This is a genomic window from Thioclava sp. JE_KL1, from assembly GCF_009296265.1.
GTDB lineage: Bacteria > Pseudomonadota > Alphaproteobacteria > Rhodobacterales > Rhodobacteraceae > Thioclava.
In genome coordinates this window covers 1-54684 of the sequence record NZ_WBJS01000012.1, presented here as the reverse complement: position 1 = coordinate 54684, position 54684 = coordinate 1, and the positions used below count along the sequence as shown (strand labels likewise).

Annotated in this window: 56 protein-coding genes (1 of these 56 only partly in view); 15 read left to right on the top strand and 41 right to left on the bottom strand. The window is 64.4% G+C overall.

What is annotated here, in order from left to right; all coding sequences use genetic code 11:
- A protein-coding gene (locus F8R15_RS18140) for a DUF6473 family protein (protein WP_152845519.1) crosses the window boundary here: on the bottom strand, positions 1-764 show its 5' portion. It extends 58 nt beyond the left edge of the window; the window shows 764 of its 822 coding nt (coding positions 1-764); the start codon lies at positions 762-764; the stop codon falls past the left edge of the window.
- A gap of 155 nt (positions 765-919) precedes the next feature.
- On the opposite strand from F8R15_RS18140, the gene F8R15_RS18135 reads away from it, so the two are divergent.
- Positions 920-1795: a 3-hydroxybutyryl-CoA dehydrogenase gene (locus F8R15_RS18135; RefSeq protein WP_078571212.1), complete on the top strand. Its 876-nt coding sequence runs from the start codon at positions 920-922 to the stop codon at positions 1793-1795.
- 267 nt (positions 1796-2062) lie between these two features.
- On the opposite strand, the gene F8R15_RS18130 is transcribed toward F8R15_RS18135, so the two are convergent.
- From F8R15_RS18130 to F8R15_RS18100, 7 genes are read right to left on the bottom strand one after another with little or no spacing between them, the layout of a single operon-like run.
- Positions 2063-2923 (bottom strand): lysophospholipid acyltransferase family protein, encoded by an 861-nt coding sequence (locus F8R15_RS18130; protein WP_083077983.1) that lies wholly within the window; start codon positions 2921-2923, stop codon positions 2063-2065.
- A gap of 32 nt (positions 2924-2955) precedes the next feature.
- Positions 2956-3228: an HPr family phosphocarrier protein gene (locus F8R15_RS18125; protein WP_075776868.1), complete on the bottom strand. Its 273-nt coding sequence runs from the start codon at positions 3226-3228 to the stop codon at positions 2956-2958.
- Positions 3219-3626 carry a PTS sugar transporter subunit IIA gene (locus F8R15_RS18120; RefSeq protein WP_075776867.1) on the bottom strand — a complete coding sequence of 136 codons (408 nt, stop codon included), beginning with the start codon at positions 3624-3626 and terminating at the stop codon, positions 3219-3221. Before F8R15_RS18120 ends, F8R15_RS18125 begins: the two co-directional genes overlap by 10 nt.
- A complete protein-coding gene (rapZ, locus tag F8R15_RS18115) occupies positions 3623-4552 on the bottom strand; it encodes an RNase adapter RapZ (protein ID WP_152845518.1) in 930 nt (309 codons plus the stop codon). Before rapZ ends, F8R15_RS18120 begins: the two co-directional genes overlap by 4 nt.
- Positions 4543-4980 carry an HPr kinase/phosphorylase gene (locus F8R15_RS18110; protein WP_152845517.1) on the bottom strand — a complete coding sequence of 146 codons (438 nt, stop codon included), beginning with the start codon at positions 4978-4980 and terminating at the stop codon, positions 4543-4545. The genes rapZ and F8R15_RS18110 overlap by 10 nt, the downstream gene beginning before the upstream one ends.
- Positions 4981-6729, bottom strand: coding sequence for a sensor histidine kinase (locus F8R15_RS18105; protein ID WP_078549402.1), 1749 nt, complete (start codon positions 6727-6729; stop codon positions 4981-4983).
- A 10-nt stretch (positions 6730-6739) separates the two neighbouring features.
- A complete protein-coding gene (locus F8R15_RS18100; protein WP_078521444.1) occupies positions 6740-7441 on the bottom strand; it encodes a response regulator transcription factor in 702 nt (233 codons plus the stop codon).
- Positions 7442-7788: 347 nt separating this feature from the next.
- Between F8R15_RS18100 and F8R15_RS18095 the strand changes: the two genes are divergently transcribed.
- Together F8R15_RS18095 and F8R15_RS18090 are read left to right on the top strand one after the other, a co-directional pair.
- Positions 7789-9387: a phosphoenolpyruvate carboxykinase gene (locus tag F8R15_RS18095; RefSeq protein ID WP_152845516.1), complete on the top strand. Its 1599-nt coding sequence runs from the start codon at positions 7789-7791 to the stop codon at positions 9385-9387.
- Between the two features lie 111 nt (positions 9388-9498).
- Entirely contained in the window at positions 9499-11097 is a 1599-nt protein-coding gene (locus F8R15_RS18090; protein ID WP_172976256.1) for a phosphatidylserine/phosphatidylglycerophosphate/cardiolipin synthase family protein, read from the top strand.
- 3 nt (positions 11098-11100) lie between these two features.
- Here F8R15_RS18090 and rnr read toward each other — a convergent pair whose 3' ends face one another.
- The 3 genes from rnr to dapE form a co-directional block, all read right to left on the bottom strand.
- On the bottom strand, positions 11101-13407 hold the full coding sequence (rnr, locus tag F8R15_RS18085; RefSeq protein ID WP_152845514.1) for a ribonuclease R: 2307 nt from the start codon (positions 13405-13407) through the stop codon (positions 11101-11103).
- A 164-nt stretch (positions 13408-13571) separates the two neighbouring features.
- Positions 13572-13988 carry a GNAT family N-acetyltransferase gene (locus tag F8R15_RS18080; RefSeq protein ID WP_152845513.1) on the bottom strand — a complete coding sequence of 139 codons (417 nt, stop codon included), beginning with the start codon at positions 13986-13988 and terminating at the stop codon, positions 13572-13574.
- Positions 13985-15127 (bottom strand): succinyl-diaminopimelate desuccinylase, encoded by a 1143-nt coding sequence (gene dapE / locus F8R15_RS18075; RefSeq protein ID WP_152845512.1) that lies wholly within the window; start codon positions 15125-15127, stop codon positions 13985-13987. The genes F8R15_RS18080 and dapE overlap by 4 nt, the downstream gene beginning before the upstream one ends.
- Before the next feature lie 296 nt (positions 15128-15423).
- Between dapE and F8R15_RS18070 the strand changes: the two genes are divergently transcribed.
- A complete protein-coding gene (locus tag F8R15_RS18070; protein ID WP_172976255.1) occupies positions 15424-16524 on the top strand; it encodes a Hint domain-containing protein in 1101 nt (366 codons plus the stop codon).
- On the opposite strand, the gene F8R15_RS18065 is transcribed toward F8R15_RS18070, so the two are convergent.
- Positions 16521-17279, bottom strand: coding sequence for a sulfite exporter TauE/SafE family protein (locus tag F8R15_RS18065; protein ID WP_098412161.1), 759 nt, complete (start codon positions 17277-17279; stop codon positions 16521-16523). The genes F8R15_RS18070 and F8R15_RS18065 overlap by 4 nt on opposite strands.
- A gap of 208 nt (positions 17280-17487) precedes the next feature.
- Between F8R15_RS18065 and F8R15_RS18060 the strand changes: the two genes are divergently transcribed.
- The 3 genes from F8R15_RS18060 to F8R15_RS18050 all read left to right on the top strand — a co-directional run bounded on the left by F8R15_RS18060 (position 17488) and on the right by F8R15_RS18050 (position 20832).
- Positions 17488-19152, top strand: coding sequence for an acyl-CoA dehydrogenase family protein (locus F8R15_RS18060; RefSeq protein ID WP_152845510.1), 1665 nt, complete (start codon positions 17488-17490; stop codon positions 19150-19152).
- A gap of 120 nt (positions 19153-19272) precedes the next feature.
- The gene (locus F8R15_RS18055; protein WP_172976254.1) at positions 19273-20271 is read left to right on the top strand and encodes an NAD-dependent epimerase/dehydratase family protein; all 999 of its coding nucleotides are present in this window, start codon (positions 19273-19275) and stop codon (positions 20269-20271) included.
- Positions 20272-20328: 57 nt separating this feature from the next.
- Positions 20329-20832, top strand: coding sequence for a GNAT family N-acetyltransferase (locus tag F8R15_RS18050; RefSeq protein ID WP_078521463.1), 504 nt, complete (start codon positions 20329-20331; stop codon positions 20830-20832).
- A gap of 178 nt (positions 20833-21010) precedes the next feature.
- Here F8R15_RS18050 and recO read toward each other — a convergent pair whose 3' ends face one another.
- Entirely contained in the window at positions 21011-21736 is a 726-nt protein-coding gene (recO, locus tag F8R15_RS18045; protein WP_152845508.1) for a DNA repair protein RecO, read from the bottom strand.
- A gap of 43 nt (positions 21737-21779) precedes the next feature.
- Here recO and F8R15_RS18040 point away from each other — a divergent pair, with 43 nt between their 5' ends.
- Positions 21780-22445 carry a Pr6Pr family membrane protein gene (locus F8R15_RS18040; RefSeq protein ID WP_152845507.1) on the top strand — a complete coding sequence of 222 codons (666 nt, stop codon included), beginning with the start codon at positions 21780-21782 and terminating at the stop codon, positions 22443-22445.
- Here F8R15_RS18040 and F8R15_RS18035 read toward each other — a convergent pair.
- The 10 genes from F8R15_RS18035 to F8R15_RS17990 form a co-directional block, all read right to left on the bottom strand.
- Complete coding sequence (locus F8R15_RS18035) at positions 22435-22773, bottom strand: DUF1491 family protein (RefSeq protein WP_152845506.1); 339 nt, start codon at positions 22771-22773, stop codon at positions 22435-22437. The two genes, F8R15_RS18040 and F8R15_RS18035, sit on opposite strands and share 11 nt — an antisense overlap.
- A complete protein-coding gene (gene era / locus F8R15_RS18030; RefSeq protein ID WP_078600868.1) occupies positions 22773-23678 on the bottom strand; it encodes a GTPase Era in 906 nt (301 codons plus the stop codon). Before era ends, F8R15_RS18035 begins: the two co-directional genes overlap by 1 nt.
- Positions 23679-23931: 253 nt before the next feature.
- A complete protein-coding gene (gene rnc, locus F8R15_RS18025; RefSeq protein ID WP_078571195.1) occupies positions 23932-24624 on the bottom strand; it encodes a ribonuclease III in 693 nt (230 codons plus the stop codon).
- Positions 24621-25409 (bottom strand): signal peptidase I, encoded by a 789-nt coding sequence (gene lepB, locus F8R15_RS18020; RefSeq protein WP_078549435.1) that lies wholly within the window; start codon positions 25407-25409, stop codon positions 24621-24623. The genes rnc and lepB overlap by 4 nt, the downstream gene beginning before the upstream one ends.
- Positions 25410-25462: 53 nt before the next feature.
- Positions 25463-25864, bottom strand: coding sequence for a holo-ACP synthase (gene acpS, locus F8R15_RS18015; RefSeq protein ID WP_152845505.1), 402 nt, complete (start codon positions 25862-25864; stop codon positions 25463-25465).
- A 6-nt stretch (positions 25865-25870) separates the two neighbouring features.
- Positions 25871-26614 (bottom strand): pyridoxine 5'-phosphate synthase, encoded by a 744-nt coding sequence (locus F8R15_RS18010; RefSeq protein ID WP_078600872.1) that lies wholly within the window; start codon positions 26612-26614, stop codon positions 25871-25873.
- A gap of 76 nt (positions 26615-26690) precedes the next feature.
- Positions 26691-27338, bottom strand: coding sequence for an RluA family pseudouridine synthase (locus F8R15_RS18005; protein ID WP_078601129.1), 648 nt, complete (start codon positions 27336-27338; stop codon positions 26691-26693).
- 39 nt (positions 27339-27377) lie between these two features.
- Positions 27378-27758, bottom strand: a complete 381-nt coding sequence (locus F8R15_RS18000) for a GFA family protein (RefSeq protein ID WP_152845504.1) — start codon at positions 27756-27758, stop codon at positions 27378-27380.
- A 7-nt stretch (positions 27759-27765) separates the two neighbouring features.
- Positions 27766-28218 carry a GAF domain-containing protein gene (locus F8R15_RS17995; protein WP_152845503.1) on the bottom strand — a complete coding sequence of 151 codons (453 nt, stop codon included), beginning with the start codon at positions 28216-28218 and terminating at the stop codon, positions 27766-27768.
- Positions 28215-29393: an acetyl-CoA C-acyltransferase gene (locus F8R15_RS17990; RefSeq protein WP_152845502.1), complete on the bottom strand. Its 1179-nt coding sequence runs from the start codon at positions 29391-29393 to the stop codon at positions 28215-28217. Before F8R15_RS17990 ends, F8R15_RS17995 begins: the two co-directional genes overlap by 4 nt.
- An 87-nt stretch (positions 29394-29480) precedes the next feature.
- Here F8R15_RS17990 and F8R15_RS17985 point away from each other — a divergent pair, with 87 nt between their 5' ends.
- Together F8R15_RS17985 and F8R15_RS17980 are read left to right on the top strand one after the other, a co-directional pair.
- Positions 29481-29825, top strand: coding sequence for an STAS domain-containing protein (locus F8R15_RS17985; protein WP_098412173.1), 345 nt, complete (start codon positions 29481-29483; stop codon positions 29823-29825).
- 64 nt (positions 29826-29889) lie between these two features.
- Positions 29890-30333, top strand: a complete 444-nt coding sequence (locus tag F8R15_RS17980) for an ATP-binding protein (protein ID WP_166741317.1) — start codon at positions 29890-29892, stop codon at positions 30331-30333.
- A gap of 43 nt (positions 30334-30376) precedes the next feature.
- On the opposite strand, the gene hspQ is transcribed toward F8R15_RS17980, so the two are convergent.
- A complete protein-coding gene (gene hspQ / locus F8R15_RS17975) occupies positions 30377-30703 on the bottom strand; it encodes a heat shock protein HspQ (protein WP_078521487.1) in 327 nt (108 codons plus the stop codon).
- Positions 30704-30893: 190 nt separating this feature from the next.
- Here hspQ and F8R15_RS17970 point away from each other — a divergent pair, with 190 nt between their 5' ends.
- The gene (locus F8R15_RS17970) at positions 30894-31472 is read left to right on the top strand and encodes a lytic transglycosylase (protein ID WP_083078005.1); all 579 of its coding nucleotides are present in this window, start codon (positions 30894-30896) and stop codon (positions 31470-31472) included.
- 4 nt (positions 31473-31476) lie between these two features.
- Here the strand turns inward: F8R15_RS17970 and F8R15_RS17965 are convergent, their stop codons facing one another.
- The 4 genes from F8R15_RS17965 to F8R15_RS17950 form a co-directional block, all read right to left on the bottom strand.
- On the bottom strand, positions 31477-32073 hold the full coding sequence (locus tag F8R15_RS17965) for an outer membrane lipoprotein carrier protein LolA (protein WP_152845527.1): 597 nt from the start codon (positions 32071-32073) through the stop codon (positions 31477-31479).
- A 228-nt stretch (positions 32074-32301) separates the two neighbouring features.
- Positions 32302-35466: a DNA translocase FtsK gene (locus F8R15_RS17960; protein WP_152845500.1), complete on the bottom strand. Its 3165-nt coding sequence runs from the start codon at positions 35464-35466 to the stop codon at positions 32302-32304.
- A 12-nt stretch (positions 35467-35478) separates the two neighbouring features.
- Positions 35479-36657 (bottom strand): aminotransferase class I/II-fold pyridoxal phosphate-dependent enzyme, encoded by a 1179-nt coding sequence (locus F8R15_RS17955; protein WP_152845499.1) that lies wholly within the window; start codon positions 36655-36657, stop codon positions 35479-35481.
- A 120-nt stretch (positions 36658-36777) separates the two neighbouring features.
- Complete coding sequence (locus tag F8R15_RS17950; protein WP_152845498.1) at positions 36778-38094, bottom strand: amidase; 1317 nt, start codon at positions 38092-38094, stop codon at positions 36778-36780.
- A gap of 82 nt (positions 38095-38176) precedes the next feature.
- Here F8R15_RS17950 and F8R15_RS17945 point away from each other — a divergent pair, with 82 nt between their 5' ends.
- On the top strand, positions 38177-39403 hold the full coding sequence (locus F8R15_RS17945) for an FAD-dependent monooxygenase (protein ID WP_152845497.1): 1227 nt from the start codon (positions 38177-38179) through the stop codon (positions 39401-39403).
- A gap of 11 nt (positions 39404-39414) precedes the next feature.
- Here the strand turns inward: F8R15_RS17945 and F8R15_RS17940 are convergent, their stop codons facing one another.
- From F8R15_RS17940 to F8R15_RS17920, 5 genes are all read right to left on the bottom strand, one after another.
- Positions 39415-39639, bottom strand: coding sequence for a Trm112 family protein (locus tag F8R15_RS17940; protein ID WP_078521497.1), 225 nt, complete (start codon positions 39637-39639; stop codon positions 39415-39417).
- Positions 39636-40274 carry an LON peptidase substrate-binding domain-containing protein gene (locus F8R15_RS17935; protein ID WP_078571183.1) on the bottom strand — a complete coding sequence of 213 codons (639 nt, stop codon included), beginning with the start codon at positions 40272-40274 and terminating at the stop codon, positions 39636-39638. Before F8R15_RS17935 ends, F8R15_RS17940 begins: the two co-directional genes overlap by 4 nt.
- A 27-nt stretch (positions 40275-40301) precedes the next feature.
- Positions 40302-41219 (bottom strand): co-chaperone YbbN, encoded by a 918-nt coding sequence (locus F8R15_RS17930; RefSeq protein WP_078549463.1) that lies wholly within the window; start codon positions 41217-41219, stop codon positions 40302-40304.
- Positions 41220-41315: 96 nt separating this feature from the next.
- A complete protein-coding gene (locus F8R15_RS17925; RefSeq protein WP_078542609.1) occupies positions 41316-42104 on the bottom strand; it encodes an exodeoxyribonuclease III in 789 nt (262 codons plus the stop codon).
- 126 nt (positions 42105-42230) lie between these two features.
- Positions 42231-43667, bottom strand: coding sequence for an aldehyde dehydrogenase family protein (locus F8R15_RS17920; protein ID WP_152845496.1), 1437 nt, complete (start codon positions 43665-43667; stop codon positions 42231-42233).
- Between the two features lie 179 nt (positions 43668-43846).
- On the opposite strand from F8R15_RS17920, the gene F8R15_RS17915 reads away from it, so the two are divergent.
- Positions 43847-44500, top strand: coding sequence for a peroxiredoxin (locus tag F8R15_RS17915; protein WP_078521505.1), 654 nt, complete (start codon positions 43847-43849; stop codon positions 44498-44500).
- A 139-nt stretch (positions 44501-44639) separates the two neighbouring features.
- On the opposite strand, the gene pnp is transcribed toward F8R15_RS17915, so the two are convergent.
- A complete protein-coding gene (gene pnp / locus F8R15_RS17910) occupies positions 44640-46784 on the bottom strand; it encodes a polyribonucleotide nucleotidyltransferase (protein ID WP_078521507.1) in 2145 nt (714 codons plus the stop codon).
- A gap of 264 nt (positions 46785-47048) precedes the next feature.
- On the opposite strand from pnp, the gene F8R15_RS17905 reads away from it, so the two are divergent.
- Entirely contained in the window at positions 47049-47732 is a 684-nt protein-coding gene (locus tag F8R15_RS17905; RefSeq protein ID WP_172976253.1) for an NYN domain-containing protein, read from the top strand.
- 61 nt (positions 47733-47793) lie between these two features.
- Here F8R15_RS17905 and putP read toward each other — a convergent pair whose 3' ends face one another.
- The 7 genes from putP to rbfA form a co-directional block, all read right to left on the bottom strand.
- Entirely contained in the window at positions 47794-49239 is a 1446-nt protein-coding gene (gene putP, locus F8R15_RS17900) for a sodium/proline symporter PutP (protein WP_152845494.1), read from the bottom strand.
- A gap of 254 nt (positions 49240-49493) precedes the next feature.
- The gene (rpsO, locus tag F8R15_RS17895) at positions 49494-49763 is read right to left on the bottom strand and encodes a 30S ribosomal protein S15 (protein WP_075776826.1); all 270 of its coding nucleotides are present in this window, start codon (positions 49761-49763) and stop codon (positions 49494-49496) included.
- A gap of 125 nt (positions 49764-49888) precedes the next feature.
- Positions 49889-50917, bottom strand: a complete 1029-nt coding sequence (locus tag F8R15_RS17890; RefSeq protein WP_152845493.1) for a calcium-binding protein — start codon at positions 50915-50917, stop codon at positions 49889-49891.
- 87 nt (positions 50918-51004) lie between these two features.
- Positions 51005-51535 carry a DUF1643 domain-containing protein gene (locus F8R15_RS17885; protein WP_152845492.1) on the bottom strand — a complete coding sequence of 177 codons (531 nt, stop codon included), beginning with the start codon at positions 51533-51535 and terminating at the stop codon, positions 51005-51007.
- Positions 51536-51614: 79 nt separating this feature from the next.
- On the bottom strand, positions 51615-52517 hold the full coding sequence (gene truB, locus F8R15_RS17880) for a tRNA pseudouridine(55) synthase TruB (protein ID WP_152845491.1): 903 nt from the start codon (positions 52515-52517) through the stop codon (positions 51615-51617).
- Between the two features lie 51 nt (positions 52518-52568).
- Positions 52569-53285 (bottom strand): phosphodiester glycosidase family protein, encoded by a 717-nt coding sequence (locus F8R15_RS17875; RefSeq protein ID WP_253732739.1) that lies wholly within the window; start codon positions 53283-53285, stop codon positions 52569-52571.
- Positions 53286-53298: 13 nt separating this feature from the next.
- Complete coding sequence (gene rbfA / locus F8R15_RS17870; protein WP_078521678.1) at positions 53299-53730, bottom strand: 30S ribosome-binding factor RbfA; 432 nt, start codon at positions 53728-53730, stop codon at positions 53299-53301.
- A 97-nt stretch (positions 53731-53827) separates the two neighbouring features.
- Between rbfA and dapB the strand changes: the two genes are divergently transcribed.
- Positions 53828-54637, top strand: a complete 810-nt coding sequence (gene dapB, locus F8R15_RS17865; RefSeq protein WP_083078015.1) for a 4-hydroxy-tetrahydrodipicolinate reductase — start codon at positions 53828-53830, stop codon at positions 54635-54637.
- Positions 54638-54684 lie beyond the last annotated feature (47 nt).

Here is a 54684-nt window from a genome sequence, read left to right as displayed (position 1 = left end):
GGCCCCGGCACCATTTCCGCCGCAGGCTCTTCCAGCGGGGAGAAATGCATCCCCGTCGTGCCTGCACCGCGCGCCGTCACCGAAGGCTCGACCCGCACGATATCGGCCACGAGCGGTCGCAGCGTCTCCACCATCGCCTCCGTCACCATCAGCGGCTCGTGCCCGAGCGTGTCGCTATGAGCCGGATCGTGGAATTCGCCCAGCCAAAGCAGCAGCTTGCGCCCCTTGATCTTGGCCAGAAGCGCGGTCATCCGCTGCAGCCACGCCTCCTGCAACTCGACCTCGAGCAAGGCGAATTTCTCGGGCTCGCGTTCTTTCAATGCGCTCAGCATGTGACGCGTGAAGTTGAACTCGGTGAAATCCACGCCGTGGAAGATCGAGCGCATCAGACTCGACGCCCGCAGGAAGCGGTCATTGCGTCGCGGATGCACCGCATAGAAGCGGTTCGACATGTTCTGCGCGCCGAGCAACTGGATCACCGTGACCTTCGCGGCCTCCGATGCGGCGGCCAGTTGCGGCTCGTGCAGGAACACGTCGATCCCGGCATTCAGATAGCCGAAATTCACCACCGGCATCTCCAGCCGCGCCTCGAGCAGCGCGGGCCAGGGATGCTCCACGAATTTACCATAGGTCTCCGTCCCGCCCATCGCGGCGATGAAATCCCCCTGCAGCGCACGACGCGGCCCGCGGAACAGCAGTTTGGATTTCCCGTATCGGCACGGAAAGTAATCGAGGGCGCCATCGCCCGTATATTCGAAAGCCATTTTCCCACCTCAGTCTGTGTTCGACTCACCCGAGGCCAGATTGCGCCCAAATTCTTGCCAAACGGCTAATGTTAAAATGATCTCAGCCCTGCGTTTCGCTTGCATGGACCGAGCGGAGAACTATGGTCAGGGCGCAAAGCGTGAGAGGGAAAATTATGGCGATCGAGAAAGTGGGCATCGTGGGTGCAGGGCAGATGGGCAACGGGATCGCCCATGTCTTCGCGCTGGCCGGATATGACGTTCTGCTGAACGACATCAGCGAAGACGCGCTGACGAAGGCGCTCACCACGGTTACCAAGAACCTCGATCGGCAGGTATCGCGCGGCAAGATCTCGGAGGACGAGAAGAACACCGCGCTGAAGAAGATCACTACGACCACGAAACTGAGCGATCTGGGTCCGACCGATCTGGTGATCGAGGCCGCGACCGAGCGCGAGACGGTCAAGCAGGCGATCTTCGAAGACCTGCTTCCGCATCTCAAGCCGACGACGATCCTGACCTCGAACACCTCGTCGATCTCGATCACGCGGCTCGCCTCGCGCACCGACCGGCCCGAGAAATTCATGGGCTTCCACTTCATGAACCCGGTGCCAGTGATGCAACTGGTCGAGCTGATCCGCGGCATCGCGACCGATCAGGAAACCTACAAGGCGCTGCACGAAGTGGTGGAAAAGCTCGGCAAGACCGCCGCGTCTGCCGAAGATTTCCCGGCCTTCATCGTGAACCGCATCCTGATGCCGATGATCAACGAGGCGGTCTATACGCTCTATGAAGGCGTGGGGAACGTGCGCTCGATCGACGAGTCGATGAAGCTCGGCGCGAACCATCCGATGGGGCCGCTGGAGCTGGCGGATTTCATCGGGCTCGACACCTGCCTCGCGATCATGAACGTGCTGCATGACGGGCTCGCCGACACCAAGTACCGCCCCTGCCCGCTTCTGACGAAATATGTCGAAGCCGGCTGGCTCGGGCGCAAGACCGGGCGCGGGTTCTACGACTATCGCGGTGACGAGCCAGTGCCGACGCGGTGAGGCGCGGCGCAAGTGAGGGGCTCTGCCCCTCGCGCTTTGCGCTCACCCCGGGATATTTCGGGCAGCTGGAAGACCGGTAAGGTTTTCTAAACCCTGATCCCCTTATATGGTCTCACGGAACAGGCGGGGACGCCAATGACCGTGCAGTTGGAAGCGCCCGGTTCGCCGCCACCTAAGGGGCGCAACCGGGCGTCTTTCTTTCCAACTGCGTCAAATATCCCGGGGGGCGGCGAAGCCGCGGGGGCAGAGCCCCCTCCACCAGTCGCCTTACAGCGCCAGCGTTTCCGCCCGCAGGTCCGCGAGGAACTTCCGCGGATTCTGCAGCGCTTCGGCGATCTCTTCGGGTCGCTTCGCCGGGCCGATCGCAGGACTCTGGGGCTTGTTCAGCGCACGTTTGATCTCATAGAGCAGAAGCCCCTGCCGCACCGTCGCGCTGAGCTTGTTGGCGATCTGATAGGCGCGCGAATTCTGCCCCGGGAAATGGATCGGCAGCACCGAGGCGTTCGACCGGGCGAGCATCTTCGCGGTGAAGGGGTTCCACTCCTGCTCGATCACCGGTCCCATCAGCGTCTCGGAATGCGCGACCTGCCCCGCCGGGAACAGAACCACCACGCCGCCGCGCTTGAGCTGCGCCATGCAGGCGGCGCGCATCTTGAGGCTGTCCTCGCGGGCGTTCGGCTCATGCGGGAACGGCACCGGCAACATGTATTGTTCGACCTCGGGAATACCGGTCAGCAGCGAGCGGGTGAGGATCAGGAAATCGTCGCGCACCTGCCCGATCAGATAGGCCAGCACCATCCCGTCCACCAGCCCGTGCGGGTGGTTCGCGACGACCACCAGCGGGCCCTCTTTCGGGATATGGGCGATCTGTTCGGGCGGCGTGGTGACATCGATCCCCATCACATCGAGCGCCTGCGGCCAGAACTCGGCCCCGACCGGCGCGCCGCGCTTCTCGAACTTGCGGATCAGATGCAGAAGCTGCGCCTTCGCGGTCAGCCATTCCAAAGTGCGGATCGTGCCGACCTTGAACGGGTTGGAAAACGTCCCCGCATAGGACAGGCGACGCTTGTCATAGGGTCGCGATACGGCTTGCGCGGCTTCGATTGCGATCTCGCTCTCTTGGTTCATTGGGCGAACCCCCTCGCTGGGTGCGGAGCGCGTCACATACCTTCGCCGAATTTATCGGCCACCAATGCCTGAAGCGCATCGGCGAGCTTTTCTGCCTCGGCCCCGCTTGTCGTCACTTCAATAGTGGTTCCACGCGAAGCTGCCAACATCAAAAGCCCCATGATCGAGTCGCCTGAGACCGACTGGCCATCCTTCGCCACCGTCGCACGGGCGTCATGATCCTCCACGACCTCGACAAAACGGGCAGAGGCGCGCGCATGCAGGCCCTTCTCGTTCACGATCTCCAACTCGCGGGTCACGGACATTTCACCACTCCCGCTTGGGCATTGTAACTATTGATATATTTTCGTCCCGCATCGAGCGCGGCCTCGACCGCTGCATGGACCGCGAGGCTGCGCGATTTCGCCAGCTTGATCAGCAGCGGCAGGTTCGCACCGTAGATGATTTCGCGGTCTCGCGCCTCGCAGGCCATCAGCGACAGGTTGGACGGAGAGCCGCCGAACATGTCGGTCACAACCACGACACCGGTGCCGTCATCGACCGCATCGGCGGCGGCGCGAATCTCTGCCTGCTTGCCCGCGCGGTCGTGATCGTCCTCGATCGTGATGGCACGAATGCCGCGCTGCGGGCCCACGACATGCTCTATAGCGGCGAGATATTCGCGCGCCAGACCACCATGTGCCACGATCACGATACCGATCACGCGCCCGACCTCACCTTCGTTTCTTCGTTCTCGGCATGGCCGAGACGCTCCAATTCCCTATGACGTTTAGACACGCGCCACCCTGCTTCCGCAAGCGCTTTGGCGATGCTCTCGGTCATTGCAACCGAGCGGTGTTGCCCCCCGGTACACCCGAAGCCGACCGAGAGGTAAGCCTTGCCCTCCGCGACATAGGCGGGAAGCAGGAACAACAGCAGATCGAGCACGCGCTGGTGGAACTCCGCAAAGCGGGGATCGGCGGCGACATAATCGGCGACCGCCGCGTCGCGCCCGTCAAGCGCGCGCAGCTCCGGCTCCCAATGGGGATTGGCGAGGAAGCGGCAATCGAACATCAGGTCGAGCCCGCGCTGCACCCCGCGCTTATAGCTGAAGGAATTCACCGTGACCGAGAGCGCCTCGGTGCGGCCCGTGTCGAAGAAGCGCCCGACCTCGGCGCGCAGGTCATGCGGACTCATCTCGGAGCTGTCGATCAGGACATCGGCGCGCATGCGGATCGGCGAGAGCAGGTCCATCTCCTGCGCGATGCCCGCGCCGGGATCTTCCTCGGGCGACAGCGGATGACGGCGGCGGGTCTCGGAATAACGCCGTTCGAGCACTTCGGGGCTCGCGTCGAGATAGAGCAGGTCGAGATGCAGATCCGGGCGCTTGGTCAGCATATCGACCAGTTCGATCAGCGCCGCGGCCGAGAAATCGCGCCCGCGTACATCGACGCCAAGCGCGACCGGGCCGGTCAGATGGCCCTTGAGAAGGCGCGGCACGAGACTCAGCGGCAGGTTGACGATCGGCTCGTAGCCCAGATCCTCCAAAGCGCCAATGGCAGTCGTGCGGCCCGCACCTGACGGGCCGGTCACCAGCACGACGCGCTGGCCAGCCTGTGCCCTTACCGGATCGGATCGGGTCACGCCCATCGGCCCCCTTTCAGCCATTGCAAGATTGCCACATCAAGATGACCATGCTGCACGCGCAGCACAAGGGGCAGATTGACCCCCAACACCCTGTCTTTTCGACAGGTTGGCAAGCGTTCGACCTCTTCCCGATCGAGATCGACCAGCAAAGTGATGCGGGCCTGCGACAGGTGATCGGCGCGCAGGATACCCACGCCGCGCGCCTCGATCCGGCCCGCGATCGGCTCCGGTGCGCTTGCGATCAGCGCCCCGCCTTCGGTGCGCAGGTCGACCCGGTCATCAGCGACGAGTGACACCCCTAGCGCCATCAACCGCAACGCGAGAAGCGATTTGCCGCTGCCCGAGGCACCACGAATGAGAACGCCGCGCTCGGGGTCGAGCGCGACGGCACTGGCATGGAGATTGGTCGAGAGGTCGTCCGACCCGGTCATTCAGCTTACCGGCAGGCCCACGACGAAACGCGCGCCCAGAGGATCGGAGGTCCGGTCGGCATCGGTGGGGCGGATATTCTCGGCCCAGATCACGCCGCCATGGGCTTCGACGATCTGCTTGGAGATCGCGAGGCCAAGACCCGAGTGATCGCCAAACTGCCCCTCGGGACGCTCCGAATAGAACCGCTTGAAGACCTTGGTCAGCGCCTCTTCGGGAATGCCCGGCCCGGTATCCTCAACCACGACCAGCACACGATTGTCGCGCTGGCGTGCCCAGACCCGCACCGCATCGCCCTCTTCGCAGAACGAGGTCGCATTGGTGATCAGGTTCACGAAGACCTGCGCCAGACGCGCTTCCAGACCCGAGATAACGACCGATTGCGACGGCAGGTCGGTGATGAAATCGACGCCCTTCTCGCGCGCCTGCTGCCCGAGGAATTCGCTGAGATTCGACACCATCTTGATCAGGTCGAACTGCTCTTCCTCTTCTTTCACCAGCTCGGAATCGAGCCGCGATGCATTGGAAATGTCACTCACCAGACGATCCAGTCTGCGCACGTCGTGATCGATGACCTCGAGAAGACGGGTGCGCTGTTCGTCTTTCTTGACCATATGCAGCGAGGCCACGGCAGAGCGCAGGCTGGCCAGCGGGTTCTTGATCTCGTGGGCGACGTCGGCGGCGAACTGTTCGTTCGCGTCGATGCGTTCGTAAAGCGCGCCGACCATGCCGCGCATCGCGCCCGACAGACGCCCGATCTCGTCAGGTCGCGCGGTCAGGTCGGGGATGCGCACCCGGGCGGGCGCCATCTTGCGTGCGTTCTTGTCGCGCCCGATTTCAGCGGCGGCGGCGAGGTCGGAAAGCGGATTGGCGATGGTCGAGGCCAGCACGAGCGACAGCCCGATCGAGACGATGATCGCGATCACGAACATCTGCAGCACCTGCTCGCGCTCGACGCGGACCAGCGCGTCGATCTGCCCCGCAACGGAGATCAGCCCCACGACGCCCACGACGCGATCGCCCTGCCGGATCGGGGTGGCGACGGCGAAGATGGTCTCGCCGGCGGCGTTCTTCTGCGAGGCGATCTTGGTGCGGCCATCCAGCGCCGAGGGCACCAGATCGCGCACCATGTCGAGCGCGCTATCGGCGGCGGTGCCGCCACCGCGCTCGAACAGACCCGCGACCGAGTCCCAGATCTGACCGAGGAAATCGCTCAGCACGGTGGAACGCTTGTCGAAATTGAGCCCGTCGACCTCTTCGACCGGCGCGCGGTCGCCCGTGGTCGTGGTGCCAAGCAGCGCCGCACTGGGATCGAACAGGTAGAGATCGGCGCCCTCGGGCAGCTCCATCCCGCGGATCGTCGCGAGCGGGTCGAGCCCGTCTCCCGCCGCCAGATTGACCGGAGCGCCCGCCGGAAGCTGCGCCTCGAACACGTCGGCGGCCAGCTGCGCCTCGTTCACCAACCCGCCTTCGCGCTGCAGCACGAGGCTGTCACGAAACGGGTTGAGGTAGAGCACGCCGGTCACCAGCACGATCATTGCCAACAGGTTGAAGGTGATGATCTTGCGCGCCAGCGGCGAGCGGTTGAGCGAGAACATCGACCGCCGCGCCCGACCCTTGCGCAGATCGTCGTCGACGATATCGGCCGGGCCGATCCAATCCTCGCCGAGCACGACTTCCGTTTCCGGCGCGCGACGGGCGAAGTTTGAGGAGCGCTTTCGAGCCAATCCGATCTTCCCGGCAATACTCATCGACGTAGCATCACTCTTCGTTATACCGGTATCCGATGCCGTAGAGTGTCTCGATCGCCGTGAAATCATCATCGACGCTGCGCATCTTCTTGCGCAGGCGCTTGATGTGGCTGTCGATCGTGCGGTCGTCGACATAGACCTGATCGTCGTAAGCCACATCCATCAGCTGATCGCGCGATTTCACGAAACCGGGCCGCTGCGCGAGCGCCTGAAGCAGCAGGAATTCGGTCACGGTCAGCGTGACGTCCTTGCTCTTCCAGGTCACCGCGTGGCGCAGCGGGTCCATCTCGAGCGAGCCGCGCACCATGACCTTGGTGTCTTCGGTCGAGGCGACCTCGCCGGTCGAGATCGCTTCCTGCCGACGCAGCAGCGCGCGGATGCGTTCGACCAGAAGACGCTGCGAGAACGGCTTCTTGACGTAGTCGTCCGCGCCCATGCGCAGGCCCAGAACCTCGTCGATTTCGTCGTCTTTGGAGGTCAGGAAGATCACCGGCATCGCGGTCTTCTGGCGAAGACGCTGCAGCAGCTCCATGCCGTCCATTCGCGGCATCTTTATATCCAGAACCGCCATGTCCGGGAGACGCTTGGTGAACGCGTCGAATGCAGCCTGTCCATCGTTATACGTTTCGACATCGTAACCTTCCGCCTCGAGCGTCATCGAGACAGAGGTCAGAATATTGCGGTCGTCGTCGACCAGCGCGATTCTCGACATGTCGGAATATCCCTTCACTGCTACTTTATAGTTATTACACGCATATTCCGCGTTCGTTGCCTTCAAATCAACAAAAAGCTGCGAATCACCAAGGTTTCGCGAATCATCAGAGCCAGAATTTCCGAACCTTTGACTAATTTGCCTCACCTTTCCGCGACATTTCGCCGTGATTGCGCTAAACCTAGAAATGGTTGCGCTAACTCCCCCTATCCATTCTGTTCCTTCGCAAAATTGTCATGCTATAGGCGATCCATCCGGGTAACATTGTTGCTCGGATCGGCGCTTCGAGGCCCCGACGCGCCGGGAATAACCCTGTGAACGCCGCGCGACGGCATCGGGAGCATCAGATGGACATTGGACGCGTTAACCCCGCGAAACGGCTGGAAGATCAAGGCATCGAAGGTCTCGGGAATGTCTATTATAACCTGCTGGAACCGGCGCTGATCCAAGAAGCGATCAAGCGCGACGAAGGTACGCTCGGCAAGGGTGGCGCCTTCTACTGCACCACCGGGAAACACACGGGCCGGTCGCCCAAAGACAAGTTCGTCGTGCGCACCGCCTCGGTCGAAGACAGCATCTGGTGGGAGAACAACTCCCCGATGGAGCCCGAAGCCTTCGACCGCCTCTATGCCGACATGCTCGAGCATATGAAGGGCAAGGATTACTTCGTCGAGGACCTCTTCGGCGGTGCCGACCCCGAGCATCGGCTCGACGTGCGCCTCGTGGCGGAAATGGCCTGGCACGGGCTGTTCCTGCGCACCATGCTGCGCCGCCCCGAGCGCGAGGAACTCGACGCGTTCAATCCGGAATGGACGATCATCAACTGCCCGAGCTTCAAGGCCGATCCCGAGAAGCACGGCTGCCGCTCGGAAACCGTGATCGCGCTGAACTTCGAGAAGAAGACGATCCTGATCGGCAACACCGCCTATGCGGGTGAGAACAAGAAGGGCGTCTTCACCCTTCTCAACTACATCCTGCCCGGCGAAGGCATCATGGCGATGCACTGCTCGGCCAACCACGCGATCGACAATCCCGATGACGCGGCAGTCTTCTTCGGCCTCTCGGGCACCGGCAAGACGACGCTCTCGGCCGATCCCTCGCGCATCCTCGTGGGCGATGACGAGCATGGCTGGTCGCATAACGGCATCTTCAACTTCGAAGGCGGCTGCTACGCCAAGACGATCAACCTGTCGAAAGAAGCCGAGCCGGAGATCTACAACACCTGCTCGATGTTCGGCACCGTGGTCGAGAACATGGTGTTCGACGAGGAGACGCTGGAGCTGGACTTCAACGACAACTCGATCACCGACAACATGCGCTGCGCCTATCCGCTGCATTACATTCCGAACGCCTCGGATACCGCAATGGCGGGCCAGCCCAAGAACGTGATCATGCTGACCTGCGATGCCTTCGGTGTCCTGCCGCCCATCGCGCGGCTGACCCCGGCGCAGGCGATGTATCACTTCCTGTCGGGCTTCACCTCGAAGACCCCGGGCACCGAGGTCGGCGTGGTCGAGCCGCTCCCGACCTTCTCGACCTGCTTCGGCGCGCCCTTCATGCCGCGTCGCCCCGAGGTCTATGGCAAGCTGCTTCAAGAGAAGATCCGCAACACCGGCGCGTCGTGCTGGCTGGTGAACACCGGCTGGACCGGCGGCGCTTTCGGCACCGGCTCGCGAATGCCGATCCGGGCAACCCGTGCGCTGCTGAAAGCCGCGCTCGACGGCTCGCTGCATGACGTGCAGTTCCGCAAGGATCCCAATTTCGGCTTCGAGGTTCCGGTCTCGGTCCCGAATGTCTCGGACGTGCTTCTGGACCCGCGCCGCACCTGGGACGACGCGGCGGCCTATGATGCGCAGGCGCAGAAGCTGGTGGAGATGTTCTCGGACAACTTCGCGCAATACGTGCCCTATATCGACGACGACGTGAAAGCCGCGGCGATCGGCTGATCCGCTGAACCCGGAACACGAGATTTTTAAGAAGGCCGGCGATCACGCCGGCCTTTTTCATGCGCGAAGCCCACTTTCCTAAACCCTTGAACCGCCTACATGATGCCAGCCATGAAACTGGAACTGCTTCATATTCTGGGCCTCGCCCTGATCGCCGGCCTCATCGCGCTGGCCGGTCTGACGCTGATCGTCGCAAGGCTGTCGCATCGGCGCCCCAAAGGCCCGTTCCCCAAGTCCCATATGCAACTCGCCCCCGAAACCGGGCGCTTCGCGACCGCGCTGCAGGACCGGCTCACGGGAATTGAGACAAAGAGTGCGGTCCAGCTGCTCGCCGATCCGCTCGACGCGCTGGCGGCGCGGCTGGAACTAATCGACGCCGCAGAGGTCTCGCTCGATCTGCAATATTACATCTGGCAGAACGACACGGCGGGCGCGATCATGCTCGGCGCACTGCGCAAGGCGGCCAAACGCGGGGTCCATATCCGGCTGCTGATCGACGATAACGGCACGGCGGGGATGGACCGCACGCTGGCCGCGCTCGACCAGTTGCCCAATGTCGACGTGCGCCTCTTCAACCCCTTCCCGATCCGCACCGCGCGCTTTCTGGGTTACCTGTCCGATTTCCGCCGCCTGAACCGCCGGATGCACAACAAGGCGATGATCGCGGATGGGCGGATGGCGATCCTAGGCGGGCGCAATATCGGCGACGACTATTTCAACAGCCTCTCCGAGAGCGGGCTCTACATGGATCTCGACGTCGCCGTCGCGGGTCCGGTTCTGGCGCAGATCGGCAAGCAGTTCGACCTGTATTGGAACGCGCCCCCCGCGATCCCTGCGGAAAAGATGCTGGGCGACTGCGAGGCGAAAGAGGCCGAGACCATCATCAAGACCGAAGAGGTCCGCCTCTCGGAGCCCGAGGCGAAGCGTTATGCGGACGACCTACAGCATCCAGACCGGACGTCGCGGCTGCTGTCAGGCAAGGCGCGGGTGATCTTCGCCGAGGCGCAGTTGATCTACGACCACCCGTCGAAAATCCATGGACTTCTGCAGGGGCGCAAACTGCTCTGGCAATATCTAGTGCGCGCCTTGGGGCAACCGCTGGAAGAACTGGTACTGGTGACGCCCTATCTCGTCCCGACGCGGACGGGGGTGCGTTATCTCAAGCGGATCGCGCAATCGGGGGCGACCATCAAGGTGCTGACGAATTCCTATGCCGCGACCGATGTGGCGCTGGTCCATTCCGGCTACGCGCATCGCCGCAAGGGGCTGTTGCGCGCCGGGATCGAACTTTACGAATACGCCGCCGATGCCGAAGACCGCCGCCCGAGCGAGCGCAACCGGCGCGAGCGGCTGCTGGGCTCCGACATTCGCGGCACCTCGCCCTTCTCGCGCAACAAGCTGCACGCCAAGGTTTTCGCGGTGGATCGCGCGCGGGTCTTCATCGGCTCGTTCAACTTCGATCCGCGCTCGATGCGCCTGAATACCGAGCTGGGCATCGTGATCGACGCGCCCGAGATCGCGACGGAAATTTCCGAGACCTTCAAGGAATTCATCCCCGCCCGCGCATGGCGGCTGCGCCTCACCCGTGCGCAGCAATTGCGCTGGTCGCGGCCCGGGCATGGCGTGCGCAAGCGCGAGCCGGGCGTGCCCTTCTCGCATCGCATCTTCCTGTGGATCGCGCAGCGCCTGCCGATCGAGTGGATGCTGTAAGCCTCAACTCTTGCGCGTGCGTTTCACCTTGCGCGCGACCGCCTTCTTCTTGGCAGCGTCGCGGGCCGGTTTGCGCGGGCCCTTACCGGGACCTTTGCGCGGCGGACGCGTGCCGGGACGGCGGCCCTTCCGGCGCTTGCCGTCACCCGAGGGCATCCCCTGCCCTTCGACTTCCAGCAGCTCCAGCATCAGCCCGCCGGTGATCGGCACGGCCTCGGACAGCCGCACCCGGACGCGCTGCCCGATGGTGATGACCATTCCGGTATCCGAGCCCACGAGCTCCTGCGCCTCGCGGTCGAAATGGAAGAATTCGCGTCCGATCTCGCGGATCGGGATCAGCCCGTCCGCTCCGGTCTCGTCGAGCTTCACGAAGGCGCCGAATTTCTGCACGCCCGAGATGCGGCCCGTGAATTCGCTGCCCACCCGGTCCGACAGATAGGCCGCCAGATAGCGGTCGGTCGTGTCGCGTTCGGCCACCATCGAGCGGCGCTCGGTATCGGAAATTTGCTTCGCCGTGTCCTCGAGGTTCTCGATATCCCACGCGCTCAGCCCGTCCTTGCCCCAGCCGTGTCCGAGGATCAGCGCGCGGTGCACGATCAGGTCGGAATAGCGCCGGATCGGCGAGGTGAAATGCGCATAGGAGCGCAGCGCGAGGCCGAAATGCCCGTAATTCGTCGGCGCGTAATAGGCCTGCGTCATCGAGCGCAGCGTCGAGATATTGATCAGCTCGTCGAACTCGGAGCCCTCGGACTGGCTGAGCAGGTTGTTCAGATGCGCGGTCTGCAGCACCTGCCCCTTCGCCAGCGTGAAGCCCGACGCCTGCGCCACTTCGCGCAAGCTCTCGATCTTCTCGAGGCTGGGTTCTTCGTGGACACGATACAGCAGCGGACGGCGCAGCTTTTCCAGTTCCTCGGCCGCGGCCACATTGGCCAGCACCATGAACTCCTCGATCAGCTTATGGGCGTCGAGCCGCTCCTTGAACCGGATCGACGCGACATGGCCATCGTCGCCGATCACGATCTGCCGCTCGGGCAGGTCCAGCTCCAGCGGCTGACGGATCGCGCGGGCGTGCTTGAGCGCCTCGTAAGCCTCGTAGATCGGGTCGATGATCTCCTCGACCATATCCTCGGTCTTCTCGTCCGGATTGCCGTCGCGCGCCGATTGCACCTGCCCGTATTCGAGCGAGCCGACCGAGCGGATCATCCCGCGCGTGAAGCGATGCGAGACCTTGCGCCCCTGCGCGTCGATCTTCATCCGCACCGCCAGCACCGCACGGTCCACGTTCTCGTGCAGAGAGCACAGATCGCCCGAGAGGCTATCGGGCAGCATCGGCACGACGCGGTCGGGGAAATAGGTGGAGTTGCCGCGCTTGCGCGCCTCGCGGTCCAGCTCGGAGCCCGGCGTGACGTAATGCGCCACATCGGCAATCGCGACCCAGATCAGGAAGCCGCCGTCGTTTTTCGGATCGTCGTCGCGGATCACCAGCACCGCGTCGTCGCGGTCGCGCGCATCCGCCGGGTCGATCGTGACGAAAGACAGCTCGCGCAGGTCTTCGCGATCGTCCAAAGGCGCGGGCTTGGCGGCATCGGCCTCGGCCACGACCGCATCAGGGAAATCGTCGGGGATGCCATGTTGATGGATCGCGATCAGCGAGACCGCTTTCGGCGCAGACGGATCGCCCAGCACCTCGATCACGCGCGCCTTCGGGAGCCCCATGCGCCCGCGCGGCCCGGTCTGTTCGGCCTCGACCAGCTCGCCATCCTTGGCGCCCTGCGTGACCGCCGCCGGCACCTGCCATTCGTTGCCGACACCCTTGTCGATCGGCATGATCCGCCCGCCCTCGGCATTCTTGCGGAAAATGCCGACGATGCGATGCGAGGCCTGCCCGATCTTGCGGATCAGCCGCGCCTCGTAGCCGTAATCTTCATCCTCCACCGGGGTCAGGCGGCCGAGGATACGGTCGCCCTCAGCCAGCGTGGGATCGCCGTCCTTCGGAACGAAGAGGACCAAAGGTGCAGGCCCCTCGCCATTCCATTCGGCAGGCTCGGCCCATTGGTCGCCTTGGCTGTCCTCGCGCATCACGCGCAGCACGGACACCGGCGGCAGCACGTTGGGATCGCGGAAATTGCGGCGGCGCTTCTCGATCAGACCTTCGTCGGCCATGTCCTTGAGAATGCGCTTCAGCTCGATCTTCGCCTGCCCCTTCACACCGAAGGCCCGCGCAATGTCGCGCTTGGCCCCTTGGTCGGGGTTGTCGTTCAGCCAGTCGAGGATTTGCTGGCGCGAGGGGATGGGGGCGGGTTTGCTCATGGGTTTGCCTAACATGGGGCGTGAGGGGCGTCACTCAAAGAGTGTGGCGCGAATGAGTGGTGTCGAGGGGTGCTGCCCCCGCGCGTAGGCGCGCATGGCTTGGGCGGAGGGGGCTCTGCCCCCGCGCTGACGCGCCCCCCGGGATACTTGGATCAAGAGGAAGCTCAGAGCGTCTTTTCCATATCGCGATGCGGGATGCCCGCGTCGTCGTAATCTTCGCCGTAGGGCACGAAGCCAAGCTTCTCGTAGAACGGGATCGCGTAGCTCTGGGCCGAGAGATAGGCGCGGGTGCAGCCCATCTCGGCGAACCGTTCGCAGGCGTCGCGCACCAGCGCCGCGCCGAGCCCGGTGCCGCGCGCGGATTTCGCCACGCAGATGCGACCGATCTTGCCGGTCTCACCCTTGCGGATCAGCCGCGCGGTGCCGAGTGGCGTGCCCTCCATGCTGGCCAGCAGATGGATCGCCTGATCGTCGAGATCGTCCCATTCCTCGGGCTCGGGGATGCCCTGTTCTTCGATGAACACGGCCCGGCGCAGCGCATGGCAGGGCGTGTAATCGGTGACCGGCTCGATCTTGATCATGCGAAATAGTCTCTCAATATGCGGGCATAGACGCGCGTGAGGGCTTCGATCTGGTCGAGGGGCACACGTTCATCCACCTGATGCATCGTCGCGCCGACGAGGCCGAATTCCACGACCGGGCAGTGATCCTTCACGAAGCGCGCATCCGAGGTGCCGCCCGAGGTGGACAGCTCCGGCGCGCGGCCCGTTTCCGCCTCGACCGATTTCGCGACGAGATCGACGAAGGGACCGGGCGGGGTGACGAAGCTTTCGCCCGAGATATCGGGGTTGAGCGCGATGCGGATGCCGGTCTCGGCGGTGATCTCGGAGGCCATCGCCTCGGCCCAGGCGATCAGCCCCTCGCCGGTATGCGCATCGTTGAAGCGGATATTCACGGTCGCACGCGCCTTGGCCGGGATCACGTTATTGGCCGGGTTGCCGCAATCGATGGTGGTGATCTGCAGGCTCGAGGGCTGGAAATGATCGGTGCCGTGGTCGAGCGGCTCTGCGGTCATCCGGCCCAGCAGATCGACCAGCGCATGCAGCGGGTTCTTCGCGCGATGCGGATAGGCTGCATGACCCTGCACGCCCTCGGCCTCGATATAGAAGCTGAGCGAGCCACGCCGCCCGATCTTCATCATCTCTCCCATTTCATTGGGGCAGGTCGGCTCGCCCACGAGGCAGACCGACATCGCCTCGCCCTCGGCCTTCATCCAATCCAGAAGCGCCCGCGTGCCGTCGCGGCCCGGGCCTTCCTCGTCGCCGGTGATGGCGAGGATCACCGCGCCGTCGGGCGGCGTCTCGGTCACGAAATCCACCGCTGCGGCAGCAAAGGCCGCCACGGCGGTCTTCATATCGGTCGCGCCGCGCCCCCACATCACGCCGTCGACGATCTCGGCGCCGAACGGGTCATGCGTCCAGGCGGCGGCATCGCCCACCGGCACGACATCCGTGTGCCCGTTGAAGCCGAAGCTTTTCGCCGCCCCCTTCGCGCCCCAGCGCGCATAAAGGTTCGGCGTGCCATTGCGATCGACGCGCGTGCAGGTGAAGCCTGCCCCGCTCAGCAGGCCTTCCAGCAAGACCAGCGCGCCGCCCTCCTCCGGGGTCACCGAGGGGCAGCGGATCAGATCGGCGCTCAGGCGGATGGGATCGGTCGTCATGGGCACTCCTTTTCAGCGCTACAGGCTTAGAGCGCCGAGGCCTTCGGGGCAATGGCTGTTGCAGGCTCGACACCGGGCGCAAGTGACGCGGAGACAGGGGCTACCCAAAGGCAGGTCGCGGTGTCATGATATGTCAAAAGCAAAAGCCCGAAATCGGGCGTATCGAGCAGGGCAAAGCCCGGAGTCAGACGCAACAGACCCACGCGCGGCCCATTCAGGCGGCGTGCGTTTTTCGTGTCCGTTTCCCCGGGCGCGGAGACAGGCATGGGATCAAGGCAGCATTCGGAGCGTCGCGGATGAGGGCGCAGCAGGGCTGGATCGGTGCGCAGATCGCACATCGCGGCGCGGTCAGGTTTGACGAGCGCAGATTGCCGGAGCTGCTCGCACGCGGCAGCCTGATGCTGGAATTCACCCTGATGCGCGGCGAGCAGTCACCCCTGCCGCTGATCCATCTGCATCAGCGCGAAGGCTGGCGGAATTTCCTCTCGCTCAATCTCGATGTCGACGGGCGCATCGTGCTGGCGCAGCGGCGCGGCTCGGCGGTCCATGCGATCTCGATCGACGCCACGCAGGAGCGGCTGACCGGCGGGCGGATGCGGCTCACATGGCGCTGGGACGGGCCGGGACGCGAGAGCCTGCTGACGCTGGAGGCGCTCGATCAGCGCACGATCCGGCAGCAGGCGGGCGTGGCGCCGCTCCCGCTGACCCGTGACGAGGCGGCGGCGCTCCTCGATCCGGCGGGGCCTGCGCGGGTCGGGCCGCGCGTCGATTGGCTGGCGCTTGGCGATCATCTGCAACCGATGGGACCGGCGGGCTGTTTCGCCCCCGCGACCCCGATCCAGACGCCGGAGGGCGTGGTGCCTGCCGCGCGGCTTCGCGCGGGCGATCTGGTCGAGACCATCGATGCCGGACCGCAGCCGGTCCTCTGGTCGGGGCGGATCAGCCTGCCTGCGATCGGGCACCTGCGTCCGGTGAAACTCTGTGCGCCGGTCTTCTCGGCGCGGCAGGATCTCTGGGTGATGCCGCAGCACCGCGTGGCGCTGAGCGGGCCGTCGGTGGATTTCATCTTCGGCGAGGACGAGGTGCTCATCGAGGCGCGCTCGCTGGCCGATGGCTGCGCCGCGCTGCAACCCGATTGCCCGGGCGTTCTGGAATGGCACGGGCTGCTCCTGGGCGGCCATCACCTGCTAATGGCGGATGGCTGCAAGCTGGAGAGCCTGCATATCGGGCGGCTCGCCCGGCAACCGCTTCTGGCGGCGACGACGGCCTTTGCGGGGCTCCTGCGCGAAGGCGGGGTGCCGCTCCATCGCAAGCCGGTGCGCAAGATCGTCTCGGGCTATGAGGCGAAGACGCTGGCCTCCGCCCGCCGTCAGGGGTTGCGCCCCTTCGTGGCTTAACCCATCAGCGCACGGCGCAGCAGGTTCAGCCCGGCCACGCCCAGCAGGATCAGCGTCCACCACCGGAACCGCACCGGGTCGAGCCGGTCCTGCGCCTTGAAGCCCAGCTTCATCCCCGCCAGCGCGGGCAGGATCATCAGGAGCGACAGCGGGATCGTCTGCGCGTTCAGCACGCCCGAGACCAGATGTGAGCCGGTCAGGATGATCGCGCCGGTCAGGAAGACGACGCCAAGGATGCGCACGGCCTCCTGTTTCGGCGCGTCGATCGAGATCAGGTAGATGATCAGCGGCGGCCCCCAGATCCCGGAAATCCCGCCATAGAGCCCCGCGACGATGCCCAACCCCGTCTCGGTCACCGCCCTGTGGCGCGTGGGCATCGGGATCTGCCGTCCCGAGATCTGCCAGATCGAGAAGGCGACGATCGGTCCGCCCAAAAGCGCGTACATCACCGGCTGCGGGATCACGTCGACGAGGGTCGCGCTGATCGGGATGAAGACGATGATCATCGCGATGAACAGCCGGTAATTCTTGATCGAGCCCACCGCAGCGCCGACCCCTTGACGGAAGGCCTGCATCACGTTGGTCACCAGCGTCGGCAGGATCAGAAGCGCCAGCGCTTGATGCGGCGGCAGGAAGGACGCGAAGCTCGAGAGCATGATCATCGGCATCGCGAAACCGACCGCGCCTTTCACGAAACCTGCGAATAGAGTGACGCCAAGCGCCGCGAATATTTGCCAAACTTCCATCCCGAACATGCGCGTTCCCTTCTGTGTCCCGCGTCGCTTCTACCGGGTTACGCGGCGGGATACAGCCGTGAAGCGACGTGAAATCAGGCGCATACCCGACCACGCCGACAACCGCCGCGACATTATCCGTCGCAATTGTCGCTACTGGCGAATTTTTATTGCGCTGCGGTTGCGAAGTAACTAGACAGGCTGCAACTGCAGAATAAGGAGCCGACTCATGGCACATGACGGGGCCGATATGCCGACGACGATCATTCTGGACGACCTGATGGGCCTTGCTGAGGCGAGTCTGCCCGAACTGGAGGCGCTGGTCTCCGACGCGACCGCGAGCCTGCGCGCCGCAACCGAGAAAGACGGCCGCATTTCCGGCGCCGCCCTCGAGGCGAACCAATATCGCGCCCACGGTCTTGCCTGGCTGACCACCTATCAGCAGTCGCTCAAGCAACTGCACGGCTGGGCCGCACGTCTGGCCGAGGACGGCAAACTGGGCGAGATGGAGAAGCTGATCGTGCAGATCGGCTTCGGCGAATATCTCGCGCAGATCGCGGGCGGCATCCAGATGAACCAGGGCGAGATGGTGCGCCTGGCCGATATGGACGTCAGCTGGACCCCGTCCGAGGCTGCCGCGAAGCTGATCGCCGAGGGCAATTCCAACGCCGCTCGGATGCGTCTGGTCGAGCTGATGCGCGACGTTCAGGGCCGCTCGATCTTCGGGCAGTCGGGTCTCGACGAAGACCTCGAGATGATCCGCGAGCAGTTCTACCGCTATGCCGAGGACCGCGTGAAGCCGAATGCGCATGAATGGCACCTCAAGGACGAGCTGATCCCGATGGAGATCATCGAGGAACTGGCCGAACTGGGCGTCTTCGGCCTGACCATTCCGGAAGAATATGGCGGGCTGGGCCTGTCGAAAGCCTCTATGGTCGTCGTGACCGAGGAGCTTTCGCGCGGCTACATCGGCGTGGGCTCGCTCGGCACCCGGTCCGAGATCGCGGCCGAGCTGATCATCTGCGGCGGCACCGAAGAGCAGAAGCAGAAATGGCTTCCGGGCCTGTCGTCGGGCGAAATCCTGTCGACCGCCGTGTTCACCGAGCCGAATACCGGCTCGGATCTGGGCTCCTTGCGCACCCGCGCCGTCAAGGATGGCGACGACTGGCTCGTGACCGGCAACAAGACGTGGATCACCCATGCGCAGCGCACCCATGTGATGACGCTGCTCGCGCGTACCGATCCCTCGACCGACAATTACAAAGGCCTGTCGATGTTCCTGGCCGAGAAGACGCCGGGCACCGATGACAACCCCTTCCCCACCGAGGGCATGACCGGCGGCGAGATTGAAGTGCTCGGCTATCGCGGCATGAAGGAATACGAGCTCGGCTTCGACAATTTCCGCGTGAAGGGCGAGAACCTTCTGGGCGGCGAAGAGGGCAAGGGCTTCAAGCAGCTCATGGAGACGTTCGAATCCGCCCGCATCCAGACCGCCGCCCGCGCCGTGGGCGTTGCGCAATCGGCGCTGGAGATCGGGATGCAATACGCGATCGACCGCAAGCAATTCGGCAAGTCGCTGATCGAATTCCCGCGCGTGTCGTCGAAGCTCGCGATGATGGCGGTGGAGACGATGATCGCCCGCCAGCTGACCTATTTCTCGGCCTGGGAAAAGGATCACGGCCATCGCTGCGATCTGGAAGCCGGTATGGCGAAACTGCTGGGTGCGCGGGTGGCGTGGGCCGCTGCCGACAACGCGCTGCAGATCCATGGCGGCAACGGTTTCGCGCTGGAATACCAGATCAGCCGCATCCTCTGCGACGCGCGTATCCTGAACATCTTCGAGGGTGCCGCCGAGATTCAGGCGCAGGTTATCGCGCGGCGTCTCCTCGGCTGAGCCAGCGAAACTCTATTCAACGGGGCGATGCGGGCGAACCTCGCATCGCCCCGTTCTGATTTGACACCCGTGCAACGCCCCCGCAAGCTGAACGACGAGGTTCAGCACAATGGAGGGCGCATGGCTCGCACAATTCTGGTCACAGGCATCACCGGCTTCATCGCCAAACGCATTGCCTATGACCTTCTGGCGCAGGGCGAGATCGTGCGCGGCACGCTGCGCAAGGCCAGCCGCGGCGAGGAGGTGAAAGCCGCCTTGAGTGACCTCGGCCCCGAAGCGCTGGAACGGCTGAGCTTCGTCGAGGCCGATCTGATGGCGGACAAGGGCTGGGACGCGGCGATGGCGGGGGTCGACGCCGTGATCCACACCGCCTCCCCCTTCCCGCTCAGCAAGCCGAAGAACGAGGCCGAGGTGATCCAGCCTGCGGTCGAGGGCACCAAGCGGGTGCTGGCTGCGGCGCAGGCCGCCGGTGTGACCCGCGTGATCCAGACCTCCTCGATGGAAGCGGTGATGCATGGCGTGACCTCCGACCCAATGACCGAGCGCGACTGGTCGAACCCGCGCGCGCCGACCTGCAGCCCCTATACGCGCTCCAAGATTTTCGCCGAAGAAGCGGCGTGGGAATTCATCGAGGATCATCACGAGATGCGTCTGACGGTGATCAATCCCGGCCTCGTCTGCGGCACGCCGATGGATCGTCACACCGGATCGTCCGTCGCGGTGATCGAGCGGCTGATGGCGGGCAAGGACCCGATGGCGCCGGAATTCGATATTCCGGTGGTCGATGTGGCCGACGTCTCCGCCTGCCATGTCGCGGCGCTCGACCGGACCGAGAGCATCGGTCGCCGCTATATCTGTGCGGAAAGCTTCATGTCCTTCCTCGAGATGGCACGGGTGCTGAAAGCGGAATTCCCCGACCGCAAGATCCCGACGCGGAAGGCGCCGAACTGGATCGTCTCGATCCTCGCGCTGTTCGACGAGCAGATCGCGCTGATCAAGCCGATGCTCGGGATGAAGATGCGCCTGAGCCACGAGGCCGCGACCCGCGATCTTGGGGTCGAGTTCGTACCCGCCGCCGAGGCCGTGCGCCGCACCGGACATTTCATCGTGCAGAAATAGCGTTGCGCTCGCCCAGTTTCGCAGCCAAATCTGGCGCGACAGACTGGAGGGGCGCAGATGATCCGCGACGCAAGACCGCAAGACGCAGAGGCGATTACCGAGATTTACAACGACGCGGTGCGCAACACGACCGCGATCTGGAACGAGATCGAGGTCGGTCCCGAGAACCGCCGCGCCTATATCGCGGATCGGCAGGCGGCAGGCTATCCGGTGCTGGTCTGGGAGGAAGACGGGCGCGCCGTGGGCTATGCGAGCTTCGGCCCGTTCCGCCCCCATGACGGCTATCACCTGAGCGTCGAGCATTCCGTGTACGTCCACCGCGACCACCGCGCGGGCGGCAAGGGCGCGAAGCTGATGGAGGCGCTGATCGCGCGCGCCAAAGAGGGCGGGTTTCACGTCATGGTCGGCGCGATCGACGCCGCGAATGAGGGCTCGATCCGGCTGCATGAGCGGCTTGGCTTCACGCAGGTCGGCTTGATGCCGCAGGTCGGCAAGAAGTTCGGGCGCTGGCTGGATCTGGCGCTGCTGACGCTGCTGCTGGACGATCGCGAGCGGCCTTGAGCTTGAAGTGAGGGACGCGCCCGAGCCTCGGGTGGGCGCTGTGCTCCGCCTGTGGCTTGGCGCTTTATCTCGCAAGCCCGCATGCCGGGTGTGCCCGCGATGAGATCGCCGATGCGCCTTCCCCGGGGGAGGGTCGGGCGCGGCCCGGGGCTAGTCGCCCCGCGCCAGGTTTTATGAGCTACCGCGCACTGCGCCCCAGCAAATCCACGAACCGCTGCCGCGCCTCGGGCAAGGGCCGATCGCCCAGATCGGGTGCCATCCGTTCGCCAAGGAAAAACCCGGTCAACCGCAGCCCTTGCACGATCTCGCCAAGGCTCGCGGGCCCCTGCCCCAACAGGCAGAGCGGCAGTGGCAACAGTCTCGGGGCCCATTCCGCGGCTCCCTGACGGCTCACCGCACGCCCCGAGCGCGGGCTGACATAGGCCAGATCGTCGCGCGCCCCGGTCACCGCGCAGCGCGACAGGTCGAGCCCGTAGCCCATCTCTTCCAGCAGTCCCAATTCCCAGCGCAGGTAGCTGGGCACCCAGTCGCCCCCCTCGGCCATCGCGTCGAACAGCGCCTCTGAGGCCAAAAACAGCGCGTCATGCGCCTCGCGCTCGGGCAGCGTGAACCGCAGCAAAGCCGTCGCCGCGTTCAGCCCGGCCAGCGCCTGCCGGTCCGACAGGATCACCGCGCGGCTTTGCAGCGGCTCGATCGTGTAGCTGCCAAGGTGATCTTCCAGCCGCGCGCGCCACGTCGCCGTGACCCGGTTTCCCGGCTGCAAGATCCCCGTCATCTTGCGCGACGCCCCACCGCGCACGACGCCCGCATGTCGCCCATGCGCCGAGGTGAACAGCTCGACGATCATCGAGCTTTCGCCATGCGGTCGTGCCGAGAGGATCGTGCCGAGGTCTTGCCAGTCCATGCGCCGACTATCTGACCCGTGACGTTGCGGCGCAAGCGGCTTCGTGAATTGCGCAGACGTCGCGGGCCGCACTAGCTTCACACCCATGAAACGCGCCTCGATCCTTTTCGCCGCCCTGATCGCCCTCGTCGAGTTGGCGGCGTTCGGCGCGAGCTTCGTCAACAACATGGCCGAACACCCTCACGCCGCCGTGCCGCTGGGCATCCTGTGGCTGATGTTTCGCTACTTCACGATCTGGACGAACACGCTGGTGGGCCTCGCCTTCGGCTGGATGGCGTGGCGCAAGCGGGCACTGGCGAAGCCGTTCCTTGCGGCGCTCGTGCTGTGGATCCTGATCGTCGGCGTGGTCTACCACCTGCTGCTGGCGGGAGATACGCCGCTGCACGGGCTCGATTACGTCTCGAACCTGCTTTATCACACCGCAGCCCCGATCCTCGTGCCGGTCTGGTGGCTGGCCTTCGCGCCGAAAGGCGGGCTGACGAGCCATCACGCCGTGATCTGGCTGGCGTGGCCGCTGGTCTATCTCGTCTATGCGGTGATCCGGGGGCTGGAGACCGGGTTCTACCCGTATTTCTTCCTCAACCTCGACAGGCTCGGATGGGGCGGGCTGGGCCTGTGGTGCGTGAAATTCCTCGTGGCCTTCTGGATCGGCGGGCTGGTGATCGTGACCTTGGGCCGCGGTCTCAACCGGCTCGGGATCAGCCGCTGAGGCCGTCCTCGTCCAGCATCGTGCGCCCCTCGCGGCTCTCGATTTCGATCACCCAAAGGTCGGGGTCGAAGCCGCGTTGCTTGCGGATGCTGGCATCGACCGCAGCCTCGGGACCGTCATGCAACAGCATCCACGCGCTTTTGCCCGTCATCAGGTCGGCACGCCGCTCGTAGCTTTGCGCGGTCCCGTCGAGCCGCGCGCATTTCACCAGCACGGCCCCCGAAGACGCCTGCCCATGCGCGGTGACATAGGCCGGGATGTTCGCCAGCTCCAGCCGCTTGAGATAGGCGCGGACCCAGAAATCCGTGGTCAGACGCCCCTCGCTCATCACTTCGAGTCCTTGAAATCGAGACCCATCTCGGAATAGCGCTCGGCCTCTTCCAGCCAGTTCGGGCGCACCTTCACCTGCAGGAAGAGATGCACGGGCCGATCGAGGAACTCGATCAGCTCTTCGCGCGCGGCCTTGGAGATCGCCTTGATCGTCTCGCCGCCCTTGCCGAGGATGATCCCCTTGTGGCCGTCACGCGCCACATAGATCACCTGATCGATCCGCGCGGAGCCGTCCTTGCGCTCTTCCCAGCTCTCGGTCTCGACGGTGAGTTGATAGGGCAGTTCTTCATGCAGGCGCAGGGTCAGCTTCTCGCGGGTGATCTCGGCGGCGATCATGCGCATCGGCAGATCGGCAATCTGATCTTCGGGATAAAGCCACGGCCCCTCGGGCATCTCGCCCGCAAGCCATTCCTTGAGATCCTGCACACCATAGCCGCGCTCGGCGGAAATCATGAAGGTCTTGGTGAACTGATACGCCTCATTGAGCTTCGCGGTCAGGCCCAGAAGCTCCTCGGACTTCACCTTGTCGATCTTGTTGATCGCGAGCGCGACCGGCTGCGTGCCTTCGCGACCGCGCAGAGCCTCGAGGATGCTCTCGACACCCGGCGTCAGACCGCGATGCGCTTCGACCAGCAGGACGATCATATCGGCATCGGCCGCCCCGCCCCAGGCCGCGTTGACCATTGCGCGATCCAGACGACGGCGCGGGCGGAAGATGCCGGGCGTGTCGACAAAGACGATCTGGCTCTGGCCTTCCATCGCGACGCCACGGATGCGGGCGCGGGTGGTCTGCACCTTATGGGTGACGATCGAGACCTTCGCGCCAACCATCGCGTTGAGCAGCGTGGATTTGCCCGCATTGGGCTCTCCGATCAGGGCGACGAAACCGGCGCGTGTGGTCATGGGTGTTCCTTTTTGGCGATACGCGAAAGCGATACGGGGCGCGGGGTAGCTTATAACGGCGCGCGTTGCCAGTCATCTTGTCATGTGGCGGAGGGAAGCGGCTGACCGCCGGGTGGGCGGGATACCTGTGTGGTCTGCGCTTGATCGGGCAAAATCCGCAAGAGTTGTCCGCGCGCGATGGTCTCGAAAGCGCCCGCCCGAGGGGGCGGTCGGGCGCTGCCCGGGCCGCTTCGCGGCTGATCCGGGCCTTGGCTCAGCCCTCGGCGCCGTCTTCCAAGCGCTTCAGCAGCGACTTCGCCGCCGTCATCTCGCCCTGACGCTTCGATCCGGCCTTCGCCGTTTCGCGCGCGCCGTTCTCCAGACGCACCTCGATGGTGAAATTGGGGGCGTGATCGGGACCGTCGCGATGGATGATCTCGTAGTGCGGCGGTGGCAGACCGCGTGCCTGCGCCCATTCCTGCAGCGCGGTTTTCGGGTCGCGCGCGTCTTCCTCGACGCTGTCGAGCCGGTCTTCCCAAAGCCGCAGGATCAGCACCTTCGCCGCGTCGAACCCGCCATCGAGATAGACCGCCGCGATCACCGCCTCCATCGCGTCGCCCAGCAGCGCCAGCTTGCGCCGCCCGCCGGTCATCATCTCGGACCGGCCGAGCTTGAGCACCGCACCGAGGTCGATCTTGCGCGCGATATCGGCGCAGGCTTCCTTGCGCACGAGCGCGTTGAAGCGCGGCGCCATCTGGCCCTCGGATGCGGCACGGTCGCCGAGGAACAAAGCCTCGGCCATCACGAGGCCCAGAACGCGGTCGCCCAGAAATTCCAGCCGCTGGTTGTCGGGCCGGGTCGGCGTGGAGATCGAGCTATGCGTCAGCGCGCGCGCGAGCAGCTCGGGCCGTTTGAACTTGTGCCCGAGGCGCTGCTCGAATGCCTTGATCTCCGCGCTTAGCTTCAATTGATCGCCTTGAAGAACCGATCCGGACGCCAGGTCCAGAAGTAGAACAGCGAGCGACCCGCCGAGGAGAACATCACCCGGTCGGCCCGGCCGATCAGGTTTTCTTTCGGGACGAAGCCGAGACCGCCCACCGATTGCGGGAAGCGGCTGTCTTCGGAGTTGTCGCGGTTGTCGCCCATGAAGAAATACATGCCCTCGGGCACGGTGTAGACGGGCGTGTTGTCCACGGGGCCGTCATTGTTGATCTGCAGAATGTCATGCGTGACGCCATTGGGCAGCGTCTCGGCATAGCGTTTCTTGATGCAGGTATCGCCCATGCCGACCGGCGAGTTCGAGCAGCGCGGCAGCAGCCCCTGCGGACCCTGCGGCTGCATGACTTCCTCGAAATCGGGCTCGGGCTTCATCTCGACCGCCTTGCCGTTGATCTGCAGAACGCCGTTGATCATCTGGATCTTGTCGCCCGGCAGGCCGATCAGACGCTTGATGAAATCGACGTTCTTGGTCGGGTGACGGAACACCACGACGTCGCCGCGTTCGGGGTCGCTGGCCAGCAGGCGCCCGTCGAAGGGGCAGGCCGAGAACGGGCAGGAGTAACGCGAATAGCCATAGGCCATCTTGTTCACGAAGAGGAAGTCGCCGATCAGCAGCGTGTCCTTCATAGAGCCGGAGGGAATCCAGAAGGGCTGGAAGAACAGCGTGCGGAACACCCCCGCGATCACCAGTGCCCAGACAATCGTCTTGATCGTGTCGAGGATACCGCCCTCGGCCTTGTTCTTCGCCATTATCTCTTACCCTGCCTCAAAATTCCTTGGCCTCAATACGCGGCCTCGCGCCCGAGTCAAGAAAGCTTGCGGGCCTCGATCACGACGAAGGCCTGCGCCCAGGGGTGGTCATCGGTCAGCGTCACATGGATGACGGCCTCGTAACCCTCTGGTGTCATTTCCTTAAGCCGGTCCGCCGCCCAGCCCGTGACCTGCATCACGGGCTGCCCCGTTGGCAGATTCGTGACCGCCATATCCTTCCATGCGATGCCCATGCGCAACCCGGTTCCAAGCGCTTTGGAACAGGCCTCCTTCGCCGCCCAGCGCTTGGCATAGGTGCCCGCCACATCCTTGCGGCGCTCGGCCTTGCGCTGCTCGGTCTCGGTGAAGACGCGATTGCGGAAGCGGTCGCCGAAGCGGTCGAGCGTGCGCTCGATCCGCTCGATATTCGCGAGATCGGTGCCGATGCCGAGGATCATGCCGCCTCAGCCCCGCGCCGCATCCATCAGCTTGCGCATATGCACGATCGCGGGACCGAGCCCCACGAAGATCGCCTCTGAGATCAGGAAATGGCCGATGTTCAACTCGCGGATCTGCTTCATCTCGGCGATCGGCTCGACCGTCTCATAGGTAAGACCGTGGCCCGCATGCACCTCCAGCCCGAGGCTGTCGGCATAGGCCGCCCCTGCTTTCAGCGCCTCCAGCTCGGCATCGCGGGCGGCGAAATCGCCCGCGTAATGCATGTCGCAGAAATGGCCCGTATGCAGCTCGATCACCTGCGCGCCGATCTTGGCGGAGGCTTCGATCTGCGCCGGGTCGTGGCCGATGAACATCGACACGCGGATGCCCGCCTCGACGAGCGGCCCCACGTAATCGGTCAGCCGCGACAGATCGCCCGCGACGTCGAGACCGCCTTCGGTCGTCACCTCTTCGCGCTTTTCCGGCACGATGCAGCAGGCATGGGGCAGATGGCGCAGCGCAATCTCCTGCATCTCGGGCGTCGCGGCCATCTCGAAATTCAGCGGGATGTCGAGCCCGCCGCGCAGCGCGTCGATGTCCGCGTCACGGATATGGCGGCGGTCTTCGCGCAGATGCGCTGTGATCCCGTCGGCCCCGGCCTGCTCGGCCAGACGCGCGGCGCGCAGCGGGTCAGGATAGGCCGCGCCGCGGGCATTCCGCACGGTGGCCACGTGATCGATATTCACACCAAGGCGCAAAGGTTTGGGCATCGGGCTCTCCGCAATAAGTCTCGCAGGAGTATGCCTGCGCGCGCGGGCGGGGAAAAGACCTGCGATTGTATCGGTTTCAGAACGGAACGGGCGCGGTGAAGGTCATATGCATGCCGCCATCTGGATGCCGAAAGCGCAGGGTCTCGGCATGGAGCATCAGGCGCTCGAACGCCTGCGCCGGGCCTTCGGCATAAAGCGGATCGCCAAGGATCGGGTGGCCCAGCTCGGCCATATGCACCCGCAGCTGGTGGCTGCGCCCCGTGATCGGCATCAGCCGCACCCGCGTCGTGCCGTCCTCATGGCGCATCACCCGCCAGTCAGTCTGCGCGGGGCGGCCGTTCTCATGATCGACATGCTGGCGCGGGCGGTTCGGCCAATCGACACACAGCGGCAGATCGACCCGGCCTTCCTTCTCGGCCAGCTCACCCCAGAGCCGCGCCTGATAGGCTTTCTTGGTCTGGCGTTTCTCGAATTGCAGACCGAGATGGCGCTGCGCGTGGGGCGTCAGCGCGAAGACCATCACGCCCGAGGTATCGGTATCGAGCCGGTGAACCAGCAGCACCTCGGGGTGAAGCGCACGCAGCCGCGCAATCAGGCAATCCGCCTTGTCCGGCCCTTTGCCCGGCACGGACAGCAACCCCGCCTGCTTGTCGACCACGAGAATTTCGTGATCGGCATGAAGGATGCGCGGGGCATCCTGTGGCGGGTCATAGACGTAACTCATGCGCTGCGAGATGCACTGCGCCGCCTGTCGGGTCAAGCCTCAGGGCGATTGCGGCGGCCCCGGCTCGATTTCGTAGTAATCGCCCTTATCGGCCACGAAGATATGCTCCGCCATCGAAAGCCCCGTCGGCAGGTTGAGCGTGCCCGCCGCGATCGAGATGCGCCCCTCCCCGTCCAGCCGCCAGAACAGGGAGCTGCCGCAGACCGCGCAAAAGCCCCGCTCCGCCGTCTCGGAGGAGCGATACCAGCGCAGCCCGTCGCGGTTGATCAGCACAAGCTGATGGTCATCGATCTGCGAGGAGGCCCAGACATGGCCGGAGGTCTTGCGGCATTGGCTGCAATGGCAGGCCACCACAGGCCGCATGTCGCCCTCGACCTCGTAGCTGACCGCCCCGCAGAGGCACCCGCCGGTATGTTTCATGGCTTCCTCACAAATGTCCGAACACGTCTTTCAGAATCGCTTCCAGAGCCGCGGCATCCTCTTCGGTGAAGGCATCGGGCTGGTCGCTGTCGATATCGAGCACCGCGATGACACCGCGCTTTGCATGGACCGGGATCACCAGTTCCGAGCGGGTGGAACTTGCGCAGGCGATATGGCCCGGGAAGGCCTCGACATCGGGCACGAGCTGCGTCGCCCCCTCGCGCGCCGCCGCCCCGCAGACCCCGCGCGAAAACGGGATCACGAGGCAACCATGCCCGCCCTGATAGGGGCCGATCTTCAGCAGTTCCGGCTCGGTGACCCGGTAGAACCCGGTCCAGTCGAAGCGGTCATCCGCATGATGGATTTCGCAGGCCAGCGTCGCCATCAACGCGACCTCGTCGGTCTCGCCTTCGGTCAGCGCGGCGATGCGTTTCGCCAGATCGTCGTAATCCACGCTCATACCCGTTCGATCGCGATGGCCGTGCCCTCGCCCCCACCGATACAGATCGCGGCCACGCCGCGCTTGAGATCGGCCTTTTCCAGCGCATTGAGCAGCGTCACGATGATCCGCGCGCCCGACGCCCCGATCGGATGGCCAAGCGCACAGGCGCCGCCATTCACATTCACCTTGTCATGCGAAATGCCCAGCTTATGCATGAAGGCCATCGGCACGACCGCGAAGGCCTCGTTGACCTCCCACAGATCGACGTCATCGACCGTCCAGCCGAGCTTCTTCAGCAGCTTCTCCGCCGCCGGAACCGGCGCCGTCGGGAAATCGGCGGGCGCCTGCGCATGGCTCGCATGGCCCAGAATGCGGGCGCGGATCGGCAGGCCCTCGGCCTTCGCCGCAGCCTCCGAGGCCAGCACCAGCGCAGCCGCCCCGTCCGAGATCGAGGACGAATTCGCCGCCGTCACCGTGCCGTCCTTGCGGAAGGCGGGCTTGAGATGCGGGATCTTGTCGGGGCGCGCATTGCCCGGCTGCTCGTCGATCGCGACCACGGTCTCGCCCTTGCGGGTTTTCACGGTCACCGGCGCGATCTCGTCGGCGAAGGCCCCGGATTTCTCCGCTGCAACGGCCCGGTTCAGCGACGCCATCGCGTAATCGTCCTGCGCCTCACGCGTGAACTGGAACGCCTGCGCACAATCCTCGGCAAAGGTGCCCATGAGACGCCCCTTGTCATAGGCATCCTCCAGCCCGTCGAGGAACATGTGATCGAGCGCCTGAGCATGGCCGAGCCGTGCCCCTGCGCGCATCTTCGGCAGCATGTAGGGCGCGTTGGTCATGCTCTCCATCCCGCCCGCGACCATCACCCCGGTCTGGCCGAGCGCGATCTGGTCATAGGCCACCATCGCCGCTTTCATGCCCGAGCCGCACATCTTGTTCAGCGTCGTCGCGGGCACCTCTTCGCCAAGCCCCGCCGCGAAGCCTGCCTGTCGTGCGGGCGCCTGCCCCTGACCTGCGGGCAGCACGCAGCCCATCAGAACTTCCTCGATCCGCGCAGGCGCGACGCCTGCACCGTCCATCGCCGCCTTGATGGCGGCCCCACCCAGTTCCGACGCAGGCACAGCTGCAAACACGCCCTGCATTCCGCCCATCGGCGTGCGCGACGCTCCGACGATCACCACGTTTTCCATGATATCCTCCAAAATTCTGTCCCACGGATACCGAATGGTAAGCATTGCCGTCTAGCCTTCCCGTCAGATCAACCGTGGGAGTCGGACATGAACCTCACTGCCGAAGCGCTGGAAGGCGCGCTTGTCGTCCATCTGGCCGAGGCGCGGCTGGATGCGGCCATCGCGATCCGGTTCAAGGAAAGAATGCGCGATGTCACCGTGCAACCGGCGGCGCGGGTGCTGCTGGACCTCTCGAAGGTGGAGTTTCTCGACAGTTCGGGCCTCGGCGCGGTGGTGGCGGTGATGAAATCGCTCGCGCCAAACCGACAGCTGGAGCTTTGCGGGCTGACGCCGAATGTCGCGAAGGTTTTTCGCCTGACCCGTATGGATTCGGTGCTGCCAATCCACGCCGACATCGAAGCCGCGCTGGGGGAGGGCCGGAAATATGCGTAAGCGTGTGAGACCGAAATCACCCCCCAGCACCCCGCGCCCAACCCCGCACCCGCAGCAGACGGAAGTGCGGGTCTTCAACCTCAGCTTCGCGGCGACACCGATCGCGGTGCGCGACGCGCTGCGGGCCGCCGTGGCGCGTTTCATCCGTCTGATGACCGAGGAAGAGGCCGGGACGCTCGAATTGATTCTCGCGGAAATCCTCAACAACATCGTCGAGCATGGCTACGGCGATAGCGGCAAAGGCACGATCTCGCTCTCCATCGCGCGCGACGGTAAGGGGCTCACCTGCTCGGTCAGCGACGATGGGGTCGCGCTGCCTCCTGCCTGCCTCGATCTGGAAGACCGCGACCCGGAGCGGCCCGACCCGACCAGCCTGCCCGAAGGTGGCTTCGGCTGGTTCCTGATCCGCGATCTTGCGACCGATCTGGGATACCACCGCGAGGAGGGGCGCAATCTGCTCGCCTTCCGCATGCCGCTAGACCCGATCGAGATGCGACAGGCGGGATAGGGCCCCTGCCCGACCCGCGCCCTTGCGACATGCCCGGCGCGGTTCAGTTCAGTTGGAATTGCAGCCGGTAGGAGCCGTTGCCGAATTCGCCGAAGAGATCCTCGAGATCGGGATGGCTTACCGGCTCGCCGGAGAAATCCGCAACGAGGTTCTGCTCGGACACATAGGCCACGTAATAGCTTTCGTCGTTCTCTGCGAGCAGGTGGTAATAGGGCTGGTCCTTGGACGGGCGCGACTCCTCGGGGATCGCGTCATACCATTCCTGCGAGTTGGAGAAGATCGCATCGACATCGAACACCACCCCGCGGAACGGGTGGTTGCGATGCCGCACCACTTGGCCGATGTGATATTTCGCGTGCGTGGTATGCATATCTATCCTCATACCTTAATTCTAAATCGTGAAACCGCTCAGGTCCACGTTTTCGCCTCATTTCCGCCGGAAACAGATTGTCCGATTCGTCGCGACAGTCCGCTGATCCTGTGCGTTTCCCGGTTTTCGAACGGGCCAATTACGCATAGACTGACAAAAAACAAGGCCGTCAGAGCAAAGAAGAGCAGCTATGAAGAAATACCTCGCCCTCGGCGTAGTGCTTGCGGTGGCCGCCTGCGGAGGCGGACCGTCCAAGCCCCCGCGCAATCTTGATGACGCCTGCGCGATCATCAAAGAACGCCCGCAATATTTCAACGCCATGCGCCGGACGGAGGCCCGCTGGGGCGTGCCGGTCGCCGTGCAGATGGCCACGATCCATCAGGAAAGCAAGTTCGACGGCAATGCGAAGACGCCGCAACGCTTCGCGCTCGGGATCATCCCGCTGGGCCGTCAAAGCTCCGCCTATGGCTACAGCCAAGCGCTGGACGGCACCTGGGATGAGTATCGCGAAGACACCCATCGCTTCGGTGCAAGGCGCAACCGCATCGCCGACGCCACCGATTTCATGGGTTGGTACATGGACGGCACGCAGAAGAAGCTTGGCATCTCCAAGGCCGACGCGCGCAACCAGTATCTGGCCTATCACGAAGGGCGCGGCGGCTACTCGCGCGGGTCACACCGGTCGAAATCCTGGCTTCTCGCCGTCGCCAACCGCGTCGCATCCCGCGCGCAGATGTATCAGATTCAGCTGCAATCCTGCCGGCGCTGAGCAATCAGCGCCGCTGGGCCAATGCCTGATCGATGGAGAACATCGACGTGGCGAAGTTGCCGCCCTTTTGCAGGTTGTTCAGGATCGTCGTGGTCTTCTCGCCCGACTGGTTGGTGATCACCCACTGGCGTAGCTCGACCGGCCCGTCGGTGAAGACCAGCTGAATATTCCCGTATTCGGGATGCTGCGGGTCCTGCGCGGTCACGATCGTCTTCGGCCCGTCCGTCGTGTAGCCCACGACCATACCGTTGCGGTTCAGATCGATATTTCGCCCGAGGATCAGGTTCAGCGGCGTCTTCACCAGCGGATATTGCTCCGGCGGCTGGTTCGATTTGGGATCGAACACCGCGACCCGGTTGGCCGAGGCCAGCACCAACGTCTTGTCGTTATTGTACTGAAAGCGCGCCCGACCGGGCCGCTTGATGAACAGCTTGCCGGTCGAGATCGACCCGTCCGAGTTGACCTGCGTGAAATCCGCCGAAGCGGAGGTCAGCGAGTTCAGATAGGACGATATCTGATTCAGCGAGACTTTCCCGGCCGAGGCCGGAAGGGTGAGCGCCAGCGTGAAGATCGCGGCGAGCAGGATGCGGATCTGTTTCATGACCATAGATTTAGGCACTCCTTGCGAAAGCGGAAGTCCCGCCGTAACGCGCCAATCGCGCTGCGGGTCCGTCTTGAGCGCATTTGCGCCTAACAGGGGATGTCATTCAATAACAGCGCCCCCGTATCGGATCACGGCGCCCGGCGGTCATCCCGAGTAAGGGCCCCTGAAACGCAAAGCACCCCGAGTTCTCCCCCGGGGCGCGTCGCATTTCTGATTGTGACCGGCTTACTGCTGCTCGGGCACGAGGATTTCGCGCTTACCGACATGGTTGGCCGAGGACACGATGCCCTGATCTTCCATCTGCTCCACGAGGCGCGCGGCCTTGTTATAGCCGATGCCCAGCTTGCGCTGGATGTAGGAGGTCGAGCATTTGCGATCCTTTATCACGATGCCCACCGCCTGATCGTAGAGCGCATCCTCGCCGCCGGTATTGCCGCCGGTGTTGAGGCCGAGCACCGCATCGATATCGCTCGCCGTGTCGTCATCGGGGCCTTCGACCACGCCCGACATGTATTCCGGCGGACCGAAGCTCTTGAGGTGGTTGACGATTTCCTCGACTTCCTCGTCGGACACGAACGGCCCGTGGCAACGGGTGATCTTGCCGCCCCCCGCCATGTAGAGCATGTCGCCCATGCCCAGAAGCTGCTCGGCGCCCTGCTCGCCCAGAATAGTGCGGCTGTCGATCTTCGACGTCACCTGGAAGGAGATCCGGGTCGGGAAGTTCGCCTTGATCGTGCCGGTGATGACATCGACCGAGGGGCGCTGCGTGGCCATGATCAGGTGGATGCCCGAAGCCCGCGCCATCTGCGCCAGACGCTGGATGCAGGCCTCGATCTCCTTGCCCGCGACCATCATCAGGTCGGCCATCTCGTCGACGATGACGACGATATAGGGGAAAGGCTCGGGCTGGAATTCATCCGTCTCGAAGATCGGCTCGCCGGTTTCCTCGTCGAAGCCGGTCTGCACGGTGCGCTTGAACATCTCGCCCTTGTCGAGGCTTTCCTTCACGCGCCCGTTGTAGCCCTCGATATTCCGCACGCCCATCTTGGACATTTTGCGATAGCGCTCTTCCATCTCCGAGACGACCCATTTCAGGGCGACGACCGCCTTCTTCGGGTCGGTCACAACCGGCGACAGCAGATGCGGAATGCCGTCATAGACGGAGAGTTCGAGCATCTTCGGGTCGATCATGATCAGGCGGCACTCTTCCGGCGTCAGACGGTAGAGCAGCGACAGGATCATCGTGTTGATTGCCACCGACTTACCCGAGCCGGTCGTCCCTGCGATCAGCAGGTGGGGCATCTTGGCAAGGTTGGTCACGATCGGCTCGCCGCCGATGGTCTTGCCCAGAGCCAGCGGCAGCTTGATGTTCTTGTCGTCGAAATCGCGCGCCGAGAGGATCTCGCGCAGCACGACCTTCTCGCGGTGGTCGTTGGGCAGTTCGATGCCGATCACCGAACGGCCCGGCACGGTCGAGACACGTGCCGACAGCGCCGACATCGAGCGGGCGATATCGTCGGCCAGACCGATCACGCGGCTGGCTTTCAGACCCGGAGCGGGCTCGAGTTCATACATCGTGACGACGGGGCCGGGGCGGACCGAGACGATCTCGCCCTTCACGCCGTAATCGTCGAGCACGGTTTCGAGCATCCGCGCGTTCTCCTCCAGCGCCTCGTCGGAAAGCTGGTGGCGCTGGATCGTCGTGGGGTTGGTCAGCAGCGACAGCGGCGGCATCTCGAAGGGCGCGGTTTTCGGCTTCTCGAAAGCCATCTTCGGCTGCGCCTCTTCGATCGCACGACGCGAGGGGGCTGCGGGTTTCGCCGCAGGCTGCACGACGCGCTTCGGCTCGGGCTGCTTGATCACCTGACGGTCGAGACCGCGCGCAGACGCCGGGATCTCCGGCACCACGTCTTCCTCGATCCATTGTGCAGCGCCCGACTCGTCGAAGGAGTGCGGCTCGCCCGCGTAGAAATGCTCGGTACGCATGTCGCGTGGATCGGCCTCGAAGCCTTCGTAATCCGGATGGGTCCAGTCGCGGCTGTCGTCGTCCGCGTAGTCATAACCCTGCGCGACCTGCTCAGCCGCCGTCATCTGCGGCTCGTCGGCACCGGCATAGGCCATTTCGGGCGCATGCTCGGCGGCAGCGGCAGGCGCGCCGAAGCCCGGCATGAACCGCGGTTTGGCCTTGAGCGGCGGCTCGGCGCGCAGTTGCGGCTCGGCCCGCAGCGGCGGCTCCTGATGCACGACCTGCGGCTGACGCGGCGCGCGCGCGAGGCGCTTGGCGACGGCGGCCAGCACCGAGGCAGACGGACGCGGCGCCTCCGGCTCGGGGTCGGCGAAGGTCTCGGGCATGTCATGATGCAGCGGAGCCTCGGGTTCGGGCGCGTAATCGGTCACGATCGGCGCCGACTTGCGGTTCTGCACCGCCTGGCTGATCCGGGCGCGAATGCGGTCCTCGGTCGGCGCTGCGGGCTGCGGCTGGTCGTCCCAATAGGGCTCGGTCTCGAACAGTTCGGGCGAGGCATCATAGGGATCGTAATCGGGTTCCACCGGGCGACGGATCCGCGACAGGAAGGACGGGCGTGCCGCCGGGGCCGCTTCGACCTCGGGCGCCCAGTCATGCGCGGCATAGGCCTGCTGCTCTTCCCAGGCCGCCAGCTCTGCGGCGCGTTCGGCTGCTTCGGCGCGACGCTGACGCGCCCGCTCTGCCGCCGAGCGAGCCCCCGTGACCGAGGCCGATGCCCCACGGCCCAGAATGTTCATCGCGCCGACATAGATCGCGACCGTGCCCAGCCACATGAAGCGCGTGATCGCCTGCAGCTCGGGCTTGGTGAAGCCGAGAACGAAGGTCGCCATGGCCAGCATCGCCGCGGCGAGGACCAACGACAGAAGCTTCAGCCCAACCACGCCCGAGATCGGAACGATCCCCAGCATCGCGCCCGCGATCATGTCGCCGAAATGCCCGCCGAGGCCGAAGGCCTGCCCCCATTGGTCGCCCGGCACCAGAAGCGCCGCGTAAACGGCGGCGACGGCCACGGCGATCGGGAAGAAGATCATCCGCGACACGAGGCGTTCTTCGCCGCGATGGGTGATCATGCGCAGCCCCCAGGCCACCAGCGCCGCGGGCAGCAGCCACGCGCCGTGCCCGACGATCACGAAGAGAGGCGAAGCGATCCCGGCGCCGATCCGGCCCAACCAGTTCTGCACCGGCTCATCCGAGGACGCCATCCAGCTTGGATCTTCGGGGTGATAGGAGAAAAGCATCATCGCGGCGAGCAGGCCGAAGACGACCAGCAGCCCCCCCACCAATTCCTTGCCACGCCGTTCCAGAACGGCTTGCGTGTCCTGATCGAAAAGCGGATCGCGCTGTCGAACCTGATAAGATGCCATAACCTACCGTCCTCAACCGTAAAGGCAGTCGCGAAGCTGCATCAGCCCGCGCTGCGTTTCTGCTTTTGGAGCGACCAGAGCCACTCTGATATATTTCTGGCCGGGGTTTTCCCCGTTCACCTCGCGCGCGAGATAGGCGCCCGGCAGCACGCGAATGCCGGTCTCTGTCCAAAGCTTGAGCGCCGCTGCCTCCCCGTCTTCGACGGGAAGCCAGAGGAAGAAGCCGCCCTGCGGCAGCTGGAAGCCATCGACGCCGTCGAAGATCTGTCCCGCGATCTCGTATTTCTCGGCGTAGAGGCGACGATTTTCCGTGACATGGGCCTCGTCCGCCCAAGCGCGCTCGGCCACGCGCTGCAACGGTTGCGGCAGCGGCGCACCGGCATAGGCGCGCAGGCGACGGATATGTTTGATGCTTTGCGGCCCGGCGGCGAGGAAGCCCGAGCGAAGACCCGGCAGGTTCGACCGCTTCGAAAGCGAATGGAAGATCACCACGCGCTCGGGGTCGATGCCCTCCTCGGCCGCGACCTGTGCCGCACCGGGCGGCGGGGCCTCGCGCCAGATCTCGGAATAGCACTCGTCGGCGAAGACGATGAAATCGTGCTTCTCGGCCAGATGCAGCAGATCGGCCAGATAATCGCGGCTCGCGACTGCGCCCTGCGGGTTCGAGGGCGAGCACAGATAGGCCACGGTGATGCGGTCCAGCACCTCGGGCGCAAGTGCCGAATAATTAGGCAAAAACCCGGCATCAGCGCCCGCGGGCACGAAAACCGGCTCCGCGCCGACGGCTGCCGCCGCCACCGCATAGACCTGATAGAACGGGTTCGGGATCGCGATCACGGGCGTTTTGCCGCGTTTTTGTTCGGGCGAAAGCGCCATCGCGGCGTTGTAGAGACCCTCGCGGGTGCCGTTGAGCGCCATGATCCGCTCGGGGCCGATCTCGACCGAATAGCGCCGTTTCAGCCAGCCCGAGATCGCGTCCAGCAATTCGGGCGTGCCGTCATTGGCGGGATATTTTCCAAACTCTCCAAGGCTTTGCGCGATCACATCGCCGACGAACTCGGGCATGGGGTGGCGCGGCTCACCGATGGACATGGCCAAGACGTCGCCGCCCGGTTCATGCGAATCGAGCAGCGCGCGCAAACGCGGAAATGCGTATTCGGGCAGGTTCGAAAACCGCTCGGGAAAGTCCATCTGTGCCTCATCGAATGGGGTCTATGTCGCCCCTTATTGCCGACGAGGTTACAAAAGCTCCGCCGTTTCGTCCAGAAAAAGACAAGCTCCAGAGCGGGTTGACCACAAGAAATGTGGTTTTCAGGCCAGCGACGATTCGGCGGCCATGCCCAAACGCAGCAACCGATCCTCCGTCATCGGCGGCGCCATCAGCGAAATCCCGCAGCTTGGGATGCCCGTCGGAAGGTTCAGCGCGCATAGCCCCAGCACGTTGCCGATCCGGGTGTTGCGCAGCGCGAGCACGTTCTCTTCCTGGAAATAGGCCTTGTCGCTGAGAAGGCGGCGGACATCGGGCGGCAGGATCGGCGAAGTCGGTATCAGCACGGCATCATATTCCGCGGTCGCCTCCAGATAGGCGGCGCGGTAGCCCGCCAGTTCGTGCCAGCCTTTCGCGTAATCCGAAGCCAGCGCGTCGCGCCCGCTGCGGAACCGCTCGAGGATCGCCGCGAACATCTTCTCGGGCGCGGCTTCGATCTCGTGCTTCCATTCGCCATAGGCTTCGGGGGCGAAGAGAACACCCGAAAGGTCCATCGCCGGGCGTACCATCGGCAGACCCCGCCGCTCGATCACCGCGCCCGCCTTGGCGAAGGCCTCGACGGCCCGCTCGAAGCCCTGCACCGGCTTTTCGCGGGTGCCCTCAAAGGGCAGCCCCTCGAGCACCAGAAGCCGCTTCCCCCTGAGGCTCGCGTCACGCAGATCGGGCGCGGCGCGCCGTTCGAGCAGCGCAAAGACATGCGCGGCATCCTCGACATTGCGCGTGATCGGCCCGACCGTGTCGAAGGTCCGGCACAGCGGCACGACGCCTTTCGTCGTGATCCGCCCATGAGTCGTCTTCAGCCCCACGATATCGTTCCACGCGGCCGGAATACGCACCGAACCGCCCGTGTCCGAGCCGATCGCCGCCGCCGCCAAGCCGCGAGCCACCGACAGAGCCGCACCCGAGGACGAACCGCCCGGCGCGAGTTCGGGATCATGGATATTCGGCGGCGTCGCGGTCATCGGGTTCACGCCCAGCCCGGAGAAGGCCAGTTCCGTCATATGCGTCTTGCCCAGACAGACCGAACCGCCCAGCGTGGCTTCGATCAGCACATCCGCGTCGCGCTCGGGCACACGCCCGGCCAGCAGCCGCGAGCCCGCCTCGGTCGCGACCTCGGCGGTGTCGTAGAGATCCTTCCAAGACAGCGCGACCCCATCGAGCATGCCGCGCCTGGTCCCCTGCTTGGCGCGTTGATGCGAGGCCATCGCCTCGTCGCGCGCCCGCTTCGGCGTGAGACGCGCATAGATGTCCTCCGAGGCTTCAGCCGCCTCCAGATAGGCCTCGGTCTGCTCCACCGGATCGAGCTGACCGGCGGCAATCGCCCGCCCTTGTTCCGCAGCCCCTGCCAACCGCCATTCCATGCCCGCCTCCTTCGTTCTTTCCGCCACGCTAGCGACAGTCCCGCGCATGGACAATCCCGCTTCCAGCGCCATAGTAAGCGCCATGAAACACGATTCAGACGTCATCATCGCGGGCGGCGGGCTCAACGGCCCCGCCTTGGCGCTTGCACTGGCCTCCGCCGGCCTTTCCGTGACCCTTGTCGATGCGGCGCCGGCTCGCCAGCGCGCGACCGACACGTTCGACGGCCGCGCCTATGCGCTGGCGATCGCGTCGCAGAAATTGCTGCGCGCGATTGGCGTCTGGGACGGGCTTGCCGATCAGGCGCAGCCGATGATGGAAGTGAAGGCCGCCGACGGTCACGCAGGCGAAGGGGCGGCCCCTTTCTTCCTGCATTTCGACGCGCGCGAGCTGGATCAGGCGCCGGTCGGCTACATGCTGGAGGATCGCTACCTCTATCGCGCCTTCCTCGATGCGATGGAGGCGAGCGACAAGATCACGCTGCTGCACGAGACACAGGTAACAGGGCAGCAGGTCGTGCCGGGCGGGGTCGAGGTGAGCCTGTCCACCGGCAAGACCCTGACCGCGAAGCTGCTGATCGGCGCGGACGGTCGCCGGTCGGGCGTGGCCGAACGCGCCGGGATCACCCGCGAGGGCTGGGGCTACGGCCAGACCGCGCTGGTAGCTGCGGTCGAGCACGAGAAACCCCATAACGGCGTCGCGCAGCAGTTCTTCATGCCGACCGGGCCGCTCGCCATCCTGCCGCTGAAGGGCAACCGGTCGTCGATCGTCTGGAGCGAGACCGAAGAAAACGCGAAGACGATCTCGGCGCTGGATGACGAGGATTTCCTCGCCGTGCTGCGCCCGCGCTTCGGCGATTTCCTCGGAGAGATCAAACTGGCCGGTCCGCGGTTTTCTTACCCGCTGAACCTGACGCTTGCGAAAGCCTATGTCGCGCCGCGCGTGGCGCTGGTGGGCGATGCGGCGCATGGCGTGCATCCGATCGCGGGCCAAGGCCTGAACCTCGGGTTGCGCGATGTGGCGGCGCTGGCGGAGATCGTCGTGGAAGCGATGCGCCGCGGCGAGGACATCGGCGCCGAGGACGTGCTGGAGCGCTATCAAGGCTGGCGGCGCTTCGACTCGACCTCGCTCGCGCTCGGCATGGATACCGTGAACAAGCTTTTCTCGAACGACAATCCGCTGCTGAAAGCGGGGCGCGATCTGGGGATGGGCCTGGTGCAGGCGATCCCGGGCCTGCGCCGCGGGTTCATGCAGCAAGCGGCGGGCCTGTCGGGCCCCCTGCCCCGCCTGTTGCAGGGGCGCGCGCTCTAGAACGCCGCCCCTTACTCGTCGATCCGGCGCGCTTCGTCTGCCAGCAAGATCGGAATGCCGCCCCGGATCGGGAAGGCCAATTTCGCGGGCTGCGAAACCAGCTCCTGCTTTTCGGCATCGTATTTCAGCACCGCATGGGTCAGCGGGCACACGAGCGCCTCCAGCATGTGCCGGTCGAACAGCGGCTTCTCTCGGGCCGTCTCGGGCGCCGGTGCGCTCTCAGTTTCGTCGCTCATTGCAGCCGCTCCTCTCCGCCGCCATGCAGCGCATATTCGATCAGGGTCACCAAGGTCTCGCGTCGGGTGGCCAGACAGGGCGCTTCCAACAGCGCCTGCTTGTCCTCCGGCTCCAGCGGCAACAGCATCCCGAGCGAGTTGATCAACAACTCATCATCGGCATCTTTCAGCGTTTCCCAATCGGTATCCAGCCCCTGCGCGTGGAAAAACTTCGCCAGCAGGTCGAGAAATTCGTCGCGGTCGAAGCCGTTGTCATGCTCGGCCGCACCCAGATCGCGCTCGAACCCGGCCCAGCTGACCTCGGCACGAATATAAGGGGTGAAACCCTCGATCTGTTTGACGATGCGATAGCGCGAGATCCCCGACAGGGTGATCATGTAGCGCCCGTCCTCGGTCTCGGAAAACCCGGTCAGACGGCCCGCACAGCCGATTGCGTTGAGGTGGTTTTGCCCCTCCGGCCCCTTGATCGGCTGGATCATCCCGATCAGCCGAGACTTGGTCTTCATGCAATCTTCGATCATCTGCAGATAGCGCGGCTCGAAGATATGCAGCGGAAGCCGCGCCCGGGGCAGCAGCAGCGCACCGGGCAGCGGAAAAAGCGGAAGGATTTCGGGCAAGTCGCCTTTCTTCATCATGCGGATGAAACTAGCGCGCCCATGCCCTCAGGCAAATATCATCGACGACAGACGACGGCGGCCTTTTGCCACGATCGGATCGTTCGGCTTGAGCGCGTCGAAAATGGTGAAGAGCTGCGTCTTCGCGGCCTCGTTATCCCATTCGCGATCGCGGCGGAACAGCTCGAGCAGCTGGTCCACGGCTTCCTCGACATTGCCCGCCGCATAAAGCGCCTGCGCATAGTCGAAGCGCGCCTGATGATCGTCGGGATTGGCCTCGACCTTGGCTTTGAGATCGTCGAGCGGCCCGGCCGATTGCGCCTGTTTCGCCAGATCGAGCTGTGCACGCGCTGCCTCCACCGGGGCGCTGTCGGACAGTTTCGGGGGCACGGCGGCCAAAGCCGCGCCTGCCGCGTCCAGTTGGTCCAGCGCGATGCGCGCGCGGATCAGGCCGCCGTGGGCCTCCGCCAGCTCGCCATCTTCTTCGAGGATCGCTGCGAAGGTCTCCGCCGCGTCTTCCGCCGCGCCCTCGGCCAGCATGGCCTCCGCCGCCTCGACCGCATCGCCCAGACCGTTGCCGGTCTCGCCGCCGGACGCTTCGATCAGCTTGGCCACGAAGCTCTTGATCTCGGAGGGCGGCAGCGCGCCCTGGAAGCCGTCGATGGGCTGGCCCTGCCAGAAGGCGTAGACGGTCGGGATCGACTGCACCCGCATCTGACCCGCGATCATCTGGTTTTCGTCGACATTGACCTTGGCCATCACGACCGCGCCTTTCGCGGCTTCGACCTCGGCTTCCAGCGCCGGACCGAGCTGCTTGCACGGGCCGCACCACGGCGCCCAGAAATCGACGATGACCGGCACGGTCTGCGATTTCTCGATCACCTCGGCCATGAAGTTGGCTTCGGTCACGTCCTTGACGTATTCGCTCTTGCCTGCGGCCTTGGCGCCGCCACCCAGTTCCAGCATGTCCGTCTCCCGAAATTGCGGAGGATTTGCTTTCCTATATGGCCTCGGATGGGCCGAACGCAAACCCGTTTGACCGCGGCGCGCTGCCGCAAGCGATTACAGATCGAAGGTCGCGAAAACCGGCGCGTGATCGGAAGGCTTCTCCCAACCGCGCGCCGCCCGCAGCACGCGACTGCCATGAGCCGCGTTCGAGATATCCGGCGTCGCCCAGATATGATCGAGCCTGCGGCCCTTGTCGGCGGCATCCCAGTCGCGCGCCCGATAGGACCACCACGAATACAAAAGCCCCTCGGGGATGTCCTGCCGGGTGATGTCCACCCATTTGCCCGCCTCCATCGTGTCGTGCAGATGTTCGACCTCGATCGGCGTGTGGCTGACGATCTTCAGAAGCTGCTTGTGGCTCCAGACGTCATCCTCGCGCGGCGCGATGTTCAGGTCGCCCACAAGGATCGATTTCTGCGGCGCTTCGGCTTTGAAGTAATCGCGCATCTGAGTGAGGTAATCGAGCTTCTGCCCGAACTTCTCATTCACCTCGCGGTCCGGCACGTCGCCGCCTGCGGGGACATAGAAGTTGTGGATCGTCACGCCATTCTCGAGCGTGCCCGCGACGTGACGCGCATGGCCGAGATCGGCGAAATCATGGGCGCTGTTCTCTTCCATCGGGATTTTCGAGAAGATCGCGACGCCGTTGTAGCCCTTCTGGCCGCGCGCAACCATGTGGGTGTAGCCCAGTGCCTTGAAGCCCTCGAGCGGGATCTTCTCGACCGGGCTCTTGCACTCCTGCAGGCAGAGGACGTCGGGCGCCTCTTCCTCCATCAGCTTGCGCACCAGCCCCTCGCGCAGCCGCACCGAGTTGATGTTCCAGGTCGCCAGCGTGAAGCTCATCTCATTCTCCCGTTCCAAAAGCCGCGCGATCATGTCGAAGGGCGGCCGCTTTCGCAACCGCCCCTCTTCGCTCTTTCAAAATATCCCGGGGTGAATTGGCCGATAGGCCAAGAGGGGCAGTGCCCCTTATTCCGCCCAGCCGGAGATCGACTTCACGTCGCAGAATTCCTCGATGCCCCAGCGGCCACCCTCGCGCGCCCGGCCAGAGGATCCCACGCCGCCGAACGGCGCGCCTGCGCCGCGGTCCTGGCCGTTCATCTCGACCATCCCCGAGCGCAGCTGCCGCGCCAGACGGTTCCGCCGTGCGCCATCGCCCGATTGCAGGTAGTTGGTCAGACCGTAAGGCGTGGCATTGGCCACCTCGATCGCCTGCTCCTCGCTGTCGAACGGCATGATCGACAGGACGGGGCCGAAGATTTCCTCGTTCATGATCGTCATCGAGGGATCGCAATCGGCAAAGACCGTCGGACGGACATAGAAGCCGCGATTGAGATGCTCGGGCCGCCCGGGACCACCCGCGACGAGTTTCGCGCCCTCCGCGATGCCGGTCTCGATCAGGCCCTGAATCTTGTCGAACTGCGCCTTGTTCACGACCGGGCCGATATGCTTGCCCTCCTCGCGCGGGCTGGCCACCTGCGTGGCCTCGGCGGTCTGGCGTGCGATTTCCACGGCCTTGTCATAGGCCGAACGCTCGACCAGCATCCGCGTCGGCGCGTTGCAGCTTTGGCCCGAGTTCTGGAAGCAATGGCGCACGCCGCGCGCCACCGCATCCTCATCCGCATCGGCGAAGATCAGATTGGCGCCTTTGCCGCCCAGCTCCAGCGTCACGCGCTTGAGCGTATCGGCTGCTGCCTTCGAGATCGCGCGCCCCGCGCGGGTCGAGCCGGTGAAGGAAATCATCTCGACATCGGGATGGGTCGAAAGCTGCGTACCGACGCCAACGCCATCGCCATTCACGAGGTTGAACACGCCCTTGGGCAGACCCGCCGCGTCGAGGATTTCCGCAAACAGCAGCGAGGACAGCGGCGCTTCCTCGGACGGTTTCAGCACCATCGTGCAGCCCGCGAGGATCGCCGGGATCACCTTCAGCGTCACCTGGTTCATCGGCCAGTTCCACGGCGTGATCAGACCCACAACGCCAACCGCCTCATAGGCGATCATCGCGCCCGGCGTGCCGTCGCCCAGCGGATGCACCCAGTCGAACGCTTTCGCCGCGTCGATGAAGTTCTTGATGTGATAGGCGCCCGCGCCCCACTGGTTGCGGCGCGCGAGATCGATCGGCGCGCCCATCTCGAGGCTCATCGCCTGCGCCATATCCTCGGCGCGCTCGGCATAGACCTTGGCGATCCGCTCGACCGCCGCGATCCGCTCTGCCGGATCCGTGGCCTTCCAGCCGGGCAGCGCGACCTTCGCCGCGGCGACCGCAGCATCCGTATCAGCTTGGTCACCCAGCGAGATCACCGCGCAGGGATCCTCGGTCGACGGGTCGATCACCTCGTAGTCGCGCGCCGCCTTGGGTGCGACCCACGCCCCGTCGATGTAGAAATTCCGTTTCTCGATCATATCAGCCTCCGGCACACAGATGTTGCGCGCGAGCGTTTCACCACTCCCCGTCCTGCGCAAGGCCTGACGAAAGGTCGCAGGCTCCGAGTTTAAAAAGGTTCTAAACTGGCTGGAACGGACCCCGACGAGGGCTTATATCCCGCAAAGACGTGATTTTACGCAAACACAGGAGGTTTTTCATGGGCCTGCGTATCAATGACACCGCTCCCGATTTCACCGCCGACTCGACCGCTGGCGAGATCAAGTTCCACGACTGGATCGGCGACAGCTACGCCATCCTGTTCTCGCACCCGAAAGACTTCACCCCGGTTTGCACCACCGAATTCGGCGCAGTTGCTCAACTCGCCCCCGAGTTCGAGAAGCGCAACACCAAGGTCATGGGCGTCTCCGTCGACAGCGTCGAAGAGCACGTGAAGTGGAAATCGGATATCGAGCAGGTCGCAGGCGCGCCCGCGAACTTCCCGATCATCGACGACACCTCGCTGAACGTCTCGAAGCTCTATGACATGCTCCCCGCCGATGCCTACATGCCCGACGGCCGCACCGCCGCGGATTCGGCCTCCGTGCGTACCGTCTTCATCATCGGCCCGGACAAGAAAGTCCGCCTGACCATGTCCTACCCGATGTCGGTCGGCCGCAACTTCGCCGAGATCATCCGCGCGCTCGACGCCGTTCAGGCGACCGACGGCAAGCCCTTCGCGACCCCCGCGAACTGGGTGCCGGGTCAGGACGTGATCGTCGCGCTGTCGGTCTCGACCGACGAGGCGAAAGAGAAGTTCGGCGAAGTCGACGTCAAACTGCCCTACCTGCGCACCGTCAAGTCGCAGGGCTGAGCCCAGCTTACCCGCTTACGAGAGAGCCCCGGCAGCGTCCGGGGCTTTTTCATATCCGCGCCACCCACCCGAAGCGCAAAAAGCAAAAGGCCCCGGATCGCTCCGGGGCCTTTCTCAATCTTCTAGCGGATCAAACCGATCAGTCGGCTTTCTCTTCGCGCTTTTCCGGCGCGATTTCTTCGCCGGTTTCCTGATCGACCATCTTCATGCCAAGGCGCACCTTGCCGCGATCGTCGAAGCCCAGAAGTTTCACCTTCACTTCCTGACCTTCCTTGAGCAGATCGCTCGGGTGGTTCAGGCGCTTGTTGGCGATCTGGGAGACGTGGACGAGACCGTCACGCTTGCCGAAGAAGTTCACGAAGGCGCCGAAATCGACGAGCTTCACGACCTTGCCGGTGTAGATCTGGCCTTCTTCGGGCTCAGCCACGATGGCGTGGATCATGTCATGCGCTTTCTTGATGGCCTCGGCATTGGCCGAAGCGATCTTGATCACGCCGTCGTCGTTGATGTCGACCTTGGCACCCGAGACTTCCACGATCTCGCGGATGACCTTGCCGCCGGAACCGATCACTTCACGGATCTTGTCGGTGGGAACGGTCATCGTCTCGATGCGCGGAGCGTGGGCGGAGAATTCCGTGCGGCCCGCGGAGAGCGCCTTGTTCATCTCGCCGAGGATGTGCATGCGGCCAGCGCGTGCCTGCTCCAGAGCTTTCTCCATGATCTCGGCGGTGATGCCGGCGACCTTGATGTCCATCTGCAGCGAGGTGATGCCCTCTTCGGTGCCTGCGACCTTGAAGTCCATGTCGCCGAGGTGATCCTCGTCGCCAAGGATGTCGGTCAGAACGGCCCAGGAGCCATCCTCTTCCAGCACCAGACCCATCGCGACACCCGCGACGGCCGATTTCAGCGGAACGCCCGCATCCATCATCGCCAGCGAGCCACCGCAGACCGACGCCATCGAGGACGAGCCGTTGGACTCGGTGATCTCGGAGACGAGGCGGATCGTGTAGGGGAAGTCGGTCGCAGCCGGGAGAACCGCCTGCAGCGCGCGCCATGCGAGCTTGCCGTGGCCGATCTCACGACGACCGGGCGAACCGACGCGGCCAACTTCGCCGACCGAGTAGGGCGGGAAGTTGTAGTGCAGCAGGAAGTTCGAGCGCGAGTTGCCGTGCAGCGCGTCGATGATCTGCTCATCGTCGCCGGTGCCCAGCGTGGTCACGACCAGCGCCTGCGTCTCGCCGCGGGTGAACAGCGACGAACCGTGGGTGCGCGGCAGCAGACCGGTTTCCGCCACGATCGGGCGAACCTCGTCCAGCGCACGACCGTCGATGCGGCGACCGTTCTTCACGACGTCACCACGCAGAACAGCCGATTCCAGCTTCTTCATCGCGGTGCCGAGGGTCGGATCTTCGAGCTGCTCTTCGGTGAGCTGCGACTTGATCTCTTCCTTGGCGGCGTTGACGGCGGCCACGCGCTCTTGCTTGTCGGAGATCGCGTAAGCGGCACGCATCTTCTCTTCGCCCAGACCTTTGACGGTCTCGAGCATCGCCGAGTAATCGGGCGCCTTGAAGTCGAAGGGCTCTTTCGCGGCGGCTTCTGCGAGATCGATGATCATGTCGATCACCGGCTGCATCGCGTCATGGCCGAACTTGACCGCGCCCAGCATCTCGGCTTCGGACAGCTCGTAAGCTTCCGATTCCACCATCATCACGGCGTCCTTGGTGCCCGCGACGACGAGGTCCAGACGCTGCTCGGGGTTTTCCCGCAGCTTCTGCATGTCGTCGACTTCGGGGTTCAGGATGTATTCGCCATCCGAGAAACCGACGCGCGCAGCGGCGATCGGGCCCATGAACGGCACGCCCGAGATCGTCAGCGCGGCCGAAGCGGCGATCATCGCGACGATGTCGGGCTCGTTGACGAGGTCATGCGACAGCACGGTGCACATCACGAGCACTTCATGCTTGAAGCCTTCCACGAAGAGCGGACGGCACGGGCGGTCGATCAGGCGCGAGGTGAGCGTCTCTTTCTCGGACGGACGAGCCTCGCGCTTGAAGAAGCCGCCCGGCACTTTACCGGCGGCATAGTATTTCTCTTGGTAATGAACCGTGAGCGGGAAGAAGTCCTGGCCCGGCTTCGGTTCCTTGGCAAAGGTCACGTTGGCCATGACGGAGGTTTCGCCCAGAGTGGCGATGACCGAACCGTCAGCCTGACGGGCAACCTTGCCGGTTTCCAGCGTGAGCTCTTCTTCGCCCCACTGGATGGATTTTTTCACAACATTGAACATTCAGCGTATCCTGTCTGGGAGCTCTCACGGGCGTATCCCGTGTCTCCCGATTTGAATGGCGGCCCCATTGCCGCCGCCCCCTTATCCTGTTGCACGCGCCCGGGGGCTCGAGGCGTCACGTCTCAGATGGGCCTGCCAATACAGGAAATGAAGGGGTTTGGGAAGCGAAGAGTCCTTAGGGAAAGAAACGGCCAGCGCCCAATTCTGGCCAGATTGGCCCGCCATCCTCGGCCTGTAGTTATTAACATTGATTATTGTGGCCCCATGAACAAACCCACTGCCCTTTTCATCGATGGCGAGAACATCTCCGCCACTTTTGCTTCCCAGATCCTCAAGTTCGCGCCAGGCGCTTTCATCCGGCGTGCCTACGGTGATGTCGCGCAGATTAGATCGTGGGGTCACAGCCCTTCGATCCGGCTGGTGCATTCCGGAAGCGGCAAGAACGCAGGAGACGTGTTGCTCGCCCTCGACGCACTCGAGCTCGCTTTGGAACGACGCGCCGAACGGTTCGTCATCGCAAGCTCCGATGGTGACTTCACCCACCTCGCGACCAGGCTCCGCGAAAAAGGGATGGAAGTGCTCGGCGTCGGACAGGAGAAAGCGCCGAAGGCATTTCGTGAAAGCTGTTCAGTGTTTCATCTGCTGAAGTCAAAAACGACCGCAGCTCCGACACGACCGCCAGCAGTCAAGAAATCTGCCAGTCTCGATAAAAAAATTCGCGCAGCGATCGAGGCACACAGCAAGGACGGCGCTGGAGTGCCCCTCGCGGAACTGGCGACGATCATGAAGAAAGACCACGGGGTCTTGATCGGGAACTTGCCAGATAAAAAGTGGCGCCCCTATTTTTCGAACCGTCCGAAACTCTTCGCGCTTGATCCAAAGGGGCCCAAGGCACGCGTGCGATGCCGTCCTAATGGATTTTCTCAACTTTCCGCCGCAGCGAAATAGCCAGAATGCAAAACGCCCGCCCCTTTCGGGACGGGCGCAATGATACTCGTAAGCTCTTCGATCATTTGATCGGGCGGAACTCGCCTCTGTCTTCCGACGCGAGGCTCACCACCACGATGGCGATGAAGGCCGCGATGAAGCCCGGGATGATCTCGTAGAGGAACGAGCCCCAACCCAGCGAAATCCAGACGATCACGGTCACGGCGCCGACGACCAGGCCAGCCACGCCGCCCAGACCCGTCATGCGTTTCCAGGTCAGCGACAGGATGATCAGCGGACCGAAGGCGGCCCCGAACCCGGCCCATGCGTTCGACACGAGGCCAAGCACTTTGCTGTCTGGGTTCGACGCGATGATGATCGCCGCGATCCCCACGGCCAGCACGGCAAGACGGCCGACATTCACCAACGTGCGGTCCGAGGCGTCCTTGTTGAAGACGATCTTGTAGAAGTCTTCGGTCAGCGACGAGGACGACACCAGAAGCTGGCTCGACACGGTCGACATGATCGCCGCCAGAAGCGCGGCATAGAGGAAGCCAGTCACCAGCGGATGGAACAGCAGGTTCGACAGGATGATGAAGATCGTCTCCGGATCCTGCACGTCGAGCCCGTTACGCTGCGCATAGGCGCGGCCGAAAATACCGACCGAGATCGCGCCGATCAGCGAGATCGCCATCCAGCCCATACCGATATTCCGCGCTTTCGGCACGTCGGCGACCGAGCGCACGGCCATGAAGCGCACGATGATATGCGGCTGGCCGAAATAGCCCAGACCCCATGCGACCGCCGAGAGCCAGCCCGCGAAGGTCAGCCCGTTCGTCATCGACAGGAAATTCGGGTCGATATTGCTCAGCCGGCTCGCAGCCGCGTCCACCCCGTCGCCCTGACCGGTCGTGAGGATCACGATCGGCATGATGACGAGCGCGAGCATCATGATGCAGCCCTGCACGAAATCGGTGAGCGACACGGCGAGGAAGCCGCCGATCACGGTGTAGACCAGCACGACACCCAGCGTCAGGATGACCCCGGTCATGTAGCTGCCACCGAAGGCGCTGGCGAAGAGCTTTCCGCCGCCGACGAGGCCCGACGCGGTATAGACCGCGAAGAACACCACGATGATCACCGCCGAAACCATCCGCAGCAAGGTCGCGTGGCTCGGGAAGCGATTGGCGAGGAAGCCGGGGATGGTCAGCGCGTTGTCATAGCGCTCGGTCTGCTCGCGCAGACGCGGCGCCACGATGACCCAGTTCACGAAGGCGCCGACGAAAAGGCCGATGCCGATCCAGCTTTGCGTCAGGCCCGACACGAAGAGCGCGCCCGGCAGACCCAGAAGCAGCCAGCCCGACATGTCCGATGCGCCTGCCGACAGGGCGGCAACCGCAGGCGGCAGGTTACGTCCGCCCAGCATATATTCCTCAGAGCTCGACGTGGACTTGCGCCACGCATAGACCCCGATGGCCAGCATCAGCACGAAATACAGTGCCAAGCTGATCCAGACTCCGATCTGCATATCTCAATCCTCCCTGTTAACGCACCTGCAAGGTAGGGCAGATGCTCGCGTTTTCCCGTTTGGAGCGGACGATACAGGAGGACAAGAAGTCGAACCGACCAAAGTTTTTTGACAGGAAGGCTATTCACCCAAAAGTTTTAAAATTTGCAGGCATAAGGGCTGTTATTGCCAATTTGCGCAATTCAGTCGGAATAGTGCAAATGAAAACGCCCGCACCAAAGGCACGGGCGTTTCGAATTCCAATCCGAGGCGGATTAGCGGCGCAGGCCGAGACGCTCGATCAGCGACTGGTAACGTGCGACGTCTTTCGCCTTCAGGTAGTCGAGCAGCTTGCGGCGCTGCGCGACGAGCATCAGAAGACCACGACGCGAGTGGTTGTCTTTCTTGTGCTCTTTGAAGTGCTCGGTCAGGTTCGCGATGCGCTTGGTCAAAACTGCGACCTGAACTTCCGGGGAACCGGTGTCACCTTCTTTGGTGCCGTATTCCTTGATAAGCGCGTTCTTGTCTTCGACAGTGATCGACATCGGGATCTCCTTACATTGAGGGTTCGGGCGCAAGCCGGGATGTCGTCCAGCAAGGTCCATAGACTGCCCCTTTCGGAACAGATGCGCGCATATAGACGCGAATCGTCGTGTTGAAAAGCCTTATTTCAAAGCGCTATGGCCTGCTGCGCCGCGAATTGCGCGGGCGTGAGCAGCGCCACGTCCTGCGCGCTCAGCCCCGCCGCGTCCAGCACCTCGGCCAGCCGGACGCCGTCGAGCAGGATCCACGCCGCATCGGGATGCGCCTCGGACGGCTCGATACTGATCTGCGGCGTGGCGGCACCCTGCGGATCGTAGATGACCGCCAACCGGTCCTGCCCGGCCGTGTAATCTGCGATTGTCGCAGGGGCGTCCGGATCGATCCAATCGCCCAGCGCGAAACTGTCGCCCTCTTCGCCGCCATGCAGCCAATCGCCCGAGCCGCCGAGCAGCACGTCCTCCCCTGCCCCGCCATTGAGCGTATCGGCATCGGCCGCCCCCGCATCGCGCGTCTCCGGCGTGACGCCGACCAGAAGGTCGTCCCCGGCATCGCCGTTCAACTCGTCGTTCCCGGCATCCCCGGTCAACGTATCAGCGCCATCCGCCCCGCTCAGCGTGTCATCGTCGGCGCCGCCCGCGAGCATATCATCGCCCGCGCCGCCGATCAGCGTGTCCTCCCCGGCCTCGCCAAAGAGCCGATCCGATCCGAACTCGCCGGATAGGAGATCCGCCTCCGTTCCGCCGACGAGTTCATCCTCGCCGTCGCCGCCAATCAGCGTGTCGCCCCCCGCATCGCCCCAGAGCGTATCGTTGCCAGACGCCCCGAGGAGCTGGTCGTTGCCGTCCCCGCCCCAGAGGCTGTCATCGCCATCATAGCCATTGATCTGATCGTCACCCGCCTCCCCGGCGATCGCATTGTCCTGCGCGTCACCCCAAGTGATATCGTCGCCCGGTCCGGGAGCCGGTGGCTCGACCGGATCGGTTGGCGCCTCCCCCGCGCTGACCTCGGCCAGCAGCGATCCTGCGCCGTCACTCGGCACGTTGGGATCCGCTTCATCCGCCGGAGGCTCATCACTCTCGGCATCCGACGAAGCCACCATGAGACCCGCCGTGGCGCCCGCCATCAGCAGGCCCAGAACACCCGACAGAAACAACATCTCTCTCACCCCCGTGAAGATGCGAGAAATCTACCGCTGCCGGCGCGGATCCCCTAGGAAACAAGCGTTAAATGCTTAACGGCGCGCTCAGCCTTCGCGGGTGAACCACAGCTCGGGCTGATGCTCATAGGCGATATAGAGCGGATGCTTCGGCGCGCCCGCCTTGGTCAGCCCGAGGTGATGCAGCGCCCTTCCGCTTTCGCGCAGCAAGTCTTCCACATCAGCGCCCCGCGACAGATGCGCGCCATGCGCGCCCCAGGCGCAGATGATCCGGTCCTCGGGGCCGCCCGCCCAGTCGAGGCTCTCGCGGATCGCCGCATCGTTTTCCGGCCCGACCGGGTCCGGCTGCGCCCGCATCACCTTCGGATCGGTCGCGCGATAGGCGAAGATATTGGTCACCCGGAACGCCCCGAAGCCCAGCGCCCGCGCGCGGCGCTCGCAGCGCTCCACGGTCGGGTCGTTCTGCACCTCGGTCGCGGTCGAGGGGTTGAGCATGATGAACAGCGCCCGCGGCTTGGTGCCGTCCCAGACCCGCGTGAGCAGATAGCGGTAATTCTCGCAATCCGAATAGACCGCGATGGAGGGGGCGTCGCCTTTGATATGCTCGCGGGTGATCATCTCTCGTCCTGACCGTTATGTGCGTGACAGAGGGCGGATGCCTCCGGCAGGGATATTTGGACCAAGGGGAAGGGGCGCGTCAAAGGTTGAAGACGCGGCTCGGATGGACCTCGCCGGATTTGTAGATGCCGACGGCGAGCGGCTTGCCCTCATGGCTGACCCAGACTTCCTCGCCCCATTCGGCCTCGCCCGGCAGCACCATGCCCGGATTGCCGTTCTTCAACCGCACCGCACCTTCGGGCGTGGCCTTGAGCTGCGGCAGATCATCGAGCCCCAGTTCCACGGGCAGCAGTTTCTCATCGAGCTCGGGCGTCTTGGCGAGCTCTTCGATCTCGGCCAGCGTGATCCCGTCGCTCGCCTCGAAGGGCCCCGACCATTCCCGGCGCAGCCAGAGCACATGGCCGAGACAGCCGAGCTTCTGTCCCAGATCGCGCGCGATGGAGCGCACATAGCCGCCCTTGCCGCAAACCAGCTCCAGTTCGACCGTATCGGCATCGGGGCGGCCCAGCATCACGAGGCTTTCGACGTAAAGAGGCCTCGCGGCGAGATCCATTTCCTCACCCGCCCGGGCCAGCGCATAGGCGCGCTCGCCATCAACCTTCACGGCGGAAAACTGCGGCGGCACCTGTTCGATATCGCCTTCGAAGGCGGTCAGCGCGGCGGCGATCTCTTCATCCGTGGGGCGCAGATCGGAGGTCCGGGTCACCTCGCCCTCGGCATCGTCGGTCTTGGTCGCAGCGCCCAGCCGCACCTGAAACCGGTAGCATTTCAGCGCATCGGTGATGAACGGCACCGTCTTCGTGGCTTCGCCCAGCGCGACCGCCAGAACCCCGGTCGCCGCCGGATCGAGCGTGCCCGCATGGCCCGCCTTCTTGGCGCCCAGCGCCCAGCGCACCTTGTTCACCACCGATGTCGAGGTGATGTCCGCGGGCTTGTCCACGATCAGCCAGCCGGAAATGTCGCGACCCTTCTTGCGTGCCATGAGGCCTCCATATTCCAAGGGTGCGCCTGCTAGCCCAAGCTGCGCGAGCCGTCAATCTCCAGCAGCGGGGGCGGCAGGCGCGATCAGCGCGACGATCGGTCCCATCGGCAGGCCCATATCCTCGCGCCCCTGACCGGGCACTGTCAGCCGCGAGATCTTGCCGTCGAGATAAAGCGCGTTCGGCACCTGCATCTCGTCGCGGAAGAAACGGCCGAATTCGTGAAAGCTCACCGGCGCATCGGAAATCGCGAAATAGGCGGTCTTGCCATCGGCCGAGACCCCCACCCCGTTGCGGATATTCTTCGACGTGCCATCGGCGAGGAATTTCGGGTGCAGCGCGCCGTCGATCACCAGCATCGGCCCCGATTGCGTCGCATAGGTGCAGTCCTTCGGATCGGCGGCAAAGGCGCGCGATTCCGTCACCGAGAACCTGTCTCCGATGCAGAAGACCCCGTTGGGCAGCAGACCGAAATTGCCCGGACCTTCAGAGGTGACGATCGAATGCAGCTCCTTGCCGTTCTCGATGAACAGGCCCACCGGCTTGCGATCGGGATGATACATCCCGGCATTCATCGCGAAGACGACACGGTCGCCTTTGGGCACGACTTCGGAAAGCCGCTCTGGCGTGCCGATCAGATTGCCGTCGGGATCGTCGAGGAACAGCTTCAGGTCCTGCCCGAGCTGTGCCTCGCAAACGGTGTAGGTGGTGCCGTCGAAGCTGCGATCCGCGCAAGGGGCGTCGGCCAGCGCAGGCGTGGCCAGCAGCATCAGCGCCGCAGCATTAGTCGCGATCGTCTTCATCGTCTTCGTCATCGTCGCGCGCAGCGATATCGCGCTGCACCGTCTCGTCCGAGAATATCCGACGCGTCTCATCGAGACGGTCATAGGTCTCGTCCAGCCGGAAGCGCAGATCGGGGCTGTATTTCGCGGTCATTTCCTTGCCGAGCAAGCGGCGCAGCTCGCCCTTGTTGCGCGCAAGCGCCGCGATCAGCTCTTTGCCACCTTCGCCGCCCAAAGGCGTCACATAGGCGGTCGCGACTTTAAGGTCGGGAGAGCAGCGCACCTCGCCCACCGTCACCGAGACGCGGTTGAGGTCGGGATCATGCACATCGCCGCGCATCAGGAGGTCCGACAGCGTGCGCCGGATCAACTCGCCCATGCGAAGCTGACGTTGCGAAGGGCCATCGCCCGAGGAGAAACGGTTCTTTGCCATGGCGCTCACATAGGGCGTCTGCGGGTTTTGCGCAACGGGGGCTTTGCCAAGTCCGCCTGTGCAAGCTAGATAGCGCGAAACCGTGAAGGAGAAAGACATGAGCGACCTGCCGGGCATCGTGATCACCGGAGCGTCGGGCCGGATGGGCCAGATGCTGATCCGCACCGTGAGCGAGAGCGACAAGGCGCGCCTTGTGGGCGCCGTCGAACGCACGGGCCATGACTGGGTCGGCAAGGATCTGGGCGAGGCGATGGGCGGCGCGCCGAACGGCGTGATCGTGACCGACGATCCGCTCGAGGCGTTTTCCGGCGCGCAGGCCGTGATCGACTTCACCGCGCCTGCCGCCACCCGCGAATTCGCCAAGATCGCGGCGCAGGCACGCCTGACCCATGTGATCGGCACGACCGGCATGGACGAGGACGACATCACGGCGCTCAAGCCGTGCGCGCGCCATGCCGTAATCGTGCGGGCGGGGAATATGAGCCTCGGGGTGAACCTGCTCACGCAGCTGACGAAGAAAGTCGCAGCCGCGCTCGATGCCGATTGGGATATCGAGGTGATCGAGGCGCATCACAACAAGAAGGTCGATGCGCCCTCGGGCACCGCGCTGATGCTGGGCGAGGCGGCGGCGGAAGGCCGTGGCATTTCGCTCGACGACAATCGCGAGTCGGGCCGCGACGGCATCACCGGGGCGCGCAAGCATGGCGCGATCGGTTTCTCGGCCATTCGCGGCGGCGATATCGTGGGCGAGCATGACGTGCTGTTTGCCGGCATGGGCGAGCGGATCATCCTGCGCCATGTCGCCACCGATCGCGCCATCTTCGCGCGCGGCGCGCTCAAGGCCGCGCTCTGGGGTCAGGACAAGCGCCCCGGCGAATACGACATGCTGGACGTGCTGGGGCTCTGAAAGGCGCCCTCTTCCTCTTGGTTCAAATATCCCGGGGGTCCGGGGGC

What these genes read in the sequence shown, in the direction of transcription:
- F8R15_RS18135 (WP_078571212.1), top strand. Translation starts at nt 920, where the DNA reads ATGGCGATCGAGAAAGTGGGCATCGTGGGTGCAGGGCAGATGGGCAAC.
- F8R15_RS18130 (WP_083077983.1), bottom strand. Translation starts at nt 2,923, where the DNA reads ATGAACCAAGAGAGCGAGATCGCAATCGAAGCCGCGCAAGCCGTATCG.
- F8R15_RS18125 (WP_075776868.1), bottom strand. Translation starts at nt 3,228, where the DNA reads ATGTCCGTGACCCGCGAGTTGGAGATCGTGAACGAGAAGGGCCTGCAT.
- rapZ (WP_152845518.1), bottom strand. Translation starts at nt 4,552, where the DNA reads ATGGGCGTGACCCGATCCGATCCGGTAAGGGCACAGGCTGGCCAGCGC.
- F8R15_RS18110 (WP_152845517.1), bottom strand. Translation starts at nt 4,980, where the DNA reads ATGACCGGGTCGGACGACCTCTCGACCAATCTCCATGCCAGTGCCGTC.
- F8R15_RS18105 (WP_078549402.1), bottom strand. Translation starts at nt 6,729, where the DNA reads ATGAGTATTGCCGGGAAGATCGGATTGGCTCGAAAGCGCTCCTCAAAC.
- F8R15_RS18100 (WP_078521444.1), bottom strand. Translation starts at nt 7,441, where the DNA reads ATGTCGAGAATCGCGCTGGTCGACGACGACCGCAATATTCTGACCTCT.
- F8R15_RS18095 (WP_152845516.1), top strand. Translation starts at nt 7,789, where the DNA reads ATGGACATTGGACGCGTTAACCCCGCGAAACGGCTGGAAGATCAAGGC.
- F8R15_RS18090 (WP_172976256.1), top strand. Translation starts at nt 9,499, where the DNA reads ATGAAACTGGAACTGCTTCATATTCTGGGCCTCGCCCTGATCGCCGGC.
- rnr (WP_152845514.1), bottom strand. Translation starts at nt 13,407, where the DNA reads ATGAGCAAACCCGCCCCCATCCCCTCGCGCCAGCAAATCCTCGACTGG.
- F8R15_RS18080 (WP_152845513.1), bottom strand. Translation starts at nt 13,988, where the DNA reads ATGATCAAGATCGAGCCGGTCACCGATTACACGCCCTGCCATGCGCTG.
- dapE (WP_152845512.1), bottom strand. Translation starts at nt 15,127, where the DNA reads ATGACGACCGATCCCATCCGCCTGAGCGCCGATCTGATCCGCTGCCCC.
- F8R15_RS18070 (WP_172976255.1), top strand. Translation starts at nt 15,424, where the DNA reads ATGAGGGCGCAGCAGGGCTGGATCGGTGCGCAGATCGCACATCGCGGC.
- F8R15_RS18065 (WP_098412161.1), bottom strand. Translation starts at nt 17,279, where the DNA reads ATGTTCGGGATGGAAGTTTGGCAAATATTCGCGGCGCTTGGCGTCACT.
- F8R15_RS18060 (WP_152845510.1), top strand. Translation starts at nt 17,488, where the DNA reads ATGGCACATGACGGGGCCGATATGCCGACGACGATCATTCTGGACGAC.
- F8R15_RS18055 (WP_172976254.1), top strand. Translation starts at nt 19,273, where the DNA reads ATGGCTCGCACAATTCTGGTCACAGGCATCACCGGCTTCATCGCCAAA.
- F8R15_RS18050 (WP_078521463.1), top strand. Translation starts at nt 20,329, where the DNA reads ATGATCCGCGACGCAAGACCGCAAGACGCAGAGGCGATTACCGAGATT.
- recO (WP_152845508.1), bottom strand. Translation starts at nt 21,736, where the DNA reads ATGGACTGGCAAGACCTCGGCACGATCCTCTCGGCACGACCGCATGGC.
- F8R15_RS18035 (WP_152845506.1), bottom strand. Translation starts at nt 22,773, where the DNA reads ATGAGCGAGGGGCGTCTGACCACGGATTTCTGGGTCCGCGCCTATCTC.
- era (WP_078600868.1), bottom strand. Translation starts at nt 23,678, where the DNA reads ATGACCACACGCGCCGGTTTCGTCGCCCTGATCGGAGAGCCCAATGCG.
- acpS (WP_152845505.1), bottom strand. Translation starts at nt 25,864, where the DNA reads ATGATCCTCGGCATCGGCACCGATCTCGCGAATATCGAGCGGATCGAG.
- F8R15_RS18010 (WP_078600872.1), bottom strand. Translation starts at nt 26,614, where the DNA reads ATGCCCAAACCTTTGCGCCTTGGTGTGAATATCGATCACGTGGCCACC.
- F8R15_RS18005 (WP_078601129.1), bottom strand. Translation starts at nt 27,338, where the DNA reads ATGAGTTACGTCTATGACCCGCCACAGGATGCCCCGCGCATCCTTCAT.
- F8R15_RS18000 (WP_152845504.1), bottom strand. Translation starts at nt 27,758, where the DNA reads ATGAAACATACCGGCGGGTGCCTCTGCGGGGCGGTCAGCTACGAGGTC.
- F8R15_RS17995 (WP_152845503.1), bottom strand. Translation starts at nt 28,218, where the DNA reads ATGAGCGTGGATTACGACGATCTGGCGAAACGCATCGCCGCGCTGACC.
- F8R15_RS17990 (WP_152845502.1), bottom strand. Translation starts at nt 29,393, where the DNA reads ATGGAAAACGTGGTGATCGTCGGAGCGTCGCGCACGCCGATGGGCGGA.
- F8R15_RS17985 (WP_098412173.1), top strand. Translation starts at nt 29,481, where the DNA reads ATGAACCTCACTGCCGAAGCGCTGGAAGGCGCGCTTGTCGTCCATCTG.
- hspQ (WP_078521487.1), bottom strand. Translation starts at nt 30,703, where the DNA reads ATGCATACCACGCACGCGAAATATCACATCGGCCAAGTGGTGCGGCAT.
- F8R15_RS17970 (WP_083078005.1), top strand. Translation starts at nt 30,894, where the DNA reads ATGAAGAAATACCTCGCCCTCGGCGTAGTGCTTGCGGTGGCCGCCTGC.
- F8R15_RS17965 (WP_152845527.1), bottom strand. Translation starts at nt 32,073, where the DNA reads ATGAAACAGATCCGCATCCTGCTCGCCGCGATCTTCACGCTGGCGCTC.
- F8R15_RS17960 (WP_152845500.1), bottom strand. Translation starts at nt 35,466, where the DNA reads ATGGCATCTTATCAGGTTCGACAGCGCGATCCGCTTTTCGATCAGGAC.
- F8R15_RS17955 (WP_152845499.1), bottom strand. Translation starts at nt 36,657, where the DNA reads ATGGACTTTCCCGAGCGGTTTTCGAACCTGCCCGAATACGCATTTCCG.
- F8R15_RS17950 (WP_152845498.1), bottom strand. Translation starts at nt 38,094, where the DNA reads ATGGAATGGCGGTTGGCAGGGGCTGCGGAACAAGGGCGGGCGATTGCC.
- F8R15_RS17945 (WP_152845497.1), top strand. Translation starts at nt 38,177, where the DNA reads ATGAAACACGATTCAGACGTCATCATCGCGGGCGGCGGGCTCAACGGC.
- F8R15_RS17940 (WP_078521497.1), bottom strand. Translation starts at nt 39,639, where the DNA reads ATGAGCGACGAAACTGAGAGCGCACCGGCGCCCGAGACGGCCCGAGAG.
- F8R15_RS17935 (WP_078571183.1), bottom strand. Translation starts at nt 40,274, where the DNA reads ATGATGAAGAAAGGCGACTTGCCCGAAATCCTTCCGCTTTTTCCGCTG.
- F8R15_RS17930 (WP_078549463.1), bottom strand. Translation starts at nt 41,219, where the DNA reads ATGCTGGAACTGGGTGGCGGCGCCAAGGCCGCAGGCAAGAGCGAATAC.
- F8R15_RS17925 (WP_078542609.1), bottom strand. Translation starts at nt 42,104, where the DNA reads ATGAGCTTCACGCTGGCGACCTGGAACATCAACTCGGTGCGGCTGCGC.
- F8R15_RS17920 (WP_152845496.1), bottom strand. Translation starts at nt 43,667, where the DNA reads ATGATCGAGAAACGGAATTTCTACATCGACGGGGCGTGGGTCGCACCC.
- F8R15_RS17915 (WP_078521505.1), top strand. Translation starts at nt 43,847, where the DNA reads ATGGGCCTGCGTATCAATGACACCGCTCCCGATTTCACCGCCGACTCG.
- pnp (WP_078521507.1), bottom strand. Translation starts at nt 46,784, where the DNA reads ATGTTCAATGTTGTGAAAAAATCCATCCAGTGGGGCGAAGAAGAGCTC.
- F8R15_RS17905 (WP_172976253.1), top strand. Translation starts at nt 47,049, where the DNA reads ATGAACAAACCCACTGCCCTTTTCATCGATGGCGAGAACATCTCCGCC.
- putP (WP_152845494.1), bottom strand. Translation starts at nt 49,239, where the DNA reads ATGCAGATCGGAGTCTGGATCAGCTTGGCACTGTATTTCGTGCTGATG.
- rpsO (WP_075776826.1), bottom strand. Translation starts at nt 49,763, where the DNA reads ATGTCGATCACTGTCGAAGACAAGAACGCGCTTATCAAGGAATACGGC.
- F8R15_RS17890 (WP_152845493.1), bottom strand. Translation starts at nt 50,917, where the DNA reads ATGTTGTTTCTGTCGGGTGTTCTGGGCCTGCTGATGGCGGGCGCCACG.
- F8R15_RS17885 (WP_152845492.1), bottom strand. Translation starts at nt 51,535, where the DNA reads ATGATCACCCGCGAGCATATCAAAGGCGACGCCCCCTCCATCGCGGTC.
- truB (WP_152845491.1), bottom strand. Translation starts at nt 52,517, where the DNA reads ATGGCACGCAAGAAGGGTCGCGACATTTCCGGCTGGCTGATCGTGGAC.
- F8R15_RS17875 (WP_253732739.1), bottom strand. Translation starts at nt 53,285, where the DNA reads ATGCTGCTGGCCACGCCTGCGCTGGCCGACGCCCCTTGCGCGGATCGC.
- rbfA (WP_078521678.1), bottom strand. Translation starts at nt 53,730, where the DNA reads ATGGCAAAGAACCGTTTCTCCTCGGGCGATGGCCCTTCGCAACGTCAG.
- dapB (WP_083078015.1), top strand. Translation starts at nt 53,828, where the DNA reads ATGAGCGACCTGCCGGGCATCGTGATCACCGGAGCGTCGGGCCGGATG.